This is a genomic window from Burkholderia sp. AU16482 (genome assembly GCF_002223285.1).
GTDB classification, from domain to species: Bacteria; Pseudomonadota; Gammaproteobacteria; order Burkholderiales; family Burkholderiaceae; genus Burkholderia; species Burkholderia semiarida.
This window is the reverse complement of the sequence record NZ_NKEY01000006.1, coordinates 1,777,020-1,834,690: the sequence shown is the minus strand read 5'-3', so window position 1 is coordinate 1,834,690 and position 57,671 is coordinate 1,777,020. Positions and strand designations below refer to the sequence as shown.

Here is a 57,671-nt window from a genome sequence, read left to right as displayed (position 1 = left end):
AAGCTCGTCCTCGTGCAGAGCGGGCAGTTGCGCTGCCGCGTGCCGGGCCAGCCCGAGCAATGCATCAAGGGGCCGGGCCTGTGCGTGATCGCCAACGACGGCGAATTCACGACGCACCAGATCTACGACCGCGACGTGCCGCTGCGCTACACGATCGTGCAGCTCGGCCTCGATGCGCTCGACCGCAACCTGAGCCTGCTGCCGGAGAAGCTGCTCGCGCCGACGGGCGGCGATCCGCGCATCGTCAGTTGCCCGGCGTCGAAGGCGCTGCAGGCGCTCGCCGTGCAGATCGCCACCTGTCCGTTCGAGGGGGCCGTGCGCGAGTACTACCTGAAGGCGAAGGCGTTCGAGCTGACCGCGCTGAGCGCGCAGTTGCTGGCCACGCAGCGGCAGTCCGCACCGGCCGACGTGCGCGTCACGTCGTCGGATGTCGAGCGCGTGTACGCGGCGAGCGACATCCTGACGCGCGAGCTCCAGCATCCGCCGACGCTCGACGCGCTCGCGGCGCGCGTCGGGATGAATTCGCGCAAGCTGACGGCCGGTTTCCGCAAGGTGTTCGGCACGAGCGTGTACGCGTATCTGCAGGAATACCGGCTGCGGACCGCGCACGCGATGCTGTGTGCGGAGGATGCGAACGTATCGACCGTCGCGTACCGCGTCGGCTACAGCCCCGCGCATTTCTCGATCGCGTTCCGCAAGCGCTACGGCATTTCGCCGAGCGATATTCGCGTGTCGTCGAACGCGATCGACCACGAGGAACTGGCGGGCGCGGCGATCTAAAACAACTGACCGGCAGCCTAAAGGAATCGACCCGGCGCATGGGTGTTAATGAGATAGATTCTCATTCACAGGTGGCCGCCGCCGCGCGGAGCCGCCGCCGAACGATCCATACAAGGCGTGCCCATGAGCCAGACCGTTGTCGATTCCACGACCGACCATTCCGATCCTTCCTGTTGTTCTCCTACTGATTTTCGCGCGCGGCTCGTTGCGCTGATCGCCGAGCTGCTCGACGAATCCGTCGATGAAATCGCGTCGCTCGACGACGACGAGGACCTGCTGAGCTGCGGCCTCGATTCGATCCGGCTGATGTATCTGCAGACGCGCTTGAACCGGCTCGGCCATGCGCTGACGTTCGATGCGCTCGCGCGCACGCCGACGCTCGGCGCGTGGGCCGCGTTGCTCACGAGTGCGCCGCCTGTCGCTCGGGCCGCTCGAGCCGCTCGGGCGGAGGCCGTCGTCGCTGCCGAAGCGGTCGACGTGCACGCGCCGTTCGAGTTGTCCGCGGTGCAGCAGGCGTACTGGCTCGGCCGCGGCGACGGCGAAGTGCTCGGCAACGTGAGCTGTCACGCGTTTCTCGAATTCCGCAGCCGCGCGATCGATCCCGTTCGTCTCGACATCGCATGCCGGCGCGTGCGCGAGCGTCATCCGATGCTGCGCGCGCGTTTCGACGGCGGCCGCCAGCAGATCCTCGCCGAGTCGAATGCGCCGGTGTTCGCGCATGCGGACTGGCGCGACCGGACGGCGGCCGATGCGCAGGCCGAATGGGTGTCGCTGCGTGCGTTCCGGTCGCACGAATGCCTCGACGTCGAGCACGCGCAAGTGTTCATGATGGGACTCGTGCAGATGCCCGGCGGCGAGGATCGTGTGTGGCTCAGTGTCGATCTGCTCGCGGCCGACGTCGACAGCGTGCGGCTGCTGATGCAGGAGATCGGCGTCGCGTATGCCGAGCCGTCGGCGCTGCCCGCCGCGCCGTCGACGTGGTTCCCGGCCTGGCTCGCGCGTCGCGCGGCCGAAACGCGCGATGCACGCGCCGCGGCGCGCGACGCGTGGCAGGCGCGGCTCGCGACGTTGCCGGAAGGGCCCGCGCTGCCGCTCGCCCGTGCGCCGGAAACGATCCGCGCGCCGCGTTTCAGCCGCGTCGCACATACGCTGAGCACGGACGAGCTCACGCGCCTGCAGGCGCGCGCCGCGCAGCACGGCGTCACGCTGTCGTCGGTGTTCGGCGCGGCGTTCGCGGCCGTGCTCGCGCGCTGGAGCGGCCGACAGGCATTCCTGCTCAACGTGCCGCTGTTCGACCGGCACGGCGATGCGCCCGACCTGGGCCGCGTGATCGCCGATTTCACGACGCTGTTGCTCGTCGAATGCGACGTGCGCGCCGATGCGAGCGCGGCCGATACGGTGCGTGCGTTTCAGCAGCGGCTGCATGGTGCGATCGCGCACGCCGCGTATCCGGCGCTCGACGTGCTGCGCGATGCGCGTCGGCAGGGCATGCCGCGCGCGGCGCCCGTCGTGTTCTCGTGCAACCTCGGCGACGAATCGTTCGTGCCCGACGCGTTCGCGCAGGTATTCGGCGATCTGCACGACATGATTTCGCAGACGCCGCAGGTATGGCTCGACCATCAGCTCTATCGCGTGCCCGGCGGCGCGCTGCTCGCGTGGGACAGCGTCGACGGCCTGTTCCCGGACGGGATGATCGACGCGATGTTCGGCGCGTATGTCGCGTTCGTGCAGGCGCTGTGCGATCGCGACTGGCGGTGGCCGATCGCGGTCGAGCTGCCGTCCGCGCAGCGGCGCGTGCGCGATACGCTCAACGCGTTGCCGGCCCGCGGCCGCGCGCGCACGCTGCATCACGATTTCTTCGCGCTGGCCGCGCGCGAGCCGGCCGCCGTGGCCCTGCGATGCGGCGACCGCGCGGTGACGCGCGGCGAACTGGCCGCGCAGGCGCTCGCGGTCGCGGGCGGGTTGCGGGCGGCCGGAGTCGGGCACGGCGATGCCGTCGAGATCAGCCTGCCGCGCGGGCCCGCGCAGGTCGCGGCCGTGTTCGGCGTGCTGGCGGCCGGCGCGTGCTACGTGCCGCTCGACGTCGCGCAGCCGGTCGCGCGCAAGGCGCTGATCGAGCGCGCGGCAGGCGTGAAAGCGGCGATCGGAGACATCGCATGCGCGGACGGGCCGCTGCCGCATGTCGGCATCGCCGCGTTGCTGCGGCATGCACCGCTGGCCGCGCCGCTCGCGGTCGCGCCGCAGGCGACGGCCTACGTGATCTACACGTCCGGTTCGACCGGCGTGCCGAAGGGCGTCGAGATGACGCACGCGGCGGCGATCAACACGATCGATGCGATCGACGCGCTGCTCGGCGTGAGCGCGGGCGACCGGCTGCTCGCGGTATCGGCGCTCGATTTCGATCTGTCGGTGTACGACCTGTTCGGCGCACTCGGGGCGGGCGCCGAACTCGTGCTGCCGACGCAGGACGAAGCGCGCGATGCGGCGCGCTGGATCGAGCTGATCGCGCAGCACCGCGTGACGCTGTGGAACTCGGCGCCCGCGCTGCTGGAAATGGCGCTGGCCGTGCCGGCGGCGAGCGACGCGTGCCGCAGCGTGCGCGCGGCGCTGCTGTCCGGCGACTGGATCGCGCTCGACCTGCCGGCGCGGCTGCGCGAGCGCTGCGGCGATGCCTGTGCGTTCCACGCGCTCGGCGGCGCGACCGAGGCCGGCATCTGGTCCAACGTGCAGACGGTGCACGACGTGCCGCCGCACTGGCGTTCGATTCCGTACGGCCGGCCCTTGCCGGGGCAGGCGTATCGCGTCGTGGATGCCGACGGGCGCGATGCGCCCGATTACGTGCCGGGCGAATTGCTGATCGGCGGCGACAGTCTCGCGCGCGGCTACCGGAACGATCCCGAGCTGACCGCGCAGCGCTTCGTGCAACACGCGTCGGGGCGCTGGTATCGCACCGGCGATCGCGGCCGCTACTGGCCGGACGGGACGCTCGAATTCCTCGGGCGCGAGGATCGGCAGGTGAAGGTGCGCGGGCACCGGATCGAACTTGGCGAGATCGAGGCGGCGCTGGCCGCGCATCCGCTGATCGACGGCGCGTGCGCGAGCGTCGTCCACGGCGAGGCCGCGCGCATCGTCGCGGCGTTCGTGCCGGCCGATCGCGCGGCAGCGGACACGGCGCCGTCATCGCTCGTCGAGGCCGGCATGGCCGACACGATGCCGGCGGAAGCGGCCGTCGCGCGTGCCGTCGCCGGCCGGCTGCTCGATGATGGCGCGGGCCTGCCGCCGTCGCTGCGTGCGCACTGGCACGCAAACGGCGACGCATCGATGGCCATCGACGCGGCGCTCGATCGGCTCGACTGGCAGGCAACCGATCTCGACGAGCTGACGGCCGCGCTGCGCGCGCTCGCCGCCGATCCGGATACCGCCGCGCAGCGCGTGCCGCTGGACCCGTGCGTGGCGCCGCTCGCGTTCGCGACGCGTTTGCCGGACGGCGCCCGCGCGTTGCGCGCGTTCGCCGCCGCGCTGGATGCGCAGGCCGCGGCACACGCAGGGGCATTGCGCGTCGCGGTGCTCGATGCGCGCGCGGGCCAGGCGCTCGATGCGGGGCTCGGCGTGCTCGACGATCCGCGTTTCGACGTGACGCTGTTCGACGTGTCGCCGGGCCTGCTGCACGACGCCCGGGCGCGCTTCACGCGAACGCTGCCTGCGCTTCAGACGATGCAGGATGGCTTGCTGCCCGCCCGTCATCTCGGCGCATTCGATTGCGTGATCAGTTTCGCGGCAGCGCACCTGCGCGACGATCCGCGCGACACGTTCCGGATCGCGGCCGCGTTGCTCGCACGGGACGGCCGCCTGCTGCTCGCCGACGTGCTGCGCGATTCGCCGCTGCGCGAACTCGTCGCGGGCGTCGTGGGCGATGCGTCGCCGCCGCGGCCGTTCGCCCACGACGCGCTCGCGGCGGCCGCGCACGCATGCGGCTTTGCGGTCGATGCGCGGAGCTGGCGCTCGGCTGCGTTCGCGTGCATCGATGCGCGCCGGACCGGCGAGCCGACCGCGCAGGCGGCGCTGGCCGACTGGCTGCGCGACCGGTTGCCCGACGCGATGCGCCCCGATGCGCTGTGGTGGGCGCCGCGCTGGCCGCTGAACGCGAACGGCAAGATCGATCGCCGGGCGGTGGGGGACGCGCTCGCGCGCGCACTCGGCGACGCACCGGCCGCGCACGATGCGTTCGTGCCGGCCGATGATCGGCACGCGACATTGCTCGCCTGCTGGGAGCAGGCGCTCGGCCGCGCGGCGAACGCGCGTGACGCGACGTTCTTCTCGCTCGGCGGCGACAGCCTGCTCGCGACACGGCTGCTCGCGCAACTGCGCGAGCGGCTCGGCGTGCGGATCGGGATGGCCGCGTTCTACCGGCAGCCGACGCTCGCCGGTCTCGCGGCGCAGCTCGACGCACTGACGCCTGCGGCGCCTGCCGATGGCGACGCATCGTTCGCGACGATCGAGGAGGGCGTGCTGTGAGCTTCGACGACGTGCTCGATCTCTGCCGCGAACGGCAGATCGAACTGTGGTGCGACGACGGCGGCCAGTTGCGCTATCGCGCGCCGGCCGGCGCGCTCGACGCGGATCTCGCCGCGCGCATCAAGGCCGAACGCGATGCGTTCGTCCGTTTCCTTCAGGGCGGCGCGTGGCGCAGCGATCCGGCGCGCCAGTACGAACGGTTTGCGCTGACGCCGGTACAGGCCGCGTACGTGCTCGGCCGGCACGAATCATTCGACTTCGGCGGCAGCGCCTGCCATCTGTACGTCGAATACGACGAACCGAAGGGTCTCGACTGCGTGCGTTTCGAAGCCGCGTGGAATGCGTGCGTCGCCCGCCATCCGATGCTGCGCGCGATCGTCGAGGACAACGCATGGCAGCGCGTGCTGCCCGACGTGCCGTGGCAGCCGCTCACCGTGCACGACCTGCGCGACGCCGACGCGAACGCATTCGACGCCCACCTGAACCGCGTGCGCGAGCGCCTCGACCATGCGGTGCACGCGCTCGACCGCTGGCCGGTGCTGCAGCCGGAAGTGAGCGTCGGGCCGGACGGTGCGGTGCTGCACCTGTCCGTGGATTTCACGCTGATCGACTACGCGAGCCTGCAGTTGCTGCTCGCCGAATGGCGGCGTCGTTACGACGATCCGCAATGGCAACCGGCGCCGCTCGACGCGACGTTCCGCGACTATGTGATGCATGAAGCGCAGGCCGCGACGCGTGCCGACCATGCACGCGACAAGGCGTGGTGGCTCGCCCGGCTCGACGATCTGCCCGCACGTCCCGATCTGCCGATCGTGCCCGCGCTGCGCGCCGACGGGCGGCCGCGCTTCACGCATCGGCATGCGCGGCTCGATCGCGCGCAATGGGCCGCGCTGAGCAGCCATGCGAGCCGTTTCGGGCTGAGCGCGGCGAGCGTCGCGCTGGCCGCGTTCGCCGAGGTCGTCGGCCGCTGGAGCCAGGCGCCGGCGTTCTGCCTGAACCTGACGGTGCTGAACCGTCCGCCCGTGCATCCGCGCATCGATGCGGTGCTCGGCGATTTCACCGCATTGAGCCTGCTCGCCGTCGACGCGACGCACGGGCGCGATTTCGTCGAGCGTGCCCGCGCGATCGGCGCGCGGATGTTCGACGATCTCGACCATCGCGCGTTCACCGGCGTCGATGTGATGCGCGAACTCGCGCGGCGGCGCGGCAAGGATGCGGCGCTGATGCCGGTGGTGTTCACGAGCGGAATCGGCAGCGTCGGGCGCCTGCTCGGCGAGCACGCGGCGCGCGCCGAACCGCCGCGCTACATGATCAGCCAGACGCCGCAGGTGTGGCTCGACTGCCAGGTGACCGACCAGTTCGGCGGGCTGGAAATCGGCTGGGACGTGCGCGACGACCTGTTTCCGCACGGCATGCCGTCCGCGATGTTCGACGCGTATGTCGCGCTGCTGGGCCGGCTGGCCGACGATGCCGAATGGTGGTCGCGCGCGGGCGACATCGTATTGCCGTCCGCCGCGCCCGTCGCCGACGTGCATCCGGACGCCGATACGCATCTCGCGGCCGGGTTCGCCGCGCAGGCGCTGCGCACGCCGGATGCGCCGGTCGTGATCGATGCGCGGGGCGCACGCACGTACCGCGAGGTCGCGCAACATGCGGCGGCGCTGCGCGGCGCGCTCGAACGGGCCGGCGTCGGCGTGGGCGATACCGTCGCGGTGCTGATGCCGAAGTGCGCGCACCAGCTCGCGGCCGTGCTCGCGATCGTCCAGGCGGGCGCCGCGTACGTCCCGGTCGACAGCCGCCAGCCGGCGCTGCGGCAGCAGGCGATCCTGCGCAATGCGCGGGTGCGCGCGGTCGTCAGCGTGCAGGCGCTGGCGTTCGAACACGACGGTTGCGTACGCATCGATATCGATGCATTGCCGATCGATCCGCAATGGCCGCCGCGCGCCGCGCGCGACGTTGCCCCCGATGCGTTGGCCTACGTGATCTACACGTCGGGCTCCACCGGCGAGCCGAAGGGCGTGATGCTGAGCCACGCGGCGGTGTGCAACACGCTCGCCGACATCAACGCGCGGCATGCGGTCGGCGCGGGCGATGTGGTGCTGGGCCTGGCCGAACTGAGCTTCGACTTGTCCGTGTACGACTTTTTCGGCGCGACCGCGCGCGGGGCGTGCGTCGTGCTGCCCGACCCGGCGCGCGGCAACGATCCGTCGCACTGGGCCGAGTTGATGGCGCGCCATCGCGTGACGGTATGGAACTCGGTGCCGGCACAGGGGCAGATGCTGATCGACTACCTCGAAGGCGAGCCGGCGCTCGACGTGCCGGGCCCGCGCCGCGTGCTGTGGTCGGGCGACTGGATTCCGGTGACGCTGCCGGCCCGCTGGTGGCGCCGCTGGCCCGACAGCGCGCTGTTCAGCCTCGGCGGCGCGACCGAGGCGTCGATCTGGTCGATCGAGCATCCGATCGGTCCGAACGACACACGGCTCGCGAGCATTCCGTACGGCCGCGCGCTGACCGGGCAGACGATGGAAGTGCTCGACGCACTTGGCCGGCCGTGTCCGCCCGGCGTGCGCGGGGAGATCCACATTGGCGGCGTCGGGCTCGCGACGGGCTACGCGAACGATCCCGTGCGCACGGCCGAACGGTTCATCCGTCATCCGGACGGGCGCCGGCTTTATCGCACCGGCGACCTCGGGCGCGTGCGGGCCGATGGCTCGCTCGAATTCCTCGGCCGCCAGGACGATCAGGTGAAGATCCGCGGCTACCGGATCGAGCTGGCCGAGATCGACGCGGCGCTGACCGCGCATCCGCTCGTCGGCGCGGCCGCGACGATCGTGCTCGGCGACGGCGCGGAGCGCCGGCTCGCGAGCTTCGTGTCGCTGCACGGCGCGGACGCGCCTCCGTCGGCGCAGGACGATGCGCTGCACGAGATCGCGACGCATGCGCGTGCGGCATTCGACACGGCACGCTGGCCCGCGCAGGCGGACGTGTCGCGTTCGGTCGGGCAACTCGAAACGGCGTGCGTGGCGTCGCTCGCCGCGTGGATCGTGCCGGCTGGCGGCCTGACGGCCGACGGCTCGACCGGCTTCGCGACGCTGTGCGAGCGGCTGCGTGTGCCGGCGGCGCGACGGCATCTGCTGCGCCACTGGCTCGCGATGCTGGTCGCGCACGGCGTGCTGGACGCGGACGGCGAAGACGGCTGGCGCATGCGGCCCGATGCCGGCGTCGTCGACGCGCTCGCATGCTGGGATGCATTCGCGCAGCACGCATCGCCCGATCTGTGGCCTGCCGTTCTCGTCGATTATTTCCGCACCAGCGCGGGATGCCTCGATGCGCAGATCGACGGCAGCGTATCGCCGGCCGGCCTGATGTTCCCGGAAGGCGCCGCGCATATCGCCGAAGCGATGTACAGGGACGGCGAGCACGCCCGCGCGCTGCATCGCGGGATGGCGCAGGCCGTGCGGGCGGTCGTCGCGCGCGAGCCTCGGCGCGCGTGGCGCATCCTCGAAATCGGCGCGGGCACGGCCGCCGCGACGCGGGCGATCGTCGATGCGCTCGCGCCGCTCGTCGAAGCCGGCACGCGCATCGATTACCTGTTCAGCGACGTGTCGAGCTACTTCCTCGCGGCCGCGCGCGAGCGTTTCGCCGCGTATCCGTGGATGCGCTTCGTGCGCTTCGACATGAACGCGCGATGCGACGCGCAGGGCATCGCGCCGCATTCGGTCGATATGACGATCAGCTCCGGCGCGCTGAACAATGCGCGCGACACGGTCGCGCTGATCGCCGGCTTGCGCGCGCTGTCGGCGCCTGACGCGTGGTGGGTGATCCAGGAGCTGACGGCCGAGCATCCGGAAATCAGCATCAGCCAGGCGCTGATGATGGAGACGCCGGACGACGCGCGGGCCGCATCCGCGCGGTTGTTCGTGCCGCACGCGCAGTGGCTCGAATGGCTGCAGGCGGAGGCAGGCGATCGCGCGCTCGGTTGCGTCGCGCCCGGCACGCCGCTCGCCGCGCTCGGCTACGACATCCTGCTGGCGCATGTGAAGCGCGGCGCGGCGCGCCTCGCGCCGGATACGCTGCTGGCGTTCGTGGCCGAGCGCGTGCCGGGCTACATGGTGCCGTCGCAACTGCGCGTGCTCGAACGTTTGCCGGTGACCGCGAACGGCAAGATCGACCGCCGCACGCTGGCCGGCATCGCCGACATCCGAGAACCGGCGCCGGCCGTGGCCCGACCGGCGCCCACACAGGCGGCCGATCCGCTGTTGGCGCGGCTGATCGGCCTGTGGGAAACCGTGCTCGATACGCGCAACGTCTCGCCGGATCAGGACTTCTTCGCCGCGGGGGGCGATTCGCTGCTGATCGCGCAGCTCGTGTCGAGGCTGCGCGGCGAGGAACCGCTCGCGCACGCGCATCCGTTCGACCGGCTGCTGCGCTGGGTGCTCGCGCAGCCGACGCCGGCCGCGTTCGCGCAATGCCTGCGCGACGCGAGCGCGCAGCCGGCGGGCGCGATGCCGACGGCCGCGCGCGCCGCCTCGCGCACGCCGCCTGCATCGGCGGTCGTCCATGCGCCGGCGCCGCGCGTGCGCGCGGCGGTGCGCCCGATTCCGCTCGCGCCCGGCGACGGCGTGCCGCGCGTGATCGTGCACGAAGGGCTCGGCACCGTGCATGCGTATCGTCCGGTGCTTCCCGCGCTCGCGCGGCTCGGCCCGGTGCTCGGCTTCGCGGTGCGCGACGCGCAGGACTACCTCGACCTGCCGGTGCGCCACCTGAACGCGACGCTGGGCCGGCGCTACGCGGATGCGCTGTGGCGCAGCGGCGTGCGCAAGGTCGACGTGCTCGGCTATTGCTCGGGCGGGCTGGTCGCGCTCGAAATGGCGAAGTCGCTGGTGCAGCTCGGCGTCGCGGTGCGCACGCTCGACATCGTGTCGAGCTACCGGATTCCGTACCTGATCGAGGACGAACGGCTCGTGCTGTTCAACTTCGCGGCGACGCTCGGGCTGCCGCTCGATGCGCTCGGCTTCCCGGAAACGTACGTGCTGGCCGACGCGCTCGCCGACGCGTTGAAGGCCGACCCCGCGCGGCTCGCGCCCGGCAGCCTGCAGGCGCAGCTCGAGATCTTCGGCGATTGCTGCGAGCCGGTCGATGCGCTGCGTCGCCGCGTGCTGCGCGCGGCGGCCGGCCTGTCGATGCAGGACGAACTCGCGCATCCGCTGCTCGACGAGCGCGAACGGCTTTACCGGCTCTTCATGCATTCGGTGCAGGCGTGCCACTGGGCCGGCGACGCGCCGTATGCCGGCGCGCTGCGGCTGTTCGTGCCGGAGCGCTGCAACCCGCTGATTCCGCAGCAGCGCGCGGCGCTCACCGATTACTGGACGGCGCAGGCGCTCGGCGGCATCACGGCCGTCGATATCCCCGGCGGTCATTTCGACTGCCTGAACGCCGCGTTCGTCGACACGCACCTGAAGGAGGCACGATGAAGGTCCATCCGCTGCCGGTCGTCGTGGCCGGCTCCCGTTTCGGCCAGTTCTATGCGGCGGGCCTCGCGGCGTCCGGTTCGTATCGCGTCGCCGGCATTCTCGGGCGGGGCAGCGCGCGCACCGCGGCGTTGGCCGCGCGCGTCGGCGCGCCGGTGTTCGACCGCGTCGAAGCGCTGCCCGACGACGTGCGCGTCGCCTGCGTCGCCGTCGGCGGCGCGGCGCGCGGCGAGCAAGGCGCCGCGCTCGCGTGCCGGCTGCTCGAACGCGGGATCGACGTCGTGATCGAGCATCCGCTGCTGCCCGACGAATGGGACGGCGTGCTGCGCACCGCGTCGCGCCAGGGCCGCCGCTGCCTGCTCAACAGCTTCTATCCGAACCTGCCGGTCGTCGCGCGCTTCATCGCGGTCGCGCGACGGCTGCGCGAGACGAGCGCGCCCGTGCATGCGGATGTGGCGTGCTCGGTGCAGGCGAGCTACGCGGCGCTCGACGTGCTCGCGGCCGCGTTGCAGGGTGTCGGGCCGTGGTCGGTCGAACCGATCGGGCCGGCGCTGTCGTCGATGCGCGAATGCGCGATGGTGCTCGCCGAAACGCCGGTGTTGCTGCGCGTGCACAACGAAATGGCAGCGGCCGACGACGGCCGGATGAGCCTGTTGTTCAGCATCACGCTGACGACCGACGCCGGCACCTGGACGCTCGCGTCGCCGCACGGCCCGCTGTGGTGGGCGCCCGCGCTGCGCGAGCCGGCGACCGACGAGGACGGCCTCTTTCCGATCTTCGGCGAGCTGGCCGGCGACACCATGCCCAGCATCCAGATCTGCGACGACGCGCAGGATACGTGGGGCGAGATTCACGCGCGAAGCTGGCCGCAGGCCGCCGTGCGTGCGGTCGATCGGCTCGTGTCCGGCGAAGGGCTGCATGCGTGCAACCAGCGCGGCATCGACGTGGCGCGCGTCTGGCAGCAGTTGACCGCGCAACTCGGTTTTCCGGAGCAGCCGCCGGGCGATGCGCGCGCCGCGACGCTCGGCATGCTGCTGGAGCGGGCCGCATGAACGGGCCGCTGCTTTCGATGTTGCGGCCGTTCGCGGCGCCGCTCGTCGCCGCGGTGGCGTTGCAGGCGCTGGCCGGCATCGCGTCGCTCGTGCCGTGGCTCGCGCTCGCGCATCTCGCCGACGCATGGCGCGTCGCGACACGGCTCGACGCGGCCGGGCGCGTGTGGCTCGTCGCCGCCGTGGCGGCCGGCGCGTGTTGGCTGGGCGGCCAGACGGTCGCGCTGCACCTGACGCACCGCGTCGACGCCGATCTCGGCGACCGTCTGCGCAAGCGCCTCGCCGATCATCTGCAACGTTTGCCGCTGGGCTGGTTCGCGCGCGCGGGCAGCGACCGCGTCGCGCGCCACGTCGATCAGGACGTGCGCGCGCTGCATCAGCTCGTCGCGCATGCGCCGGCCGATCTCACGCAGCTCGTCGTCGTGCCGTGCGCGGCGTTCGCGTGCCTGCTTTACCTGAATCCCGTGCTGCTCGCGTTCGCGCTCGCGCCGCTCGCCGCCGGTGCGGCGCTGTTCCGCTGGATGCGTTCGGCGCGATTCGCGCCGGCCTTCGCGGCGCGCAACGCGGCGCTCGAACGATTGATGGGTGACTACGCGCAGCTCGCGCAGAATCCGGCGCTCGTGCGGCAGTATCCGGGCGCCGGCATCGAGGCGGCCGCGCTGGCGTCGGCCGGGCATTTCTCGCACGCGTTCTCGGCGTGGGTCGGCCGCATCGGCGGGCTCGGCGCCTGCACGCAGGTGCTGCTCGGCACGCCGTTCCTGCTTGCGTGGGTCGTGTTCGGCGCGACGTGGCTGACGGCCGGGCAGTTGCCGGTCGGCACGCTGTGCGCGTTCGCGCTGCTGGTCTGGGCCATCGCGGCGCCGGTGCGCGCGCTCGGTCATGGCGCCGATGCGTTGCGCGAGGCGCGCGCGGCCGCCGCGCGGCTCGACGCGTTGCTCGCGCAGCCGGGCCTGCAGGAACCCGCCGACAGCGCGGCGCAGGTGCCGCGCGATGCGTCGATCGAACTGCGCGGCGTGCAGGTCGACATCGACGGCGAGCCGATCCTGCGCGACATCGATGCGACGATCGCGGCCGGCACGACCACGGCGATCGTCGGGCCGTCGGGCGCGGGCAAGAGCACGCTGCTGATACTGCTCGCGCGCTTCATGGATCCGGATCGCGGCACGGTGCGGCTCGGCGGCGCCGATCTGCGGCGGCTCACATCGCAGACGCGTCGCGAACAGGTTGCGATGGTGTTCCAGCAAGCGACGGCGCTCGACGATGTGTCGATTGCCGCGAACATCGCGCTGTACCGGCCCGATGCCGATCGCGACGCGATTCGCGCCGCCGCGCGCGCGGCCTGTCTCGACGCGCGCATCGACGCATTGCCGGGCGGCTACGACTGCGTGTGCGGGCGCGACGTGCGCCTGTCCGGCGGCGAACTGCAGCGGCTGTCGATCGCGCGTGCGCTGCTGTCGCGCGCGCCGTTGCTGCTGCTCGACGAACCGGCGTCGGCGCTCGATCCGCAAACCGGGCGCGCGTTGCGCAACGCGCTGCGCGCCGACACGCGCACGCGCGTGATCGTCAGCCACGATCTCGATGCGATCCGGCACGCGGACCAGATTCTCGTGATGGAACGCGGCCGCATCGTCGAACGCGGTACGCATGCGGCGCTGCTCGCCGCGCACGGGCTGTATGCGCGGCTCTGGCGCGAACGCGGCGCCGCAGGCGGGGAGGCCGCACGATGATGCAGTCGCTCGAACGTTTGCAGTGCCTGCCGCGCGACACGCGCCGCGCGCTGTGGCGCGGCGTGGGCTGGGCGCTGGCCGCCGCGTTGCTCGACGGCGCGTGCGGGCTGCTGCTCGTGCCGCTGATCCGCGCGTGGTTTGCCGGCGCGCAGGCGGCCGCGCTGCACTGGACGGCCGTGCTCGGCGCGCTGACGCTGTGCCATGCGCTCGTGCTGTACGTCGCGCAGCTTCGCGGCTATCGCGCGGGCGGCGCGCTGGCCGTCGGCCTCGTCGAACGCCTCGTGCAGCACCTGCCGCGCGTCGCGTCGTGGCAGACCGTGCGCGACAGTCATCCGGCCGGGTTATTGCGTGGGCCGGTGATGCAGGCGATGGCGATTCCCGCGCATCTGCTCGGGCCGTTGATCGGCGCGGTCGTCACGCCGCTCGCGGTGGTCGCGGGGCTCGCGTGGATCGACTGGCGCATCGCGCTGTGCCTCGGGGCGGCGGCCGGGCTGCTGTTCGCGCTGCTGGAGCGTGGCGGCGCCCGCACGCTCGCGTTCGAACAGGCGCGCGCCGCCGGCGATCGCGACATGGCCGTGCAGCTTCAGATCTTCGCCGCGCATCAGGGATTGCTGCGCTTCGCGGGCCGGGACGGCGACGCGCGCGCGGCGCTGCAGCGCGCGCTCGACGAACGGCATCGCCGCACGCGCGCGCTGATGCGGCGCTCGCTGCCGATCGAACTCGGCTTCGCGGGCGCGGTGCAGGGCGTGTTCGTCGCGATGCTGGTCGGCGGCGCGTGGGCCGTCGCGGCCGGCCGGCTCGACGCGGCGACGGCCGTGGCGGTGCTCGTGCTGCTCGTGCGCTTCATCGAGCCGCTCGCGCAGCTCACGCAGCTCGACCAGGCATTGCGCGGCGGCTGGCGCGCGCTCGACACCGTGCTCGCGGTGCTGCATGCACCGCGTTTCGACAGCCCCGAGCGCGGCACGCCGGTACACGATGCGAGCGTCGATGCGGTGCGTGTCGGCTATCGGTCGGTCGGCGGCGCGACGCTGCTCGACGGGATCGACCTGCATTGTCCGGCGGGCGGCTTCGTTGCGATTGTCGGCCCCACGGGCGCGGGCAAGAGCACGCTGCTCGGCCTGCTCGCGCGGCTCGACGATCCGTGCGCCGGGCGCGTGCTGCTCGGCCGTTCGGACGTGCGGCACCTGAGCGAGGCGACGCTCGCCGCGACGCGCAACCTCGTATTCCAGGACAACGGGCTGTTTCGCGGCAGCCTCGCGTGGAACGTGCGGATGGGGCGGCCGGATGCGACCGATGCTCAGCTGCGCGCCGCGCTGGACGCGGTCGGCCTGCTGCGCGACGCCGAGCGCCTGCCGGACGGCCTCGACACCGACGTGGGGCCGGGCGGCCAGTTGCTGTCGGGCGGGCAGCGCCAGCGGGCGTGCCTCGCGCGGGCGCTGCTCGCGCGGGCGCCGGTGCTGATGTTCGACGAGCCGACCGCGAGCCTCGACGAACTGAGCGCGCGGCGCGTGCGCGACAGTCTCGTCGCGCTGCGCGGGCAGCGCACGCGCATCGTCGTCACGCACCAGCCGGCGCTCGCGGCGGCCGCCGACACGATCGTCGTGCTCGACGCGGGCCGCATCCGGGCGACCGGCACGCATGCGCAACTGATCGAGACCGATGCGTGGTACGCGACGTTCGCCCGCGCCGGCCAGCCGCCCGACGGGGCGCCGCCCGCCGGCCGGGGCGAGGAAACCCGTCCGGCCGAATCCGAACAGTGACGTGAACAATGCGGGCCGCCGTGCCCGGAATCGATAGGAAAAGCCCCTCGATCGAAAAATCGCCTGCCGGTTCTAATTGATAATGAGAATGATTATCAAATACGGGGGCGTGAATGCGGTACGAGGTACGGGAACCTGGGAGATCGATGATGAAGGGCGCGCGTGTCGCCCGTTTCGGGCGCTGGCGTCCGTCGCTGTATCTCGGCCTGCTGATCGCCGCGCACCCGGCGGCCGCGTTCGCCGATGCGGCGCCGGCGGGCGGCGCGGAAGTTCGCAAGGAGGAGGCGGGCGCCGCGCCGCCCGCTGCGGGCGAGCTGAAGGCGATTGCGGTGAACGCGTCGCGGGGCGTGGCCGACGATCCGTCGGTGGCGACAGTCGGCAAGATGCCGCTCGCGCTGCGCGAGATTCCGCAGTCGGTCAGTGTGACCACGCGCGAGCGGATCGACCAGCAGAACCTGTTCTCGCTCGACGAGGTGATGCAGCAGTCGGCCGGCGTGACCGTTCAGCCTTACGTGCTGCTCACCACCGCGTACTTCGTTCGCGGCTTCAAGGTCGATTCGTTCGAATTCGACGGCGTGCCGGTCGTGATCGGCGACATGGCGAGCGCGCCGCAGGACATCTCGGTGTACGAGCGCGTGGAAATCCTGCGCGGCGCGAACGGGCTGCTGCACGGCTCGGGCAATCCGGCCGCGACCGTCAACCTCGTGCGCAAGCGTCCGCAATACCAGTTCTCCGCGCATGCGACCGCGAGCGTCGGCAGTTGGGACCGCTATCGCGCGGAAGCCGACATCGGCGGCCCGCTCAATGCGGCCGGCACCGTGCGCAGCCGGCTCGTCGCCGCGTACGAGGATCGCCACTTCTTCTACGACCACGCGAAGCAGGACACGCGTTCGATCTACGGCGTCACCGAAGTCGACGTGACGCGCGACACGCTGCTCACGTTCGGCGCGCAGTACCAGACGACGTCGTCGGTGCCCGACATGTCCGGCGTGCCGATGGCGCGCGACGGGTCGAGCCTCGGCCTGTCGCGCTCGACGTTCCTCGACACCGCGTGGGGCCGCTTCAACTGGGACACGACGCGCGCGTTCGCGTCGGTCGAACAGAAGCTCGGCGCCGGCTGGAAGGCGAAGGTCAGCGGCGAATACCAGAGCGTGCGCTCGGACCTGAAGTACGCGGGTTCGTTCGGGGCGATCGATCCGGCGACGGGCGCCGGCGGCCGGCTGACCGGCGCCGCGTACCGGTTCAGCAGCTACAGCCGCAGCGTCGATGCGAACGTGCAGGGCCCCGTGCATGCGTTCGGGCTCACGCACGACCTGCTGTTCGGCATCACGTATGCGAACAGCAGCAGCGGGCAGATGACGGCGCCGCTGCTCGGCAACGTGGCCGGCACGCCGGTGAACGTGTACCGCTGGAACCCGAGCAGCGTGCCCGAGCCCGGCATCGGGCCGTACCAGCAGTCGCAGCAGAACGACATTTCGCAGAAGGGCGTCTACGGGCTCGGCCGCATCAAGCTCGCGGAACCGGTGACGCTCGTGCTCGGCGGCCGGATGAGCTGGTGGAACCAGGACAGTCTCGGCGCGCACTACAACACCGGCCACCAGTTCACGCCGTACGGCGGGCTGATCTGGGATTTCGCGCGCGACTGGTCGTGGTACGCGAGCTATGCGGAGGTGTTTCAGCCGCAGACCAAGTCGATGTGGGGCGGCGGCATCCTGACGCCGGTGAAGGGGCGCACCTATGAAACCGGCGTGAAGGGCGAACTGGCGGGCGGCAAGCTCGACGTGTCGCTCGCGGCGTTCCGCATCGATCTCGACAACAACCCGCAGGTCGATCTCGCGCATCCGTGCGCGGGGCCGAGCTGCTATTACGTGAACGGCGGCAGCGTGCGCAGCCAGGGCTTCGAATTCGAGGCGAACGGCCGCATCACGCCGTGGTGGAGCGTATGGGCGAGCTACACGTACGACACGATGCGTTATGCGGACAACCTCGCGAACGCGGGCACGTTCGCGCCGCTGCTGAACCCGCGCCACCTGTTCCGGCTGTGGACCAACTACGACCTGCCTTGGCAGGAGCGGCGCTGGAGCATCGGCGGCGGCGTGCAGGTGCAGAGCAGTTATTCGGCGCAGGCGAACGGCGTCACGATGCGCCAGGGCGGCTACGCGCTCGCGAGCGTGCGGCTCGGCTACCGCTACGACAAGCACTGGAGCGCCGCGCTCAACGTCAACAACCTGTTCGACCGGAACTACTACCTGAGCCTGAGCCAGCCGGGCTGGAACAACCGTTACGGGGAACCGCGCAACGTGATGCTGACCGTGCGCGGCCAATTCTGATGGCGTCCGGCTGGGGCGCGCGGGCGGCGATCGCGATCGGCGGCGTGCTGCCGGGTGCGGCCGCGCTCGCGGTGACGCTGGCCCGTCATTACCCCGGCGACGGCCTGAACCGGCTCTATGCGGCCGTGTTGATGACGCTCGTGGCGAGCGTCGCCGCGCTGCTGTGGGTGCTCGTCGCTCCCGGCTGGCGGCAGGCCGCGTGGCGTGCGGGTGCGTGGCTCGCGGTGCTCGTGCCGTGCGCGGTGATCTGGGGAGGGCGCTGACATGGACGCGTCGTCGCGTTCGCGCTGGCGCGCGCTGCATCGCGGCGCCGGCGCGCTGTTCGGCGTGGTGCTGTTCGTCGTGCTGTTCAGCGGCACCTGGAGTCTCGCGTTCGATTCGATGCAGGGCTGGTGGCGGCCGCCATCGGTCGCCGTCGCACGGCCGACGCTGCCGCTCGATGCGCTCGTCGCGCGCGCGGCGGCGCTCGGCGTGGCGTTGCGCGACGCGCGCATCGTGCTGCCGCGGCCGGACGATCCGGCCATCCGCTTCTGCGACGCGCGCCAGACATGCACGCTCGCGCTCGATCCGGCGACCGGCGCGCCGCTGCCCGATACGGGGCGGGCGACCGTGATCGTCACGCTGCACAAGACGTTGTTCGCCGGTTTCCCCGGGCGCATCTTCGTCAGCCTGTGGGGCATCGTGCTGCTCGTGCTCATCGTCGCGGGCGTCGTCGTGCATCGCAAGCGCTGGCCCGACGCGGCGCGCATCCGGCGCGGCAACGGCTTGCGCGTCGCGCTGTTCGACCTGCACGCGTGGATCGGCCTGTGGGGAATGCCGTGGCTCGTGCTGTTCGCGTTCACCGGCGCGTTGTCGGGGCTCGGCGCGCTCGGCACGGTGTCGCTCGCGGGCATCGCGTATCCGGGGCAGCCGCAGCGTGCGTTCGCGGAACTGCTCGGCGGCCCGCCGCCCGTCGAGGCCGGCGGCCCGTGGCGGCATGCGCCCGATCTCGATGCGCTGTTGCGGCGCGACGCGGCGCGCCGGCCGGATTTCCGGCCCGAAGCCGTCGTGCTGCATCGCTGGGGCGATGCGAATGCGCGCGTCGAGATCGCCGGCACGCGCGCGGGCCTGCCGAGCACGGCCGTGTTCGAGCGCCACCTGTACCGCGCGACGGACGGGCAATGGCTCGCCGATGCGACGTCGCGCGGCCGCGGCTTCTGGCTGCGCGCGTTCATCGCGGTACAGCCGCTGCATTTCGCGCAATACGGCTGGGTCGGTGCGGCCGGTGGAGTGCTGCGCGTGCTGCATTTCCTGATGGGGCTCGCCGCGTGCGCGCTGTGCGCGACGGGGCTGCATCTGTGGATCGAGCGGCGGCGCGCGCAGCGCGATCGCTCGGCGCACGTGCTGGCTGCCGCCGCGGTCGGTGTGTGCGGCGGGCTCGTGCTCGCCGGCGGCGCGCTGCTGTTCGCCGGCCGTGCGTTGCCCGACGGCGTGCACGTCGATCATGCGCTCGCGCTGCTGTTCTGGGCCGTGTGGGGCGGCGCGATTGCGCTCGCCGCGTGTGTCGCCGATCGCGCGGCATGGCTGCGTGTGCTGATGCGTGCGGCCGGCGCCGCCTACGCGCTCGCCGGCGCGACCCATTGCGCGCTCGCGCTGCTGGGCGTGGGCAGACTCGTGTACTGGCCGATCGACCTGGCGCTCGTCGCATTCGGCGCGTTGCTGCTGCGGGCGGCGCGCCGTCCGCGGCGCGACGCGATGCAGCCGGCGCGCATGCCGGCCGGCGCCGAACCTTTTTAACCTCATGCAACTGGAGACTCCGATGCGCGATATGCTCGAACATCGCCGCCTGGTCATCACGATCACGCTGCTGTACCTGTCACAGGGCATCCCGATCGGCATCGCGATGGACGCGATGCCGACGCTGCTGCGCCACGACGGCGCGCCGCTTCACGCACTCGCGTTCCTGCCGCTCGTCGGCCTGCCGTGGGTCGTGAAATTCCTGTGGGCGCCGGTCGTCGACAACCGCTGGTCGCCCCGCATCGGCCGCCGGCGCAGCTGGATGCTGCCGATGCAGACGATCGTCGTGCTGTGTCTCGTCAGCCTCGCGCAGATCGGGATGACGGTCGCGACGGCGGGCTGGGCGGTCGGGCTGCTGGCCGTCGCGTCGTTCGCGAGCGCGACGCAGGACATCGCGAACGACGGCATGGCCGCCGAGCATTTCAGCGGCGACGCGCTCGCGAGGATCAACGCGATCCAGATCGCGGGCGTGATGATCGGCTTCTTCGGCGGCGGCGCGGGCACGTTGACGCTGATCGGCCTGTTCGGCCAGTCAACCGCGTTTCTCGCGCTGGCGGCCGTCCCGCTCGCGAGCCTCGTCTGCGTGCTGTGGCTCTTGCCGCGCGACGCGGATCGTGCCCGCGCCCGGCCCGAACACGCGGCGAGCCTCGTGCGCTTCGCGAAGCGGCCGCGCTCGTGGTCGCTGCTGTCGCTCGCGCTGCTGTCGGCGATGACGGCCGTATCGGGCTTCGGCCTGTCGAAGCTGTTCCTCAACGACGCGGGCTGGTCGCTCGACGCGATCGGCAAACTCGGGATGGCCGGCGGTGTCGTGACGGTCGTGCTCGGATGCGGCGGCGGCGCGTGGCTCGTCAGGGCGCTCGGCCTGTGGCGCGCGTTTACGGCCGGCGTGAGCTGCGCGGGCGCGGCGGCGCTGCTGTGGTTCGCGCAGGCGAGCGGGTGGCTGCCGGTGTCGCCGTCGTGGGCATGGCTCTGCACGGTGCTCGGCTCGCTGGCGACGGGCATCACGTCCGTGTCGATCATGACGGCCGGCATGCGCTTCGCGGGCGGCAGCGATCAGGCCGGCACCGACGTGACGGCCGTGCAGAGCACGCGCGATCTCGGCGAGCTGATCGCGTCGTCGACGATCCTGTCGCTGACCGCGAAGGTCGGTTATACGGGCGGGTTTCTCACCGGCGTCGCGCTGGCGGTGCTGGCGGCGCTGATCGCGATGAAGCTGCGGCGGCGCGAGGCCGCGTATGCGATGAAGGGGGACGATGCGCTGGTGTCGTGACGGCTGCGCGGCCGGCGCACGGTGCGGGGTGCGGGGTGCGCACCGTGCCGTAGTGCGCCACATCGCGTGTGGCTCAAGCGCGGCTCAAGCGCCGCGCCGCCAGCAATGCGATGACGAGCAGCACCGCGACATACGCGGCGACACCCGCCCACGCGCCGTGTTGCCAGAACGCGCCGCCGACCGAGCCGAGCACGCTCGACCCGACATAGTAGGCGAGCAGATACAGCGAAGCCGCATGCCCCTTCGCGGCGCCCGCGAGCGCGCCGACCCAGCCGCTCGCCACCGAATGGGCGACGAAGAAGCCGATCGTCACGAGCACGATGCCGACGACGATCGCGACGAGCGAATGCGACAGCGTCAGCGCGAGGCCCGCCGCGAACACGACGATGCCGCTCACCAGCACCGGCGCGCGCCCGAGGCGATCGGCGAGCGCGCCGGCGCTCGATGACGACACCATGCCGAACAGGTACGCGCCGAAGATCAGCCCGCACGCGGTCGGGCTCAGGTTGAACGGCGCGGCCATGAGCCGGAATCCGGCGTAGTTGTAGATCGTCACGAACGCGCCCATCACGAGGAAGCCGATCGAGAACACGAACGGCAGGCGTGCGTGGCGCAATTGCGCGTGCCACAGCCGCAGGTGGTGACGCAGCGTCAGGTCGGTGCGCTTCACGAAGCGTCGCGACGCCGGCAGCAGCATCACGAATGCGAGCGCCGCGAGCAGATCGACGACGCCGATCGACAGCATCGCCGTACGCCACGAGAAGTGCTCCTCGAGCGCGCTCATCCCGATCCGTCCGATCATGCCGCCGAACGCGGTGCCGCCGACATAGAGCCCCATCGACAGGCCGAGCCCGTCGGCGGCGATTTCTTCCGCGAGATAGGCCATCGCCACCGCCGGCACGCCGCCGAGCGCGAAGCCTTCGAGCGCACGACAGAGCAGCAGCAGGTGCCAGCTCGGCGACCACGCGGCGAGCAGGTTGAACAGCGCGGCCAGCGTCATCGACGCGAACATCAGCCCGCGCCGCCCGACCCGTTCGGACAGCGCGCCCGCGCACAGGATCGACACCGCGAGCATTCCGGTCGACAGCGATAGCGACAGCGAACTCGACGCCGCGCCGACGTTGAACTCGCGTGCAAAGGCGGGAAGCAGCGGCTGCACGCAGTACAGCAGCGAGAAAGTGGCAAAGCCGGCGAGGAACAGCGCGAACGCGATGCGCTTGTACGCGGCCGAGCGCGGGGATACGCCGGCCGGCAGCGCATCGGGCGTGGTGTTCTGCGTGCCGGGCATGGAGCGGGAAATCGAAGCGGAGGACATGAGGGCACTCGATGTGCGACGGAATACACGAATTCTTGCGCACGGTCATATATATGTCCAATATATGAAATGAACCGCAGCAATATGTTTTAACACTGGCTGGCAGGCCAGCCCGACTCATCGCGAGGTCACGTCACGCATGGAACTCCGGCATCTGCGCTACTTTCTGGCCGTCGCGGCCGCGTCGAATTTCACGAAGGCCGCCGAAGCGCTCGGCATCGGCCAGCCGCCGTTGAGCCAGCAGATCAAGGCGCTCGAAAACGAGCTCGGCGTGGAACTGTTCAAACGCACCGCGCGCGGCGCCGAGCTGACGCTGGCGGGCGAAGTTTTCGCGGAAGAGGCGCGGCGCGTGCTCGACGATGCCGAGCGCGCGGCACGGGCGGCCCGGCGCGCCGCGCGCGGGGAAACCGGCCATCTGCGCGTCGGCTTCACCGGGACGGCCGCGTTCAATCCGAAAGTGTCGGGTCTGATTCGCCGCTTTCGCGAGGCGTTTCCGGATGCGGAACTGACGTTGCAGGAAGCGACGTCCGGTGTGCTGCTGGAGGCGCTGGAGGCCGGGCGCCTCGACGTCGCGATCGTGCGGCCGGAGCGCCGTGTCGCCGCGACGCTGCGGGTATCCGATTGGGACGAGGAGCCGATGTTCGTCGCGCTGCCCGTCGCGCACCGGCTGGCGCAGCGGCGGCGCGTCGAACTGGCGGAACTCGCCGACGAGTCGTTCGTGCAGGTGCCGCGCGCGGCCGGCGCCGCGCTGTTCGACGATATCGTCGCGGCGTGCAAGGCTGCCGGGTTCGAGCCGCGCATGGGGCAACCGGCGCCGCAGATCGCGTCCGCGGTGACGCTGGTGGCGGCTGGCCTCGGCGTGTCGGTCGTGCCGAAGGCGATTACGCAGGTGCAGGTGCCCGGGGTCGTATACCGGCCGTTCGCGGGCAACCGGTTTCGCGCGAGGCTCGCCATTGCGTCGCGGTGCGACGAGCCGTCCGCGGTGGTGCGGAATTTTCTGCTGCTCGCGTAGCGGGCAACAAAAAACCCGCGAAGCCGTGTGCTGTCGCGGGTTTCGGAAATGCGGGAATGCGAGGAAAACGCATCTGGTGCCGACGGCGAGACTCGAACTCGCACAGCTTTCGCCACTACCCCCTCAAGATAGCGTGTCTACCAATTTCACCACGTCGGCACTGCAAGGGGCGCAATTCTAACGTCACATCGCGCGTTTGTGAAGGGGGTATGGCAAGGTCGTGTACGGGCGCCCGATCGATCCCGGTAGAATTCATCCGATCGACCCGACGGGTCCCCGCAACCGCCACCCGTTTTTCTCCCCGTGACCCACACCCTCGAACAACTGCAGGCCGGACAACTGTCGGGCGCGCGGCAACTGAAGCTCGCGTGCGGACTGACCGAATTTCCGCGCGAGATCTTCGATCTGGCCGATACGCTCGAAGTGCTCGACCTGACCGGCAATGCGCTGTCCGCGCTGCCGGACGACCTGCCGCGGCTGCATCGGCTGCGCATCCTGTTCGCGTCGGGCAACCGCTTCACCGCGTTCCCCGACGTGCTCGGCGCGTGCGATCGGCTCGACATGATCGGCTTCAAGGCGAACCGGATCCGCACCGTGCCGCGCGGCGCGCTGCCGCGTGCGCTGCGCTGGCTGATCCTGACCGACAACGCGATCGACGAACTGCCGGCCGATATCGGCGACTGTGCGCGCTTGCAGAAGCTCATGCTGGCCGGCAACCAGTTGCGTGCGCTACCCGTGGAAATGGCCGCCTGCCGCGCGCTGGAACTGGTGCGCCTGTCGGCGAACCGGCTCGACGCGTTGCCCGAGTGGCTGCCGCGCCTGCCGCGTCTCGCATGGCTTGCGGTGGCCGGCAATCCGTTCGGCGCGGCGCCGGAGGCCGCGGCGTCCGCCGGGCCGGACGTCGCGGAGATCGACTGGGCCGCGCTGTCGTGCGAACAGGAACTGGGCGAGGGCGCGTCGGGTGTCATTTATCGCGCGCAATGGCGTGCGGACGGCCATCCGCCACGGACGGTCGCGGTGAAGCTGTTCAAGGGTGCGGTGACGAGCGACGGCCTGCCCGATTGCGAAATGGCCGCGTGCCTGCATGCCGGCCGCCACCCGAACCTGATTCCGGTGATCGGCAAGGTGCGCGGGCATCCGGACGGCACGCACGGCCTCGTGATGGAGCGGGTCGATCCTGCGCTGACGAACCTCGCCGGGCCGCCGAGCTTCGCGTCGTGCACGCGTGACGTCTATGCCGCCGATGCGACATTCGATCCGGCGCAAGCGCTGCGGATCGCGCACGGCATCGCGTCGGCGGCCGGCCATCTGCACGCGCGCGGCATCATGCATGGCGACCTGTATGCGCACAACATCCTGCACGACGGCTCGGGCGGCGCGCTGCTCGGGGATTTCGGGGCGGCTTCGCTGTACGACGTGAACGAGCGCACGCGCGGCGCAAGGTTCGAGCGGCTCGAAGTGCGCGCGTTCGGCTATCTGCTCGGCGAATTGCTCGAACGCTGCGAATCGCGCACCGGCGCGCTCGACGCGCTGGCGGCGGCGTGCGTGAACGAGGACGTCGATGCGCGGCCGTCGTTCGACGAGATCACGGCCGCGCTGGCCGCTCGGATGCGCTGACGGAGGGCGCCGGCTTACGCGTGCCGCGCGGTCAGCAGCTTGATGCCGAGCCCGACGAACAGCAGCCCGCTCGCGCGCTTGAGCGCGCGCACCGCGCGGCTCATGCCGACACCGCGATGCAGGCGGCGCACGCCGGCCGAATAGACGCTGTGAACGACCACGACCATGCAGGCGATCGTCGCGTACATCACGACGAACTGCAGCGCGAGCGGGCGGTCGTGCACGATGAACTGCGGCATGAACGCGGACAGGAAGATCATCGTCTTCGGATTGCTGCCCGACACGAGCAGCGCTTCGCGGAACAGCTTCCGGCGATCGGGCACGGCGATCTCCGCGGCGTTGCTCGATGTGCTGGCGCGGCGGTCGCCGCGCAACTGCCGGACACCCAGGAAGATCAGGTACGCGGCGCCGATCACCTTCATCGCGACGAATAGCGGCGGCATCGCGGCCAGCACCGCGCCGACGCCGAGCGCGACGAGCAGCACGACCACGCCCTGCGCGACGAGGTTGCCGGCGATCGTCGCGGCGGTGCCGTGCGCGCCGTAGCGCACCGTGTTGCGGATCACGAGCAGCACGTTGGGCCCCGGCGACAGCGTCGTGGCGAGATAGGCGGCGGCAAACAACATCCAGGTCTGAATGGACATGCGGCGCTCCGAGAGGCGGTTCCGGCGGTTGGGGTGAAGCGATGGTGCCACGCCAATAATGGCGCGCGCCGCCGCCGGAACCGTGCGGTCGCCGCGCGTCAGCGCGCGTCGCGCATGCAGTACGCGGGAATCGACGGCGGCGTGTCGATCGCGGCCGGCCGCGTCATCCACGCGATCCACGCGGCCCATGACCCACAGGCGATCAGTACCGCGACATTCAGCGGCGTGCGGTAGCGGACGATCAGGTCGGCCAGCGGCAAGCGGTTTTTCATCAGCATCTCCTTCTGTCGTGAGCCGGCGGCGTTACTGGCCGGCGTAGGTCGGCGCCTTCGCGTCGCAGGTCACGGACACGGTCGAGCCGTCCGCGAAATGCAGCCGGACCGGCACCTTCGCGCCAGGCGCCACGGCCTGGCGCGGCTCCTCCAGCATCACGTGATAGCTCTTCGGCTTGAACGTCAGCGTGCCATGCGCGGGTACGACCACCGAGTCGACGTGAACCATCTTCGCGGTGCTGCCGCTCGTCCGCGTTTCATGCACCATCGCCATCCCGTATGCGGGCGTGTCGATACCGGTCAGCGTCGCGGGTGCGTCGCCGTCGTTCTTCAGCGTGAAGTAGCCGGAGGACGGCACCGTCGCCGGCATCGTGCGGATCCAGCAGGCGTCGGCCTGGATGGCCGGCGCGGCGAACGTGGCGGACGCGTGCAGCGCCAGCGCCGCGAGCAGGCCGGTCGGAATCGAGTGTTTCATCGTGTGTTCTCCTTGTCGGGTGCGATGCCGAGGGCATCGATGCGAATGCGCCCGGCATCGAGCGCCGACGCGCATCGCGTGGGTGACATGCGTTACTTCAGCGTGAATGCGTAGCGGCCGTGCGTGCGATGGCCGTCGCTGGCCACCGCGATCCACGCGACGGTGTAGGTGCCGGGCTTCAGGCTCGTCAGCGCGACGCGCATCCGCTTCCGGTTGCCGCCATCGACGGCCGACTTCCCGTCGACGACCGACTGCCCGTGGCTGTCGGTCACGGCGATCGAGCTGAACGCCGGCTCGAGCGTCTCGCCAAAATCGATCGTGACCGCGTGCGGCGCGCTCGACAGCGTGGCGTTGGGGGCCGGGTCCTGCGTTTTCGGAAGCGCATGCGCATGGGCGGCGTGGATGATGACGAAGCCGAGCGCGGCGAGTGCGCCGCGAGCGAAAGTGGCGGTTTTCATGGGTGGATGAGCGAGTGACGAATCGGATGGAACAGACGGATTCGACGGACGGCTGCGCGCGCGGCATCGCGGCCGGTGGCGGTCGGTACGGACGTGCGCGGCCGGACATTCGCATGCGCGCGAATGCAGGCGCGGCCATCCGGGCCACAGACGGCCAACCATGCGCCCGGCACGACGCCGCGCGCAGCAGGGTGACACATGATGATCGTCCTTCGAAACGTGACATGTCGCGCACGCAGGCGGCGTGCGCGGGCTGCGCGATGCGCTGCGGCATCACGCGCAATGACGACGGATCAGGACGGGAACGGCGGAGCGCGCGGTTGCGCGGCCGTGAGCGGCAGCGCGCGGCGCAGGCTTTCGAAGCGGGTTGCCGCGCGATGCGCGATCGCGTGCACGTGGGCCGCGAACGTCAACTCGGGCGCGGGCAGCGCGGGCGTATGGGCAAGCAGGCTGCAGTAGCCGCATGCCTGGAGATGGGCCTGCAGATTTTTCGTCGACGCGTCGGCGGAGCGGTCACCAGCGGCCGGCGCGGCCGAACAGTAGCCGGCCAGCAGTGCGTCGACGCGCCCTTGCGTGGTCAGCGCCTGCGAGATCGTCGGCGCGAGCGCCGTCATCAGGATGGCGAGCATCCCGATCAGACTGCCGATCTTCCGGAGACGACGACTCAGCATGCGATGCGCGGCGGCGGGTGGACGACGATGGAGCCGATTATGCCACGCACGTCGATTCGCGAGTCGGTCGGCGCGTGCGGCATCGCGGCGCGCTACGCGTGCTTCGCCAGATACTTCGCGATCAGCGTCATCTGCGCGGCCCAGCCCTGGTCGTTCATGTCGCGCGCCGTCGCGCGACGCGCTTCGATCAACTGGTCGAAGCCTGTTTCGGTGACCGTGAGCAGCGTACCGCCGGCTTGCGCCGCGAGCGTGAACGTGACGAGCGTCATCGGCTCGGACGCGTAATCGACATTCGGATCGATCGCGAACGGATGCCAGCGAAACGAGAACAGTCGTTTTGGCTCGATACGATCGACGACGATTTCGAACACGGTGCCAGCGTAGGGCTCCTGCGCCTTGGCGACGTCGTCGTCGACGCGGGTCGGCGTGATGCGGCCGAACAGCGGCTGGCCGGCCTCGAACGGGCCGTCGAACGCGACACCGAACCACTGGCCGAATTCGTCGGAATCGCTGACGGCCGCCCAGACGCGGTCGGGCGGTGCGGCGAGCAGCGTCTGTTTTTCGATGCGATCGGTTGGCTGGGCCATCACGTTCTCCATGCAGGATCGAGCGTTGCAGGACGACGTGCGCGGGCGCACGCCGCGTCTAGTCGAGCATGACCGCGTCGGGCACGTCGAGCACGAGATCCGACGTCGCGACGGCCACGCACGGCAGCGTATAGCCGTCGGCCTTTTCCTCGCGGGAGAGCCCCGGCCATTCGATCGTATAGCGTACGCTGCCGCTGACGATCCGGCAAAGGCAGCTTCGGCACGTGCCGTTGCGGCACGAGCGCGGCAGCGACACGCGCGCGAACGCGGCGGCTTCGAGCACGGTCAGCGAATCGGGCGCGTCGAAGGTTGCGCCGAGCGGGTCGACGCGCACGAGGGGCGGGTGATCTGGATCGGTCATGAATGAAGCGGGCGGTTCGGCGGCATCGCGCCAAGCATACCCGAACCCGCCGGCGGCCGACGGCCGCCCGCCGCGGGTGTCAGTGGCGCCGCAGATACCGGTACACGGTATTGCGCGCGAGGCCGAGCTCGCGCGCGGCCGCCGATACGTTGCCGCCATGCCGCGCGAGCACTGCATCGATCATCGCGGCCTGATGGCTTTGCAGCGTCGTGCCTTCGCGCCTGCCGGCCGACGGGATCGATGTGGCTGCTTCCGGCGTAGCCGGCGCATCGTCGCAGTCGAGCCAGAAGTCGTCGGGCAAATGCGCGAGCGTGATCTCGGCTTCGTCTTCGGCGAGCATGCCGGCCGTGCGCAGCACGTTGGTCATCTGCCGCAGGTTGCCGGGCCAGCGGTGGCGCGCGAACGCGTCGAGCACGTCGGCCGCGAGGCGGCGTGGCATCGGCTCGCTGCGCGCGAGCCGCGCGAGGATCCGTTCGACGAGCGCGGGCAGGTCGGTGCGCGTCGCGAGCGCCGGCAGCGTGACCGCGAGCCCGTTGATCCGGTAGAACAGATCCTCGCGGAACGTGCCCTCCGCGATCATCGCGCGCAGGTCGCGGTGGGTCGCGCACACCACGCGCACGTCGACCGGCACCGCGCGTGCGCCGCCGAGCGGCATCACCGCGCGCTCCTGCAGCACGCGCATCAGCCGCACCTGCTGCGCGAGCGGCATGTCGCCGATCTCGTCGAGAAACAGCGTGCCGCCGTCGGCCTGTGCGATCTTGCCGGGGCTGCCGCGCTTGCGTGCGCCGGTGAACGCGCCGTCTTCATAGCCGAACAGCTCGGCCTCGATCAGCGAATCGGGCAGCGCCGCGCAGTTGACCGCGACGAACGGGCCGTCCGCGCGCGGCGACGCCTGATGCAGCGCGCGGGCGAGCCATTCCTTGCCGGTGCCGGTCTGGCCGAGGATCAGCAGCGGGAGGTCGCGCCCGCGGATCTTCGCGACGCGTTCGAGCACGGCGGCCATGCGCGCGTCGCCGGTGTCGAGCGTCGCGAACGTGATCGCATCGGGGTCCGGTGCGCGCATGCGTGCGGCCGGCGCGGGCGGCGTGACGGCGACGGTCGTTTTCTGCGCTTCCGGGAATTCGCAGCGTGCGAGCACGCGCACGCCGGTCGACAGCGTGAGGCGGAACGTGGCGCCCGGCGCGCGGGCGGCCTGCCGCGCGAGCTCGCCGAAGCGCATGCTGAACAGTGCGTCGCTGGCCTGGTGCTGCAGGGTGTCGAACGACGCGCCGAGCTGAAACTGGGCGCTGCGGTTCGCGGCGATCAGCCTGCCGTCGGCGCCGAATGCGACGAGCCCGGCGAACAGCGAATCGACGCAATCCTCGTGTGCGTGAAAGCGCAGCCGCAGCGCTTCGCCGCACTGGTTCGCGAACAGGTGGTTCTCGATCAGTTGCGCCGACATCCGCACGAGCGCGAGCGTATGCGGGCTGGAGCCGCGCGGGTCGCCGCTCACGTCGAGCGTGCCGAGCGTGCGGCCGAACGGATCGACGATCGGCGCACAGGCGCAGGTGAGGATATGGTTCGCGCGCAGGAAATGTTCGGAACCGTGCACGACGACGGCCTGGCCGGACGCGAGCGCGGTGCCGATCGCGTTCGTGCCGCGCGCGCCTTCGGCCCACGACACGCCGTCGCAGAGCGCGACGCGGTTTGCCTTCTCGATGAAGTCCGCATCGCCGATGCTGTGCAGGATCACGCCGTCGGCGTCGGTCAGCAGCACGAGGCTTTGCGTATCGGCGATCTGCGCGTGGAGGTCCTCCATCACCGGTCGCGCGTGCGAGAACAGCGTGTGATTCGTGTCGAGCAGTTCGCGCAGCGCGACGCGCGACAGCGGCGAGAAATCGGGGCGTTCGTGCGCGCGCAGGCCGACCGCGGTCGAACGCGCATGCGCCTGCGCGAGCAGGTCGGTACGCCCGGCGGTGGCGGGCAGCACGAAGGGTTGCGGCATGGTTTGTCTCCTGTTCCCGGGGCCGCCGGGGCAACCGGATCGGCATCGGCGGCGCAGTGCGGCTCCGCTCGCGGCGCACCATTCGGCGCGCCAGCCGTCCGTCCGGGTACGCATCATCATACAAGCGCCACGTGCGATGCGCGACTGCCAACAAAATCCCCTTGCTTTTAAGCGCCCGCCTGCAATGATGGAAATGGAGCACGCGCGCGCCGTGTTCCGCGGTGCAACATGCATGCGACGCGACATGCATCCGTTCGGGAGACGCATCATGGTTCGGGCGGAACTGAGAGTCGTGCTGGCGGCCATCGCCACTTTCATCATGCTGGGCGGCATTGCCGTGGCGATCCACGGGTTGCTGTTCGATCTGACCGATGCGGTGAGATACGGGGCGGCCGCGATTGCGGTGGGCGTCACGACCGCCGCGATCGCGCTCAACGTCTGGCCGACCGATCCGCACTGACGTCCGTTGGCGAAACAGTGCCGGATGCCGCGCAGATCAGACGAAATGCGCGTCGGAACGACGCACACCGAATTTTTTGTCTCCCGCGCGAAACCGTCTAAAGTGGAATTCAACCGGCATGCATCGACCGCGCCACACTCCGCGGCCGGGGCCTCCGCCGGCGAGCCCGCGTGCATTTCGTCCGGCCGGTAGCGGACGACGGACGCGGTCATTCGTTTTCTACCGGTCGAGGCAGCGCCCATGCAGATCCATTTCACGAACGAGAAGCCCGAGTATTCGGGGCGTGACCTGATGCTGGGGTTCACGGCACTGGTCAATGGCGAGCGCGTCCAGTGCCAGATCACCGCCGAGGCGCTGGAAGACCACTTCGGCGCCGCATCGCCGCGCTTCGAGGACATGGTCGGCGCATTCGACCAGCATCGTGAGCGCATCGAGGCGGCCGCACGGCGCCTGCTGTCGGAGACACGTGCGCAATGCGTGACGCTGCGCAGCGGCTACGTGCGCTTCTACGAGGCCAACTGGCGCTGACGACACGACGTCCGTCCGGCGGCGCATGCGCTCGAGCGCGGCGCACGCGAGGACATTGCCTTCACGCAATGCCGTTCGGCGGGGCCGCGCGGCATTTTCGTATGCGGGCCGTGCGGGATTGCCCGAGCGTCGGCGCGCTCGTGCACGTCGATTCATGAGGATCGCAGAGCAATCGTGCGAAAACGAAAACGCCACCCGAAGGTGGCGTTTTCATCGTGCGTCGCGCCGGTGTGCGTTCCGCGCTTACTCGCTGCCGAGATAGAAGAAGCGGAACAGGAACACGGCCGCGATGATCCACACGATCGGCTTGACCGTGCGCGCCTGGCCCGTCAGCAGCTTGAGGCCGCCGTACGCGATGAAGCCGAACGCGACGCCGTTCGCGATCGAGTACGTGAACGGCATCAGCAGCGCGGTCAGCGCGGCCGGCACGGCTTCCGTCGCATCGTCCCACGGCACCTCGACCATCTCGCGCAGCATCAGGCACGACACGTAGAGCAGTGCCGGTGCGGTTGCGTAGCCCGGCACGACGCCGGCGAGCGGCGCGATGAACAGGCACGCGAGGAACAGCACCGCGACGGTGATGGCCGTCACGCCGGTGCGGCCGCCGGCCTGCACGCCCGATGCGCTTTCGATGTACGCGGTGGTCGACGACGTGCCGAGCACCGAGCCCGCGACGATCGCCGTGCTGTCGGCGAGCAGCGCCTTGTTCAGGCGGTTCATCTTGCCTTCGACGAGCAGGCCCGCGCGATTCGCGACGCCCATCAGCGTGCCCGTCGCGTCGAACAGCTCGACGAGGAAGAACACGAGGATCACGTTGATGATGCCGGTCGACAGCGCGGCGCCGATGTCGAGCTTGAACAGCGTCGCGTCGATCGACGGCGGCGCCGAGAACACGCCGTGGAACTGGTTGCCGGCGAAGAAGAACGACAGGATCGTCACGCCGATGATGCCGATCAGGATCGCGCCGCGCACGCGCAGATGGTCGAGCGTGACGATCGCGAAGAAGCCGACGATCGCGAGGATCGTCTCGTGCTTGTGCAGATCGCCGAGCGTGACGAGCGTGGCCGGGTTGCCGACGATCACGCCCGACGTCTTCAGCGAGATGATGCCGAGGAACAGGCCGATGCCGGCGGTAATGGAAATCCGCAGCGATTTCGGAATGCCGTTGACGATCGCCTCGCGCACGCGGAACAGCGTGACGAGCAGGAACAGGCAGCCGGAGATGAACACCGCGCCGAGAGCGGCCTGCCACGTGAAGCCCATTCCCTTGACGACCGTGTACGCGAAATATGCGTTCAGGCCCATGCCGGGCGCGCAGGCGATCGGGTAGTTCGCGTACAGCCCCATGATGATCGACGCCAGCGCCGCGACGAGGCAGGTCGCGACGAACACGGATTCCTTCGGCATGCCGGCGTCGCCGAGGATCGCGGGGTTGACGAAGATGATGTAGGCCATCGTCAGGAACGTGGTGACGCCCGCGAGTATTTCGGTGCGGAAATCGGTGCCGGCTTCAGCGAAGCCGAAATACCGCTTGATGGATTCCATGAAGGCGTTTCTCCGGTCGGGTTGTCGTGTTGATTGTTGTGCCGAATTGTTGTACAGGCAGCGCGGCCGGCTAACTGTAACCAGCCACTATTGTCCGGCTATCGGCGGATTGTAATAGCGTGGATAGCTCGGACGATATAGTTGGAGGGCACGATCGGTTGCCTGCGCGCAAACGGTCCGGCAGCCCGCCCGCGCGACGAAGGCGCGCATTTTACCGGTTCGTGCGGCACCGGCCGGCGGAAATGGCCGAAACGGCGGGAACGAAGGAAACGAGCGGAAGGGGCGCCCGGCAGGCGGGCGAAACCAGCCGATGCGTGCGCAACGGCATGCCGGCTGCGTCGCGCGCACCCGGTGCGCGACGACATGCGACTGAAACGGAGCGCCCGCATGCTGCACGAATGCGGTGCAGGCGGCGCGTTCGTGCGAACGCACGTGTGCCGCCGGTGCGGACACACGACCCGGCAACCGCGTGCGGCGGCCATTCGTCTGTCCAGGCGGCGGCAGGGACCGGATTATCGTGCGCCGAAGCCGTCCCGTCCGCAACTGTCATTTCGCGATGCGGGGGCGACTGTGGTTTCTGTGTAAAAGAATGCAAGACCCCATCGCGTAAACCGGCAAGTCTTTCTAGGATAGATACACCGCACATGCACACGCCGGCCGATCATTGCCGACGCGGGGAAGTCGCAGTCCGTGCAGGCCAGGCGGTGAATGGCGGTCAAGGCCGTTGCGCGTTTGGGCAGGCGCGGCCAGTCACGCACGGCCGGTCAGGCACGGCCGATTGCGATTGCCCGATGCGGGTTCGTCCGTAATCACGGAGGTCAGCATGTTGAACTGGATCAGCCGTTGGGCGATGCGACACGCCCCCACGCCGGAAAAAACCGCCGCGTCGATGCTCGTGACGGCGCGCATGGAACTGTTCGCAGCCGAACAGCGCGTCATCGATGCGAAATTACAGGCGGATTACTGGCGCACACGTGTGTCATTCCTCGAAGAGGTGCAGAAGCAGGGCATCGATCCGTGGGTGACCTCGCAGGCTGCGCAACGCCCCGACCTCGATTCCACTCCACGAAGCACGGGCCCGCGTCTCGCCGCCAGCACCTGATGCACCTGCAGCATCCTCTCGCTGCGCATGGCGCGCGATCGCTCGCGGCACGCATCGGCGTGCCGCGTTCTTCGATGCGCACCCGCGGCGCATTGCGCCGCGGGTGCGCCCGTTTCCGGTCGCGGCCGTTCCGCGTATCGTGCGTGTAACGGCGCGCCGCTCATCCGCTCCTTCTCCCTACCTTCACGAGCAAACGTTGCACTTGCGCGAGCGTGCGCCTGACGCGTTCGCCGTGCCGTACGTACGCGGTCGTGATCGATGCCTGCGCCGGTTGGTCGCCGTCGGTGCCGATCCACACGCGTTCGCCGCGTTGCACGCGCAGCACGTCGCCGGAGCGGATCCAGTAATCGTCGACGCTGCCGAGCCGCGTGATCCACAGCGTCGCATCATGCACGCGGATCTCGGCGTCGTGCTGCGCGCGCCACGTCAGCGTCTTGCGCGGCGCGACCGTGAAATGCAACTCGACTCTCGGCAACGAGATCGTATCGGTGCGGCACCGATCGGGGCAAACAACCAGCCGGCTTGCTTGGTCCATCGTCATCTCCATCGTTGAGCCGGGCGGGATGACGCGCAACAAAACAAAAAGGCCTCATCCGGTTCCGGCGAGGCCTCGTGACATGCATGACTGAAATCTCGATGCTAATGCACAAGCGCCCCCGGCGATCGCCACGTATGGGCGTTCACTCGTTTTTGATGCGCGATGGCGATGGGCTTGAGCATAGGCATGCGAACGAGTGTGTCGTGGCCGCAGGGCCCTGTCAACGGAAATTTCGAGATACGTGGCAATTACGCGTCGCGTTGCGCGAGGCCGTTCACGAGCAGCTCGGACAGCAGGCCCGTCATCCCTTCCGGGTGCGTGGCCGCGCGTGCCTTCAGTTGTTCGACCAGCTCCGCGTTGAGCTTGCACGCGAACGGCACGAGGCCCTGTTCCTGGTCGAGCTTGCGCTGCGCGCGGCGGTCCAGCTTGGCCGCTTCTTCGGCGCCCTTGCCGAAACGCGCGGAGCTCGACTGTTTCATCGCGTGCGTCAGCTTGAGCGCCTTGTTCTTTTCGAGATCGGTTTTCTTCATGGCCATCGCGGCACCTCCGGGAAATTGAAGCCGCGATTGTACGCATTTCGGCGGGCGCCGCCCGCCGAACCGGCCGGCAACCCGGTCACGCGCCTTTCGTCGTGCCCCAGTTGCCGCCGTGCGCGGCCGCCTGGGCGGCCGGCGAGCGGGCGAGGTAGGCGAGCGCCTGCTCGGTCGAACCTTCGTGGTGCGGCGTATAGCCTGGCTTGAAATAGCGCAGCGCCGCGCCGATCACCTTCCAGAACGACGGCAGGTGCCCGCGCCGCGAACCCCGCCACCACGCGAGCACGAAGCCCGGGTAGCGGCCGGCGTCCGGATCGCGCCGGTACATGAACTTCGCGCCGGTCGTGATGTAGTGGAGCAGCAGCAGGATCACCAACGCCATGTGCACGCAGCGCTCCGGATAGGTGCCGCCCAAGTGCCGGTAGATGTCGAACGCGACGGTGCGGTGCTCGACTTCCTCGGCGCCATGCCAGCGCAGCAGGTCGACCATCGTCGGGTCCGCATGGCCTTCGTCGAGGCCGTGCGCGTTGAGCACCCAGTTGCCGAGATAGCCGAAGAAATGCTCGAGCGAAGCGATCACGGCCAGTTGCTGCCGCAGCCAGAAGCGCGTATGGCCGATCTTCAGCCCGAGCGGCCGTTCGCCGAGCACGCGTGTGAACAACCGGTTGAGCTTTTGCGTGAACGGCTTCGTGTCGATGCCGTGACGGTCGTAGTAGTGCTTCAGCACGCCGCCGTGCGAGCGCGAGTGCACGGCTTCCTGGCGCAGGAAGCCTTCGGCTTCGTCGCGCAGTCGCGCATCGGCGATCAACGGCAGCGCCTTGTTGTAGACGCGGCAGAACCACAGCTCGCCCTCCGGGAACAGCAGGTTCAGCGTGTTGATGATGTGCGTGCTGCCCGGATCGTTCGGCACCCAGGTGACCGGCGTGTCGCTGAAGTCGAACTTCACGTGTCGGGCCCTGATCTTGTGGTAGTCGGCGGTATCGTTCATGTCGTCTCCCTGTGCGGCGTCGTGCGCCGTCAATGCGATGCCATGCTGACGCGGGCGATCATCCGGCCCAGCCACGGCATGAAGCGGCCGACGAAGCGCATCGCGTGCGCTTCGCCGCCGACCGCGACGACGGGGCGGTTGCGCAGCACGCCGTCGATCATCGCCTGCGCGACGGTTTCGGGTTTCAGGCCGCGCATCTGGTATAGCCTGGTCGCGCGCTTGCGCAGCCGCGCTTCGTCCTGGGCGCTCGCACCCGCGTAGTGCGTCGACGCCATGATTCCCGTTTCCGCGAACCCGGGGCACACGGCCGTCACGCCGATGCCTTTCCCGGCGAGTTCCGCGCGCATGCATTCGCTGAGCATCAGCACCGCGGCCTTCGTCGTCGCATACGCGGGCAGGTCGCGCGACGGCCCGAACGCGGCGGCCGACGCGGTGTTGACGATGTGCCCGCCGGCGCCGCGCGCGGCCATCTGCTGCGCGAACAGCCGCGAGCCGTGGATCACGCCCCACAGGTTCACGTGCAGGATGCGCTCCCAGTGCCGCGTGCTCGTGTCGAGGATGCCGCCGGCCATCCCGATGCCCGCGTTGTTGATCACGACGTCCGCGCCGCCGAGTTCGCTGCCGACCCAGGTCGCGAGCGCTTCCATTTCGTCGGCGGACCCGACGTCGACGCGTTTCGCATGCGCGTGCGCACCGGTCAGCCCGACGAGCAGCGCGGTGCGCTCGGCGCTCGCGAGATCGATGTCGCATGCGACGACCGTCGCGCCTTCGCGTGCGAAGGCCAGCGCCGCGCAGCGGCCGATGCCGCTGCCCGCGCCGGTGACGACCGCGACCTTGCCGCTGAAGCGCCCGCTGGTCGCGCGGCGGCGCGCGTTCGCGAGCGCGGGCGGTTCGTCGCCGGATTCGACCGAATCGATCAATTGACCGGCGAGATCCGCGAAGCGCGCGGGATCGGCGAGCGGCAGCCAGTGGCCGGCCGCGACTTCGCGGCGGTAGTACCGCGGCACCCAGCGCGACAGGTTCTCGGACAGCGCGGGGCTCACGTACTTGTCGCCGAGCGGCACGATCGTCTGCACCGGCGCATGCGCATAGCGTTCGCGCGGCGCGAACAGGCAGCGGATGAAGTTCGCACGGTAGAGGCGCACGCCGCGCGCGCCGTCGTCGGCCTGCGTCGGGCGCGGCGTGGCGGGCGTTTTCTCGATCCGGCGCAGCAGGCCCGGCCACGCGCGGCCGAGCCACAGCCGCCAGCCGAGTTCGGGGAGGAGCGGCAGGTGGAACAGGTAGACGTACCACGAGCGCACGAGCTGGCCGCCGAGCCTGGCCAGCGACGCGGGCGTCGGGTGCAGCACGCGTTCGCGCAGCCAGAAGCCGACGTGGTCGAGGCACGGGCCCGAGCACGACGTATATGACGCGATGCGGCCGGCCAGGCGCGGATCGGTGACGAATTCCCAGCCCTGGATCGCCCCCCAGTCGTGCGCGACGAGGTGCACCGCGCGGCCGGGGCAGAGCGCGTCGATCACCGCGACGAAATCGTCGGTCAGCTTCGCGAGATGGTAGTCGGCCGTGCGCGTCGGCACGCCGGACAGGCCCGCGCCGCGCACGTCGTACGCGATCACGTAGTGTTTGCGCGCAAGCAGCGGCGCGACGTGCCGCCAGACGCTGCTGTCGTCGGGATAGCCGTGCACCAGCACGACCGGCGAGCGGGCCGGGTCGCCCCAGGTGCGCACCGCGAGCGTCAGGTCGCCGGAGGCGACCGCCGTTTCGCTGTGAACCGATTCGAACAGGGCCAGCGGCGCTTCGTCGGAAAGAGGCTGCATCGTGAGTCCGTCGTTCAGGGAGTCGGGAGGAGGGCGCGTGACGTGCGTGTCAAGCGGCGGCCGGCACGTTCGCCGCCGCCTGCGCGCGCTCGGCCTGGCGGCGCTGCCAGCGGCGCACGTGCGGCAGGTCGTCGTCGAGCCAGTACGCGTCGTCGTCGGTGATCACGAGCAGTTCCTCGAATTTCGCGCCGACGCCCGCGAAGCCGAGATGCGGCTCGACGGCCCACAGGCCCGGCACCGGCGCATGCTCGGAGCGGCGGTCGATCGACCACAGCGGTGACCAGCCCTGCTGCTTCGCCGCGCGGCCCTGGTCGAGCAGCAGGTTGCGCGTCGCGTTCAGCCCGAAGCGCGCGACGAAGCGCGGCTTCGACAGCTTGTGGATCTTCGCGACACGATGCGCGAGCACCTTGAACGGATAGGCCTTGTGGCGCGGGTCGACGCCCTGGCGGCGGCACAGCGCGTCGACTTCCTGCGCGACCTCCGCCATCGACCGGCGCGCCTTCACGAGCCGCACGATCATGTCGCGGTGGTCCATCAGGTCGTCCTGCAACTGCTCGAGGATCGGGTTGCGGCCGACGCAGTGCGCATAGCCGACATCGGCGACGATGCCGTCGAGCACGGGCGCGACGTCGAGGATCACCGGCATGTCGGTTTCGAGCTGACGGTTGCTCGGGAAGAACGCGAGATTGAAGCCGCCCATGTGCTTGAGGCCCGAGAAGCCGTCGAATGCGGTGCGGTCGCCGAACCACGCGAACGGCTTGTGCAGCCAGTCGTGCACGCCGTGATCCTGCAGCCATTCGGTCAGCAGGCGCGCGGCTTCCTTCTCGGTGATGCCGGGGTAGAGCATCGCGCCGACGGTCTCGACGCAGCGGTAGGCCAGTTGCTGGACCGCGCGGAATTGCGGCAGCTCGTCGAGGTGGACTTCCGGCAGCGGATGGTGGGCGGTCATGATGCGTCTCCATGTGTCGGCCCGCGTTTGCGTGTCGGCGCGATGCGGGTCCTTGTGCAAGGCTGGGCGCTGATCCGGAACGCTTCCGCCGGTGATTCGGAGGCGGATTATTCAGTCAGCATTTAATGTGCCATTGTGTGATGTAACGATAATAGCCGATTCGACGTCGCGCGCCAGCGCCCGGAGATGAGGGCTTCTCCTAATGAAGGGTCGAAATGGAGGGGTTGCTCTAGGTTTCCGGCGGTGGGGGCCGGATGTCCATCGCTGCGCACGCGTCTCGAGCGGCGGGGGCCGGCCGGGGAGCGCCGCACGGGCCCGGGATGTCGCGCCGGATCAACTCTCCGTCGTGTCGTGGCGCGACGCTGTCAAATTGCCGAAATAATTTCGTCACATCATGCGCCCGGATTCGAAGCCTTTGCGGCTTCGCGGGGCCGGTGTGTCGCGCGTCGCGCGGGGCGACCGAAGCCGATTCGACATTTCCACGGAGAGAGACCATGCAGCGCCGCCGGTTCATGAACACCCTTGCCGCGGCGACCGCCGCGACGCCGCTGATGCTCAAGGCCGGCACGTCCGGCGCGAAGAGCGTAGCCGCGCCGGACGCGCTGGACCCGGGCCGCTGGTCGCCGTTCAACGCCGCGCGCCTGCAGGCGGTGCTCGACCGGCATGGTGTCGCGAGCGCGCACTACGACGGAAAGCGCCGCCCGTATGCGGTGTTCGACTGGGACAACACGTGCATCATGAACGACTGTGAAGAGGCGTTGCTGATGTACCAGATCAACCATCTGCAGTACAAGCTGACGCCGGATGAATTCGTCGGCGTGATGTGGAAGGACGTGCCGAAGGGCGCGTTCATGAAGGACTACACGACGCTCGACGGCAAGCCGGTGACGATGGAGGACCTCGCCGCCGACGTCGAGTCCGATTACCGCTGGCTCCATGCGAACTACAAGGGCCTCGGCGGCGACAAGAGCCTCGACGAGATCCGCGAGACCGACCAGTTCAAGGATTTTCGCGCGAAGCTGTACTTCATGTACGACGCGATCTGCGACACGCATCCGCTCGAAGTCGGCTACAAGTGGATCATCTACTTCTACAAGAACATGACGACCGCCGAGCTGCAGGCGATGGCGGAAGCGTCGAACAACTACGGTATCGGCGACGCGCTGCGCAAGGTCCGCTACGAAAGCCCGAAGACGCTGCCGGGCAAGGCCGGCGTGGTCGCGGACACGCATTTCCACGGCATCCGCATTCACGAGGAAATCCGCGCGGTGATGCATACGCTGCGCGCGAACGGCATCGACGTGTACGTGAGCACCGCGTCGCTCGACGACGTCGTGCGCGTATTTGCCGGCAATCCGAACTACGGCTACGGCGTGCCGCCCGAGAACGTGATCGGCCTGCGTCTCGACATGCAGGACGGCAAGTACACGAGCACCTATCCGGCCGGCTGGCATTTCAACTGGGGGCCCGGCAAGACGGTGGGCATTCGCAACGTCCTCGCGTCGAAGAAGGGCTACGGCCCGCTGCTGGTGTTCGGCGACAGCGACGGCGACGCGTGGATGCTGCGCGATTTCAAGGACACCGCGGCCGGCGTGATCGTCAACCGGATGAAGAAGGGCGAGATCGGCGCGGACAGCAAGCTCGCGGCCGAACAGATCGGCAACCCGGACGCACGCTTCCTGCTGCAGGGCCGCGACGAGCACACGGGCCTGATGATTCCGGACGAGAAGTCGATCAAGTACGGCAAGGCCGAGCGCAAGCTGCTGGCCTGACGCGGGCGGGGCGCCGGGGGGCGGGGCGTCGGCCCCCGCGCCCATCGGCACCGGCCGCGGCGTCATGTGGCCCGGCACGCGCGCGTCTCAACGCTCGCGCGCGGGGCCCAACCGATCCAGCAACGCCCCCAGCAGATCGACCGGCAACGGAAACACGATCGTGGAGTTCTTGTCCGCCGCGATCGTCGTCAGCGTCTGCAGGTAGCGCAACTGCATCGCCTGCGGCTGCAGCGCAAGCCGCTGCGCGGCCTGCAGCAGCTTTTCCGACGCCTGCAATTCGCCTTCCGCGTGAATCACCTTCGCGCGCCGCTCGCGCTCGGCTTCGGCCTGCCGCGCGATCGCGCGGATCATCGTCTCGTTCAGGTCGACGTGCTTGATCTCGACCGTCGACACCTTGATCCCCCACGCATCCGTCTGCGCATCGAGCGTCTTCTGGATGTCCGCGTTCAGTTGCTCGCGCTCGGCGAGCAGCGCGTCGAGTTCGTGCTTGCCGAGTACCGCGCGCAGCGTCGTCTGCGCGAGCTGGCTCGTCGCCTCGAAGAAGCGCGCGACCTGGATCACGGCCTTCTCAGGATCGACGACGCGGAAATACACGACCGCATTGACCTTCACCGACACGTTGTCGCGCGTGATCACGTCCTGCGCGGGCACGTCGAACACGACGGTGCGCAGGTCGATCCGCACGACCTGCTGGACGATCGGGATGATCAGCACGAGCCCCGGCCCCTTCACTTTCCAGAACCGGCCGAGCATGAACACGACCCCGCGTTCGTACTCGCGAAAGATGCGGATCGACGATGCGACGAGCACCACGACGAAGACGATGAGGACGCTGCTGAAGCCGAACGTGTAACCGATCATGAAGGTTCTCCCTGGGGATGGACCGGCGCGGGCACGTCGTAGAGCGGCGCGACCGTCAGCGTCAGCCCGTGGCGGCCGGTCACGCGCACGCGGCAGCCGGCGGCCAGCGGCGTGCTGCTCGCCACGCGCCAGCGCTCGCCGTGCACGCGCGCCCAGCCGGCGGCCGACGGCACGGCGCCGGCCGCGCCTGGCGGCTGGTCCGGCTGCAGGCCGTCGTCGAGCACTTCGCCGATGCTGCCGAGCAGCGCCTCGGCACCCGTCACGACCGGGCGGCGCCGCGCGCGCAGCGCGACGCCCGACACACCCGCGACGAGCAGCCCGCCGCCGAGCGCGAGGCTCGCGATCACGGGCCATGGAATCCCGTAGCCGGGCACGTCGGTGTCGATCAGCATCAGCGCGCCGATCGTGAACGCGATGATTCCGCCGAACCCGAGCACGCCGAAGGTCGGCAGGAACGCCTCCGCGACGAGGCAGCCGAGCCCGAGCAGCACGAGGCCGAGGCCCGCATAGCTGACCGGCAGCAACTGCATCGCGAACAGTCCGACCAGCAGGCAGATCGTGCCGGCGACGCCCGGCAGCACGAAACCGGGGTTCGCGAATTCGAAGAAGAGGCCGTAGATGCCGATCGTCAGCAGGATCAGCGCGACGTTCGGATCGGCGATGATCGCGAGGAAGCGGCTGCGCCAGTCGGGCGCGAGCGCGACGAGCGGCGCATGCGCGGTCGCCAGACGCAGCGTGCCGGCGGTGGTCGTCACCGCGCGGCCGTCGAGCTGCCGCGCGAGATCGGCCGCGTCCTGCGCGATCAGGTCGACGACGTGCTGCGCGCGCGCCTCGTTCGCCGACAGGCTCACGGCCTCGCGCACCGCGCGCTCGGCCCATTCGGCATTGCGTCCGCGCAACTGCGCGAGGCCGCGGATGTACGCGGAAGCGTCCTGCATCGCCTTGCGGATCTCGGTCGATTGCGTATCGGTCGGCAGCGCGGCCGGCGTGGCGGACGCACCCGATGCACCTGACGCACCGGCGGGATGGGGCGCGGCGGGGTTCGCGCCCGGCGGCGCGGCGCCGCCGATGCCCAACTGCACGGGCGACGCCGCGCCGAGATTGGTGCCGGGCGCCATCGCCGCGAAGTGGCTCGCATAGACGATGTAGGTGCCCGCGCTCGCCGCCCGCGCGCCGCCCGGCGCGACGAACGCGGCGACCGGCACCGGCGAGCCGAGGATGGCCTTGATGATCTGCCGCATCGACGTATCGAGGCCGCCGGGCGTGTCGAGCTGGAGGATCGCGAGCGGCGCGTGCTCGCGGGCGGCGCGCGCGAGCGAACGCACGATGAAATCGGCGCTGGCCGGGCCGATCGCGCCGTTGACGGGAATCACGACGACCGGATGCGCGGCGGGCGCGTCGGCCGATGGCGGCGCGGCGACCGCGGCGCACACGACGAGCAGCGCCGCGAACAGCGCGGCGCGCGCGACCCGCGCGGACAGCGGGTGACGGGGGCGGCCGTCGGCCGCGGCAGGCGCCGGCGGCGGCCCATGACGGTGAAAGCGCATCGGGACGTCCGGGCGGCGCACGGCCGCGTGCCGTCCGGCTCGCGAAAAGGGCGTGGGCCCGATGCTTGAAGATTAGGCGGTTTCGGCCGAAAGCGCGAAGTTGCGGCCGCACCGGCCGGCGTCAGCTTGCGCCGCCGCCGCGCGCGAGCACTTCGTCGCGATAGTCGGCCGGGCTGCGCCCGCTCCATTTGCGGAACGCGCGGTAGAACGCGCTCGGCTCCGCGAACCCGGTCGCGGCCGCGACGTCCGCGATCGTGCGGGCGGGGTCGGCCAGCGCCTCGAACGCGAGATCGCGCCGCAGCGTGTCCTTGATCGACTGGTACGCGTGACCTTCCTGGTGCAGCTTGCGGCGCAGCGTGGCCTCGGCCACGTGCAGCCGCGCGGCCATCCCGCCCGCGCCCGGCCACGCGGCCGGCGGCATTCCGCGCAGCACCGCGCGCACGCGCTGCGCGAGCGCGTTCGGGTTGCGGTACTTGACGATGAAGCTGGCCGGCGCGTTGCGCAGAAACGTTTTCAGCGTCTTCGCGTTCTGCACGACCGGCAGCGTCGCGAATTCGGGATCGAAATCGACATACGAATCGGGCTCGTTGAAGCGCATGTCGTCGCAGAACATCGACGGGTATTCGTGGTCGGCGGGCGGCGTGTCGCAGCGGAAGCTCGCATGCAGCAGCGGGATGCGCCGCCCGATCAGCCAGCAGGTGAGCCCGTACACGATGATGAAATAGGTCGCGTACGTGAACATCGCGGGCGTCGCGCCGTTGTTGCGGTGCACGAAGCGCAGCCGCACGCGCTGCGGGTTCGCGTCGAGCTCCGCGTGCAGGTCGTCGAGCACGCAGTGCATGAAGTTCACCGCGCGCGCCATCGCGTGCAGCCCGTCGCGCGCGGATAGCGCCGCCTGGCTCATCGCGATGAAGCTGCCGCTGCGCATCGGGTGGCTGTCCTGCCCGAAGAACTCGTCGTCGAGCGTGCGGGCGATCGCGTTCCACAGCGCGCCGTATTGCTGCGCGGACACGCGTGCGCGCGGCTGACCGAGCAGCGCCGGGGCGATGCCGGCCTGCGCGAGCAGCGGCTCGGCCGCGACGCCGCGCCGCGCGGCCAGCGCGACGCTGTACGCGACGAGGCTGATCGCGACGGTTCCCTTGTCTTCCTGCTTCATCGGTGTCGCCGGTATGGCAAAAACGCTCAGTGTAAATGAGCGGCGCGAGCATCGAACAGTCGCGCGTGCTTGCCTACACTTGTTGCATCGAAACGCAAGGACGGTCGCGCCCGGCGGCCGCGGGAGACAGCAGCACCATGGACGAGCTTTACACCGAAGACCAGCGGATGATCCGCGACGCCGCGCGCGCGTTCGCCACCGAGAGGCTGGCGCCGAACGCGGCGCAGTGGGACCACGACGCGCACCTGCCCGACGCGATCGTCGCGCAGCTCGGCGAGCTCGGGCTGCTCGGGATGATCGTGCCGCAGGAACTGGGCGGCTCGTATACGGACTACGTCGCCTATGCGCTGGCGATGGAGGAAGTCGCGGCCGGCGACGCCGCGTGCGCGACGATGATGAGCGTGCACAACTCGGTCGGCTGCGGGCCGATCCTCGGCTTCGGCACGCCCGCGCAGAAGGATCGCTGGCTGGCCGACATGGCGGCCGGCCGCGTGATCGGCGCATTCTGCCTGACCGAGCCGCAGGCGGGCTCCGAGGCGAACAACCTGCGCACGCGGGCCGAATTGCGTGACGGCAAATGGGTGCTGAACGGCGCGAAGCAGTTCGTCACCAACGGCCAGCGCGCGGGCGTGGCGATCGTTTTTGCCATGACCGATCCGGAAGCGGGCAAGCGCGGCATTTCCGCGTTCCTGGTGCCGACCGACACGCCGGGCTTCATCGTCGGCAAGCCCGAGAAGAAGATGGGCATCCGCGCGTCGGATACGTGCCCGATCACGTTCGAGAACTGCGCGATTCCCGAAGAGAACCTGCTCGGCAATCGCGGCGAAGGGCTGAAGATCGCGTTGTCGAACCTCGAAGGCGGCCGGATCGGCATCGCCGCGCAGGCGCTCGGCATCGCGCGCGCCGCGTTCGACAAGGCGCGCCGCTATGCGGGCGAGCGCGTGCAGTTCGGCAAGCCGATCGCCGAGCACCAGGCGATCCAGCAGAAGCTCGCCGACATGGCCGTGCAGATCAACGCCGCGCGCCTGCTCGTGCATCACGCGGCGAAGCTGCGCACGGCCGGGCTGCCGTGCCTGTCCGAAGCGTCGCAGGCGAAGCTGTTCGCGTCCGAGATGGCCGAGCGCGTGTGCTCGGATGCGATCCAGATCCACGGCGGCTACGGTTATCTCGCCGATTACGAAGTCGAGCGCCACTATCGCGACGCGCGCATCACGCAGATTTACGAAGGCACCAGCGAAGTGCAGCGGATGGTGATCGCGCGGCAGCTGTGAGTCGCGGCGCGCGCCCATCCGGCATCACGCAGTCGAACAAACGGTCGAACGAGCAGGCATACAACGCAGGCACGAGGGCAGCGCGGCAAACGCGGCACGCAGCGACGTGACCGTGCGCCGGGCGACACGGAACCGGGCAGGTGCTGCAGCACCTGCGCCGGTTGACCGCTGGGCATGGAGACTGGACGGAGACGACACATGACGGTACAGGCATTCCTCGACGCACGCGACTTTCTGCTGCGCCATCGCACCGACTACGACACCGCGTATCGCGATTTCGCATGGCCGGTGCTCGACGCGTTCAACTGGGCGCTCGACTATTTCGACCCGATGGCGCGCGGCAACGACCAGCCCGCGCTGTGGATCGTCGATGCGGCAACCGGCACGGGCGACCCGTATTCGTTCGCGCAGATGTCCGAGCGTTCGTCGCGGATCGCGAACTGGCTGCGCTCGATCGGCGTCGGGCGCGGCGACCGCATTCTGCTGATGCTGCCGAACCGTGTCGAGCTGTGGGACGCGATGCTCGCGGCGATGAAGCTCGGCGCGATCGTGCTGCCCGCCACCACGCAACTGTCGCCCGACGACGTGCGCGACCGCGTGCAGATCGGCGGCGCGACCTACGCGATCGTCGACGAGAACGAAACCGCGAAGTTCGAGCAGGCCGGCCTCGGCCTCGAGCAGAAGATCGTCGCCGGCGCGCCGCGCGAAGGCTGGCTCGCGATGAACGACGGCTATGCGGCGAGCGCCGCGTTCGAGCCGGACGCCGTCACGCACGCGAACGATCCGATGCTGCTGTACTTCACGTCGGGTACGACGTCGAAGCCGAAGCTCGTCGAGCATACGCACCGCACCTATCCGGTCGGGCACCTGTCGACGATGTACTGGGTCGGCCTGCAGCCCGGCGACATCCACTGGAACATCAGCTCGCCGGGCTGGGCGAAGCACGCGTGGAGCTGCTTTTTCGCGCCGTGGAATGCGCAGGCGTGCGTGTTCGTATTCAACTACGCGCGCTTCGAGCCGAAGGCCGTGCTCGATGCGCTCGTCAAATACCGCGTGACCACGCTGTGCGCGCCGCCGACCGTGTGGCGCATGCTCGTGCAGCAGCCGCTCGCGTCGTTCGACGTGAAGCTGCGCGAGATCGTCGGCGCGGGCGAGCCGCTGAATCCCGAGATCATCGAGCGCGTGAAGAACGCGTGGGGCATCACGATTCGCGACGGCTACGGCCAGACCGAGACGACCTGCCTGATCGGCAACTCGCCGGGCCAGCCGGTCGTCGCGGGCTCGATGGGCCGGCCGCTGCCCGGCTACCGGATCGCGTTGCTCGACCCGGACGGCGCGCCGGTGACCGAAGGCGAGGTCGCGCTGCCGATCGGCGATGGCGTCGCGCGCCCGGTCGGGCTGATGAAGGGCTACGCGAACAATCCCGACGCGACGGCCCATGCGATGCGCGACGGCCACTACCGCACGTCGGACATCGCGATGCGTCGCGACGACGGCTACTACGTGTACATCGGCCGCGCGGACGACGTGTTCAAGTCGTCCGACTACCGGCTGAGCCCGTTCGAGCTGGAGAGCGTGCTGATCGAGCACCCGGCGATCGCGGAAGCGGCCGTCGTGCCGAGCCCGGACCCGGTGCGGCTGTCGGTGCCGAAGACGTTCGTCACGCTGCGCGAGGGCTATGAAGAAAGCCCGGCGCTCGCGCTGGAGATCTTTCGCTTCTCGCGCGAGAAGCTCGCGCCGTACAAGCGCATTCGCCGCCTGCAGTTCGCGGAGCTGCCGAAGACGATCTCGGGGAAGATCCGCCGCGTCGAGCTGCGCCGCCGCGAGATCGAGCGCGGCGACGACGCGAGCGCGCGCATGCCCGGCGAATACTGGGAAGAAGATTTCGCCGCCGAACTGAAATGACCGGCCGCGGGCCGTGCGCGCCGCATGCCGCGGCGGCCGCCCGCAGCCGAATTGAAACGGTCGCGCGGCGGCATGCCGTTACGTCGCGGCCCACTGCAAGGAGATTGCACTGATGAACGCGAATCCGACGCCCCGTACGGGGCAAGACGTGCCGACGGTCAAGCTGCTGATCGACGGCGCCTTCGTCGAGTCCGCCACGAGCGAGTGGCGCGACATCGTCAACCCGGCGACGCAACAGGTGCTCGCGCGCGTGCCGTTCGCGACCGTCGCGGAAGTCGACGCGGCCGTGCAGTCCGCGCACGCCGCGTTTGCGACGTGGAAGAGCACGCCGATTTCCGCGCGCATGCGCATCATGCTGAAGTTCCAGGATCTGGTGCGCGCGAACCAGCAGCGCATCGCCAGGACGCTGACGGCCGAGCAGGGCAAGACGATTCCCGACGCCGAAGGCGACATCTTCCGCGGCCTCGAAGTGGTCGAGCACGCGTGCTCGATCGGCACGCTGCAGCTCGGCGAATTCGCGGAGAACGTCGCGGGCGGCGTCGACACCTACACGCTGCGCCAGCCGCTCGGCGTGTGCGCGGGCATCACGCCGTTCAATTTCCCCGCGATGATTCCGCTGTGGATGTTCCCGATGGCGATCGTGTGCGGCAACACGTTCGTGCTGAAGCCGTCGGAGCAGGACCCGATGTCGACGATGGAGCTCGTCGAGCTCGCGCTCCAAGCCGGCATACCGAAAGGCGTGCTGAACGTCGTGCACGGCGGCAAGGACGTCGTCGACGCGATCTGCACGCATCCACTCGTGAAGGCGATCTCGTTCGTCGGTTCGACCACGGTCGGCACGCACGTGTACAACCTCGGCAGCGCGCAGGGCAAGCGCGTGCAGTCGATGATGGGCGCGAAGAACCACGCGGTCGTGCTGCCCGACGCGAACCGCGAACAGGCGATCAACGCGCTCGTCGGCGCGGGTTTCGGCGCGGCCGGCCAGCGCTGCATGGCGACGTCCGTCGCGGTGCTGGTGGGCAAGGCGCGCGAATGGCTGCCGGACATCGTCGCGAAGGCGAAGACGCTGAAGGTCAACGCGGGATCGGAAGCGGGCACCGACGTCGGGCCGGTCGTGTCGCGCGGCGCGAAGGCGCGCATCCTGTCGCTGATCGACATGGGCATCAAGGAAGGCGCGAAGCTCGAACTCGACGGCCGCGACGTGAAGGTGCCCGGTTTCGAGGAAGGCAACTTCATCGGGCCGACGATCTTCTCCGGCGTGACGACCGACATGACGATCTACACGCATGAAATCTTCGGGCCGGTGCTGGTCGTGATGGAAGTCGACACGCTCGACGAGGCGATCGCGCTCGTCAACGCGAATCCGATGGGCAACGGCGTGGGCATCTTCACGCAGAGCGGCGCGGCCGCGCGCCGGTTCCAGAGCGAGATCGACGTCGGCCAGGTCGGCATCAACATTCCGATCCCGGTGCCGGTGCCGTTCTTCAGCTTCACCGGTTCGCGCGGCTCGAAGCTCGGCGATCTCGGCCCGTACGGCAAGCAGGTCGTGCAGTTCTATACGCAGACCAAGACGGTCACCGCGCGCTGGTTCGACGACGATACGACGGCCGGCCCGGTGAACACGACGATCCGGCTGCATTGAGCGGCGGAGGACACCACCATGAAAATCGGATTTATCGGCCTCGGCCACATGGGCGCGCCGATGGCGCTGAACCTGCTGAAAGCCGGCCACGAAGTGCACGCGTTCGACCTGAGCGCCGACGCATTGCGCGCACTGCAGGACGCCGGCGCGCAGGTGGCCGCGTCGCCGCGCGATGCGGCGTCGGGCGCGACGTTCGTGATCACGATGCTGCCGGCCGCGCCGCACGTGCGCTCGGTGCTCACCGGCGAGAACGGCGCGCTGGCCGGCCTCGGCGCGGGCGCGACGGTGATCGATTCGAGCACGATCGACCCGGCGAGCGCGCAGGCGTTCGGCGCGCTGGTGCGCGAGCACGGCGGCGCGTTCGTCGACGCGCCGGTGTCGGGCGGCACCGGCGGCGCGGCGGCAGGCACGTTGACCTTCATGGTCGGCGGCAGCGACGCGGATTTCGAGCGCGTGAAACCGGTGCTCGCCGGGATGGGCAAGAACATCGTCCACTGCGGCGCGACGGGCATGGGGCAGGTCGCGAAGGTCTGCAACAACCTCGTGCTCGGCATCTCGATGGCGGCGGTGTCGGAGGCGATGTCGCTCGGCGTCGCGCTCGGCATCGACCCGAAGGTGCTGGCCGGCATCGTCAACACGTCGACGGGCCGCTGCTGGAGCTCGGACACGTACAACCCGTATCCGGGCGTGATCGAGACCGCGCCGTCGTCGCGCGGCTACTCGGGCGGCTTCGGCACCGACCTGATGCTGAAGGATCTCGGCCTCGCGAACGACGCGGCGAAGCAGGCGCGCCAGCCCGTCTATCTCGGTGCGCTCGCGCAGCAGCTGTATCAGACGATGAGCAGCCGCGGCGACGGCCAGCTCGATTTCTCGGCGGTGATCCGCCTGTACCAACCGGCCACGAAGAAGGACGCGTGATGATCGAACTCGACTACGTCGACGACGGCGCGATCGCGTGCGCGACGCTCAAGCGTCCGCCCGCGAACGCCTTTACCGCCGACGGGCTGCGGCAACTGCAGCAAACCGTCGCCGAACTGAATGCGGACCCGCGCGTGCGCGCGCTGGTGATCACCGGCGACGGCCCGAAGTTCTTCAGCGCGGGCGCCGACCTCAACACGTTCGCCGACGGCGATCGCGCGGTCGCGCGTGCGATGGCGTCGCGCTTCGGCGCGGCGTTCGAGGCGCTGCACGACGCACGCGTCGTGACGATCGCGGCGATCAACGGCTATGCAATGGGCGGCGGCCTCGAATGCGCGCTCGCGTGCGACCTGCGGATCGCGGAGACGCATGCGCAGATGGCGCTGCCCGAGCCTTCGGTCGGGCTGCTGCCGTGCGGGCTCGGCACGCAGACGCTGCCCTGGCTCGTCGGCGAGGGCTGGGCGAAGAAGATCATCCTGACCGGCGCGCGCGTCGATGCGGCCACCGCACTGCGGATCGGCCTCGTCGAGGACGTGGTCGAAAGCGGCGCCGCGCGCGAGGCGGCACTCGTGCTGGCTCGCAACGTCGCGCGGCAAAGCCCGCATGCCGTGGCCTACAGCAAGGAACTGATCGGCCTCGCGCGCCGCGGCGTGCCGCGCGGCGCGGCGCTCGCGGTCGAGCGCGAACGCTTCGTCGATTTGTTCGACACGGCCGATCCGCGCGAAGGCGTGGCGGCGTTCCTGGGCAAGCGCGCGCCGCAGTGGCGCACCGATGGAGAGCCGCAACGATGAGCACGCCGGTGACGAATCACGATGCATTCGCGGAGCATGCGCCCGAGGTGCTGTTTCGCGTGGTGAACCGCGTGGCGCTGATCACGCTGAACCGGCCGGCCGCGCTCAATGCGCTGTCGTACGCGATGATCGGCGAGCTGGCCGCGCTGTTCGAGCGCTGCCGCCGCGACGACCGGATCGTCGCGGTCGTGCTGCGCGGCGCGGGGGAGAAGGGCTTCTGCGCGGGCGGCGACGTGCGCGCGTTGTACAAGATGGTCGCGCAGCGCGAAACCTGGCTGCCGTTCTTCGTCGACGAATACCGGCTCGACTACGCGATCCACACGTTCCCGAAGCCGGTCGTCGCGCTGATGGACGGCATCACGATGGGCGGCGGCATGGGGCTCGCGCAGGGCGCGGCGCTGCGCGTCGCGACCGAGCGCAGCAAGATCGCGATGCCGGAGACGCGCATCGGCCTCGTGCCCGACGTGGGCGCGACGCATTTCCTGTCGCGCATGCCGGCCGAACTCGAACTGTACGTGGGGCTGACCGGCGCGATGCTGTCGGGCGCCGACGCGCTCGCCGCGAAGCTCGCGGACCTCTGCGTGCCGTCCGCGTGGCTCGACACGTTCGAGACGCGCATCGAAAGCGTCAAGTGGGACGGCGACGCGCTGCCGCTGCTGCGCAAGGTGTTCGAGCCGCCGTGCAACGTCGTGCCGCATGCGGCGCTCGACAGCCAGATGCCGTGGATCGTCCGCCACTTCGACAAGCGCTCGACCGTCGAGCGGATCGTCGCGACGCTCACGCAGGATCTGGCGCGCGACGAACTCGCGCGCGAGCACCGCCAATGGCTGCAGGCGACGCTCGACGCGCTCGCGAGCCATTCGCCGACGATGCTCGCGGTGACGCGCGAGGCGCTGCTGCGCGGCCGGCAGATGACGCTCGCGGAATCGTTCCGGATGGAGCTCGGCATCGTCGCGCGTGCGATCGAGGAAGGCGATTTCTGCGAAGGCGTGCGCGCGCATCTCGTCGACAAGGATCGCAAGCCGCGCTGGGCGCCCGCGTCGCTCGTCGAGCTGCGCGCCGAACGCGTGCGGCATTTCCTGACGTCGCCGTGGAAGCTGTTCGCGCATCCGCTCGCCGATCTCGGCGCGGCGTGATCCTTGCGAGATGGCCCGGCGCGCCCGTGCGACGCGTCGGTTTCAATGCGCGTCAGCGCGCGTCGTCCGCGCGCTCGATCATCGGCGGAATCGCCTGCGCGAGCGCGTCGATCACGCAGCGCGTCTTGCGCGGCAGGTAGCGCGTCTTCGGCCAGATCGCGTGAATGTCGCCTTCGCAGACGAAGCAGCGATCGAGCACGACCACCATCTCCCCGCGCTTCACGTATTGATCGAGCAGCCAGCTCGGCACCCACGCAATCCCGAACCCGGCCGCGCCGGCCGCGGCGATCGCCTGCACGTCGTCGAAACTCAGTTGATGCGGCATGTCGATGCGCACTGTCGAGCCGTCCGGCGCGCGCAAATCCCACGGCTGCACCACGCCCGAACGCGAATACGCGATCGTGCGGTGGTGCTTCAGATCGTCGAGCGTCTTCGGCACACCATGGCGCGCGAGATACGACGGCGCCGCGCCGAGGCTGCCGTACTGCGTGCCGAGCCGCCGTACCGCGAGGCTCGTGCTGTCCGCGAGCGTGCCGATCCGCACCGCGAGGTCGATCCCTTCCTCGACGAGATCGACGAATCGGTCGGTGATCGACACGTCGATGCGCAGGTGCGGATAGCTGCGCGCGAGATCGAGCACGATCGGCGTCACGCAGTGGTGCCCGAATGCGAGCGGCACGCTCAGCCGCAGCTTGCCGCGTGCCTCGTGGCGGCCGCAGTCGAGATCGGCTTCCGCCGCTTCCAGTTCCGCGAGCGCGCGCACGCAGCGGTCGTAGTACGCCTGGCCGTCGTCGGTCAGGCTCTGGCTGCGCGTCGTGCGCTGCAGCAGCCGCGCGCCGAGCCGCTTCTCGAGCCGCGCGATCGCCTTGCCGACCGCCGAGCGCGTCATGTCGAGCCGCTCCGCGGCCAGCGCGAAGCTGCCTGATTCCACCACCTGGACGAAGGTCGTTACGCCGTCGAGTCTGTCGGTCATCGCGTTGCGTCGATTGGGTCCGTAAATTCCCCAGTGCGTGGAAATGCGTGCGTCAATGGGGAGGCGAATTCTCACTATAGTACCGATTCCCGCCCAGCGTGCGTCGCCGGCCGCGCGCGGCGAATCCTACTGACCTGGAGGCGCGCGGCCCGTCGCCGGGCCGCCGCGCAAATACGCATGACGCTATCCGACTCCCGCAGGAATGCGGTCGCGCTCGCGGCCGTCTGTCTTACGTCGCTGATGTTCGGCCTCGAGATCTCGAGCGTGCCGGTGATCCTGCCGACGCTCGAACACGTGCTGCATGGCGATTTCAACGGCATGCAGTGGATCATGAACGCGTACACGATCGCCTGTACGACGGTGCTGATGGCGGCCGGCACGCTCGCGGACCGGTTCGGCCGCAAACGCGTGTACGTGATCGGCACCGTGCTGTTCGGCGCGACGTCGCTGCTGTGCGGGCTCGCGCCGAACGTGCCGGTGCTCGTCGCGGGCCGGCTGCTGCAGGGCGCGAGCGGCGGCGCGATGCTGATCTGCCAGATCGCCGTGCTGTCGCACCAGTTCCGCGAAGGGCGCGAGCGCGGCCGCGCATTCGGGATCTGGGGGATCGTGTTCGGCATCGGGCTCGGTTTCGGGCCGATCGTCGGCGGCGCGATCGTCGCGCTCGCGAGCTGGCCGTGGGTGTTTCTCGTTCATGCGCCGCTCGCGGCCGTCGCGCTCGTGCTGATCGGCGGCGCGGTGCGGGAATCGCGCGATCCGCATGCGGGCACGCTCGACGTCGCGGGCATCGTCACGCTGTCGCTCGCGGTGCTCGGCCTTGCCTTCTACATCACCCAGAGCGCCGAACTCGGGCTCGCGAGCGCGGCCGGCCTCGGCGTGCTCGGCGCGACCGTGCTCGCGCTGATCGGTTTCTTCATCGCGGAGCGCGCCAGCGCGCGGCCGATGTTCGACTTTTCGGTGTTCCGGATCCGCGCGTTCACCGGCGCGATCTTCGGCTCGATGGGGATGAATTTCAGCTTCTGGCCGTTCATGATCTACCTGCCGATCTGGTTCCAGGTCGCGCTCGGCTACGACAGCGTGACGGCCGGCCTCGCGTTGCTCGCGTACACGTTGCCGACGCTGATCGCGCCGCCGTTCGGCGAACGGCTTGCGCTGCGGTACGGGCCTGGCGTCGTGATTCCGGGCGGCCTGTTCTCGATCGCGGCCGGTTTCGTGCTGATGCGGCTCGGCAGCGCGGCCGTTCACGCAAGCTGGCTGACGATGCTGCCGGGCTGCATGATCGCCGGCATCGGGCTCGGGCTGACCAACACGCCCGTCACCAACACGACGACGGGCGCGGTGCCGAGTGCGCGCGCCGGCATGGCGTCGGGCATCGACATGAGCGCGCGGATGATCTCGCTCGCGCTGAACATCGCGACGATGGGCTTCGTGCTGGTGGCGGGGATCGTCGCGAGCCTGCAGGGCGGGCCGGCCGGCGCGATCGGCGACGCGGCGCTGCGCCGGCTCGCGCAGGAAATCGCAGCGGGCCGCACCGACGGGCTGCAGGCGATCGCGCCGGCGCTCGCGCAGGCCGATCCGAGCGGCGCGGCGCTGCATGCGGCGCTCGTGCACGGCTTCGGCTGGGTGATGCTGTACGGCGCGGCGGGCGTGGCCGTGCTCGCGACCGCGAGCGCGGTGGCGTTCGCGCCGGTGCGGCGCGGGGCGGCCGTGTGCGAATGACGCGGGCGGCGCGCGGCGTATGACGGATGACGGGTGACGGCCGGTCAGGAGGTTCCGCCGCCGAGCGCGCGGTAGAGCTTCATCTGGTTGTTGAGCCGGTTCAGGCGCGTCAGTTCGTCGGCGCTCTGCGCACTCCTCAGCACCTGCTGCTGGTCGAGCCACGGCTGCACGGCGGTCGCGCCGGCCGCGAAGCGCGCGGCGGCCAGCCGTTCGGCGCGCTGCGCCTGGGCCAGCGACAGCGCGCGCTGTTCGGCTTCGCGTTCGAGCTGCACGCGTGCCGACAGCGCGTTCTCGACTTCCGCGAGCGCCGTGTAGAGCCGCTGGCGGAACCCGACCACGGCTTCCTCGTACTGCGACTTCGACACCCGGATCTGCAACTGCATCGTGTTCCACTGGATGAACGGCAGCGCGAGGCCGAGCCCGAGCGTGCCGACCGGATTCGTCAGCACGCGCTCGAGGCTCGTGCTCGTCGTGCCGGCGCTGCCGGTCAGCGTGAAGGTCGGGTAGAAGCTCGTGCGCGTCGCGTCGACCTGCGCGAGCGACTCGCGCAGCCGGAATTCCGCCGCACGCAGGTCGGGGCGCCGGCCGAGCAGGCTCGCGGGCAGGCCGGCCGCGACCTCGGGCGGCGCCGCGTCGGGCAGCGCCGACGGTTCGGCCGCGCGCTGCTGCGGCGGCCGGTCGAACAGGATCGCGAGCGCGTGGCGGTTCTCGGTGCGCTGCTGGATCAGTTGCGTCTGCGCCGCGCGTTGCGCGGCGAGGCTTTGTTCGGCCTGCGCGAGGTCGAGCCCCGACACGGCGCCGGCCGCGTGCTGCGACCGGACGAGCGCGAGCGTGCGTTGCGCATACGCGATGTTCGCGTCGCCGAGCGCGATCTGCCGGTTCAGATAGCCGATCTGCCAGTACAGCGCCGCGGTCGTGCCGATCAGCGACAGCCGCGCGGCTTCCAGATCGGCGGCCGTCGCGTCGGCTTCCCAGCGCGCGGCATCGCGCAGCGCGGCGAGCCGGCCCCACAGGTCGATTTCGTAGCTGAGCGAACCGTTGAGGCCGCTCGAGCGGCTCATCCGGTGCGTATCGAGCGTGCGCGACACGGCGCCGTTCGCGCCGAGCGTCACGCTGGGCGTCAGGTTCGTATCGACGAGCCGGGCCTGCAACTGCGCGCGATACACGCGGATCGCCGCGATCGCGAGGTCGTTGTTGGCGCGCAGCGCGTCGTCGATCAACGCGTCGAGTTGCGGATCGCCGAAGCTGCGCCACCAGTCGCGCGTGGCGGCCGGCGCGTCGGCCGCGACCGGCGCGGCCCAGTTCGCGGGCATCGCGACGGCCGGCGGCGGTGTGTGGCGCGCACCCGCGCAGCCGGCGAGCAGCGCGGCCGCGCACGCGAATGCGCCGAGACGGTGAAGCGGGGAGGCGTACGTGATGATGGCCATGTTTCGTCAGTCGCGCGCGAGCGCATCGATCGGGTCGAGCCGCGACGCGTTGCGCGCGGGCATGAACCCGAAAATCACACCGGTGAGCGTCGAGCACACGAACGCGGTCACGATCGCGCCGGCCGAGAACACCATCTTCCACTGCGTGACGAACATCGAGAACAGCGCGCCGAGCCCGAACGACAGCGCGATGCCGATCGTGCCGCCGAGCAGGCATACGAGCACGGCCTCGACGAGGAACTGCTGCAGGATGTCGGACTGGCGCGCGCCGACCGCCATCCGGATGCCGATCTCGCGCGTGCGCTCGGTGACCGACACCAGCATGATGTTCATCACGCCGATCCCGCCGACCACGAGCGAGATCACCGCGATCAGCGACAGCAGCAGCGTCAGCGACTGGCCGGTCTTCTCGACGGTCTTGACCACGCTGTCCATGTTGTACGTGAAGAAGTCCTTGCGGCCGTGGCGCTGGATCATCAGCTTCTCGAGGCTTTTCTCGGCCGCGGCGCTCGGCTGCCCGTCGCGCACGCGCACGGTGATGCTGTCGAGATAGCGCTGGCCGAACAGGCGCCCGCTCGCGGTGGTGTACGGCACCCACACGTTCAGGCTCTTCACGCTGCCGAACGCGCTTTTCTTGTCGGCGGTCACGCCGATCACGACGCACGGCACGTTGTCGACCAGGATCACTTCGCCGACCGGATTGCGCGTCGCGCCGAACAGCTTGCGGCGCGTGTTCTGATCGATCACGGCCACCTGCGCCTGGCGGCGCACGGCATCGTCGTCGAACGCGACGCCGAGCGCGAAGCGCATCCCGCGCGCCTGGAAGTAGCGGTCGCCGACGCCGCTCACGAGCGCGTTGACGTCGATGTTGCGGTAGCGCAGCAGCAGCGTGCGCGACGTTTCGGGCGTCGCGCTGTCGACGTACGGCTGCTCCGCGAGCGCGGCGACGTCGGCGGGCACGAGCGTCTGGATCGTGTCCGCGCGGCTGTCGCCCCAGTCGGTGCCCGGATAGACGTTGATCGTGTTGGTGCCGATGCTGCCGATCTCTTCGAGCATGTAGCGCTTCGCGCCTTCGCCGACCGCGACGATCGATACCACCGACGTGATGCCGATGATGATGCCGAGCATCGTCAGCAGCGTGCGCAGCCGATGCGACACGAGCGCGATCCACGCCATCCGGCACGCCTCGGCGAAGCGGCCGGTGCCGGCTGCGAAGCGGCGGCCGGGTGGCGCGGGATCGGCATTGGCGACGGAATCGGCGCCGACGGGCGGCCGTGCATCGTCAGCGGCGGGCGCGGACGGCGTACTCGCGGCCGCGTCGGCGCCCACTTCCGCGAGCGCTTCGGCAGGCGCTTCCGCGAGCGCTTCGGCAAGCGCTTCCGCGTGGTGGCGGTTCGGCCGGTCGGCGATGATCTCGCCGTCACTGATCTCGATGATGCGCCGCGCATGGCGCGCCACGGCCTTGTCGTGCGTGACGATCACGATCGTATGGCCGAGCGCGTTCAGTTCGTGCAGGATCCGGATCACGTCCTGGCCGCTTTTCGTGTCGAGGGCGCCGGTCGGTTCGTCCGCGAGGATCACCTGGCCGCCGTTCATCAGCGCGCGCGCGATGCTCACGCGCTGCTGCTGGCCGCCGGACAGTTGCCCGGGCCGGTGATGCGCGCGATCCGCGAGCCCGAGGCGCGCGAGCAACGCGCGGGCGCGGGCGTGCCGCTCGGCGCGCGGCGTACCCGCGTAGATCGCCGGCATTTCGAGGTTCGCGACCGCGTCGACGTGCGGCAGCAGGTGATAGCGCTGGAACACGAAGCCGAAGTGCTCGCGGCGCAGTTGCGCGAGTTCGTCGCTGTCGAGCATGTGCGTGTCGCGCCCGCCGACCGTGTACGTGCCTTCGCTCGGATGATCGAGGCAGCCGAGGATGTTCATCAGCGTCGACTTGCCGGAGCCCGACGCGCCGACGATCGCGACGATCTCGCCCGCGTCGATCGACAGGTTCACGTTGTTCAGGACGACGACGTCCTTGTC

At 70.0% G+C, this 57,671-nt stretch carries 44 protein-coding genes and 1 tRNA gene (2 of these 45 cut by a window edge); 23 read left to right on the top strand and 22 right to left on the bottom strand.

Translation table 11 applies throughout. The annotated features are described in order from the left end of the window. The 10 genes from CFB35_RS25515 to CFB35_RS25470 form a co-directional block, all read left to right on the top strand. Positions 1 to 780, top strand: the 3' portion of a protein-coding gene (locus CFB35_RS25515) for a helix-turn-helix transcriptional regulator (protein ID WP_059584474.1). The gene continues 162 nt to the left of window position 1, outside the view; 780 of the gene's 942 nt are visible here — the last part of the coding sequence; its start codon lies beyond the left edge, outside the window; it ends in the stop codon at positions 778 to 780. Between the two features lie 123 nt (positions 781 to 903). Next, complete coding sequence (locus CFB35_RS25510) at positions 904 to 5,295, top strand: non-ribosomal peptide synthetase (RefSeq protein ID WP_089465721.1); 4,392 nt, start codon at positions 904 to 906, stop codon at positions 5,293 to 5,295. Continuing rightward, complete coding sequence (locus tag CFB35_RS25505) at positions 5,292 to 10,769, top strand: non-ribosomal peptide synthetase (RefSeq protein ID WP_089465720.1); 5,478 nt, start codon at positions 5,292 to 5,294, stop codon at positions 10,767 to 10,769. Before CFB35_RS25510 ends, CFB35_RS25505 begins: the two co-directional genes overlap by 4 nt. Next, positions 10,766 to 11,818: a Gfo/Idh/MocA family oxidoreductase gene (locus CFB35_RS25500; RefSeq protein ID WP_089465719.1), complete on the top strand. Its 1,053-nt coding sequence runs from the start codon at positions 10,766 to 10,768 to the stop codon at positions 11,816 to 11,818. Before CFB35_RS25505 ends, CFB35_RS25500 begins: the two co-directional genes overlap by 4 nt. Continuing rightward, complete coding sequence (locus tag CFB35_RS25495) at positions 11,815 to 13,542, top strand: ABC transporter ATP-binding protein (protein ID WP_089465718.1); 1,728 nt, start codon at positions 11,815 to 11,817, stop codon at positions 13,540 to 13,542. The genes CFB35_RS25500 and CFB35_RS25495 overlap by 4 nt, the downstream gene beginning before the upstream one ends. Next, positions 13,539 to 15,302, top strand: coding sequence for an ABC transporter ATP-binding protein (locus CFB35_RS25490; protein ID WP_059584483.1), 1,764 nt, complete (start codon positions 13,539 to 13,541; stop codon positions 15,300 to 15,302). Before CFB35_RS25495 ends, CFB35_RS25490 begins: the two co-directional genes overlap by 4 nt. A gap of 146 nt (positions 15,303 to 15,448) precedes the next feature. Continuing rightward, positions 15,449 to 17,632, top strand: a complete 2,184-nt coding sequence (locus CFB35_RS25485) for a TonB-dependent siderophore receptor (protein ID WP_218828261.1) — start codon at positions 15,449 to 15,451, stop codon at positions 17,630 to 17,632. Further along, a complete protein-coding gene (locus CFB35_RS25480) occupies positions 17,632 to 17,895 on the top strand; it encodes a hypothetical protein (protein WP_059640820.1) in 264 nt (87 codons plus the stop codon). The genes CFB35_RS25485 and CFB35_RS25480 overlap by 1 nt, the downstream gene beginning before the upstream one ends. A 1-nt stretch (position 17,896) precedes the next feature. After that, positions 17,897 to 19,408, top strand: coding sequence for a PepSY domain-containing protein (locus CFB35_RS25475; RefSeq protein WP_089465716.1), 1,512 nt, complete (start codon positions 17,897 to 17,899; stop codon positions 19,406 to 19,408). Between the two features lie 22 nt (positions 19,409 to 19,430). Beyond that, entirely contained in the window at positions 19,431 to 20,678 is a 1,248-nt protein-coding gene (locus CFB35_RS25470) for a RhtX/FptX family siderophore transporter (protein ID WP_060011880.1), read from the top strand. A 73-nt stretch (positions 20,679 to 20,751) separates the two neighbouring features. On the opposite strand, the gene CFB35_RS25465 is transcribed toward CFB35_RS25470, so the two are convergent. Further along, complete coding sequence (locus CFB35_RS25465; protein WP_060011878.1) at positions 20,752 to 21,993, bottom strand: MFS transporter; 1,242 nt, start codon at positions 21,991 to 21,993, stop codon at positions 20,752 to 20,754. A gap of 139 nt (positions 21,994 to 22,132) precedes the next feature. On the opposite strand from CFB35_RS25465, the gene CFB35_RS25460 reads away from it, so the two are divergent. Then, positions 22,133 to 23,005 carry a LysR family transcriptional regulator gene (locus tag CFB35_RS25460; RefSeq protein ID WP_089465715.1) on the top strand — a complete coding sequence of 291 codons (873 nt, stop codon included), beginning with the start codon at positions 22,133 to 22,135 and terminating at the stop codon, positions 23,003 to 23,005. A 74-nt stretch (positions 23,006 to 23,079) separates the two neighbouring features. On the opposite strand, the gene CFB35_RS25455 is transcribed toward CFB35_RS25460, so the two are convergent. Beyond that, positions 23,080 to 23,164 (bottom strand) — tRNA-Leu (locus CFB35_RS25455). 144 nt (positions 23,165 to 23,308) lie between these two features. Here CFB35_RS25455 and CFB35_RS25450 point away from each other — a divergent pair. Further along, complete coding sequence (locus tag CFB35_RS25450; protein WP_059584494.1) at positions 23,309 to 24,622, top strand: leucine-rich repeat-containing protein kinase family protein; 1,314 nt, start codon at positions 23,309 to 23,311, stop codon at positions 24,620 to 24,622. A gap of 14 nt (positions 24,623 to 24,636) precedes the next feature. Here CFB35_RS25450 and CFB35_RS25445 read toward each other — a convergent pair whose 3' ends face one another. From CFB35_RS25445 to CFB35_RS25405, 8 genes are all read right to left on the bottom strand, one after another. After that, positions 24,637 to 25,266, bottom strand: coding sequence for a LysE family translocator (locus CFB35_RS25445; RefSeq protein WP_059584495.1), 630 nt, complete (start codon positions 25,264 to 25,266; stop codon positions 24,637 to 24,639). 98 nt (positions 25,267 to 25,364) lie between these two features. After that, on the bottom strand, positions 25,365 to 25,538 hold the full coding sequence (locus tag CFB35_RS35105) for a hypothetical protein (RefSeq protein ID WP_164725533.1): 174 nt from the start codon (positions 25,536 to 25,538) through the stop codon (positions 25,365 to 25,367). 31 nt (positions 25,539 to 25,569) lie between these two features. After that, positions 25,570 to 26,013, bottom strand: a complete 444-nt coding sequence (locus CFB35_RS25435) for a copper chaperone PCu(A)C (protein ID WP_059584498.1) — start codon at positions 26,011 to 26,013, stop codon at positions 25,570 to 25,572. Positions 26,014 to 26,105: 92 nt separating this feature from the next. After that, positions 26,106 to 26,471 (bottom strand): copper resistance protein CopC, encoded by a 366-nt coding sequence (locus CFB35_RS25430; RefSeq protein WP_059584499.1) that lies wholly within the window; start codon positions 26,469 to 26,471, stop codon positions 26,106 to 26,108. 293 nt (positions 26,472 to 26,764) lie between these two features. Beyond that, positions 26,765 to 27,142 (bottom strand): DUF2946 domain-containing protein, encoded by a 378-nt coding sequence (locus CFB35_RS25420; RefSeq protein WP_059584501.1) that lies wholly within the window; start codon positions 27,140 to 27,142, stop codon positions 26,765 to 26,767. Between the two features lie 92 nt (positions 27,143 to 27,234). After that, entirely contained in the window at positions 27,235 to 27,729 is a 495-nt protein-coding gene (locus CFB35_RS25415; protein ID WP_059585090.1) for an SRPBCC family protein, read from the bottom strand. A 58-nt stretch (positions 27,730 to 27,787) separates the two neighbouring features. Continuing rightward, positions 27,788 to 28,090 (bottom strand): 2Fe-2S iron-sulfur cluster-binding protein, encoded by a 303-nt coding sequence (locus CFB35_RS25410; protein WP_059584503.1) that lies wholly within the window; start codon positions 28,088 to 28,090, stop codon positions 27,788 to 27,790. A gap of 79 nt (positions 28,091 to 28,169) precedes the next feature. Next, entirely contained in the window at positions 28,170 to 30,074 is a 1,905-nt protein-coding gene (locus CFB35_RS25405) for a sigma-54-dependent Fis family transcriptional regulator (protein WP_059584505.1), read from the bottom strand. A gap of 184 nt (positions 30,075 to 30,258) precedes the next feature. On the opposite strand from CFB35_RS25405, the gene CFB35_RS25400 reads away from it, so the two are divergent. Together CFB35_RS25400 and CFB35_RS25395 are read left to right on the top strand one after the other, a co-directional pair. Beyond that, positions 30,259 to 30,534 (top strand): DUF2964 family protein, encoded by a 276-nt coding sequence (locus CFB35_RS25400; RefSeq protein WP_226291178.1) that lies wholly within the window; start codon positions 30,259 to 30,261, stop codon positions 30,532 to 30,534. Between the two features lie 240 nt (positions 30,535 to 30,774). After that, on the top strand, positions 30,775 to 31,062 hold the full coding sequence (locus tag CFB35_RS25395) for a DUF1488 domain-containing protein (protein ID WP_006486743.1): 288 nt from the start codon (positions 30,775 to 30,777) through the stop codon (positions 31,060 to 31,062). Between the two features lie 243 nt (positions 31,063 to 31,305). On the opposite strand, the gene CFB35_RS25390 is transcribed toward CFB35_RS25395, so the two are convergent. Further along, positions 31,306 to 32,607: an NCS2 family permease gene (locus CFB35_RS25390; RefSeq protein ID WP_059584507.1), complete on the bottom strand. Its 1,302-nt coding sequence runs from the start codon at positions 32,605 to 32,607 to the stop codon at positions 31,306 to 31,308. A gap of 823 nt (positions 32,608 to 33,430) precedes the next feature. On the opposite strand from CFB35_RS25390, the gene CFB35_RS25380 reads away from it, so the two are divergent. Further along, positions 33,431 to 33,709, top strand: a complete 279-nt coding sequence (locus CFB35_RS25380; RefSeq protein WP_006480752.1) for a hypothetical protein — start codon at positions 33,431 to 33,433, stop codon at positions 33,707 to 33,709. Between the two features lie 160 nt (positions 33,710 to 33,869). Here the strand turns inward: CFB35_RS25380 and CFB35_RS25375 are convergent, their stop codons facing one another. The 5 genes from CFB35_RS25375 to CFB35_RS25355 all read right to left on the bottom strand — a co-directional run bounded on the left by CFB35_RS25375 (position 33,870) and on the right by CFB35_RS25355 (position 38,534). Next, the gene (locus CFB35_RS25375) at positions 33,870 to 34,244 is read right to left on the bottom strand and encodes a DUF2917 domain-containing protein (RefSeq protein ID WP_059585091.1); all 375 of its coding nucleotides are present in this window, start codon (positions 34,242 to 34,244) and stop codon (positions 33,870 to 33,872) included. Between the two features lie 251 nt (positions 34,245 to 34,495). After that, on the bottom strand, positions 34,496 to 34,783 hold the full coding sequence (locus tag CFB35_RS25370) for a hypothetical protein (RefSeq protein ID WP_059525440.1): 288 nt from the start codon (positions 34,781 to 34,783) through the stop codon (positions 34,496 to 34,498). 79 nt (positions 34,784 to 34,862) lie between these two features. Continuing rightward, positions 34,863 to 35,768 (bottom strand): metal-dependent hydrolase, encoded by a 906-nt coding sequence (locus CFB35_RS25365; RefSeq protein WP_059584510.1) that lies wholly within the window; start codon positions 35,766 to 35,768, stop codon positions 34,863 to 34,865. A gap of 29 nt (positions 35,769 to 35,797) precedes the next feature. Further along, a complete protein-coding gene (locus CFB35_RS25360; protein WP_059584512.1) occupies positions 35,798 to 37,585 on the bottom strand; it encodes an SDR family oxidoreductase in 1,788 nt (595 codons plus the stop codon). Positions 37,586 to 37,634: 49 nt separating this feature from the next. Beyond that, a complete protein-coding gene (locus CFB35_RS25355; RefSeq protein ID WP_059585092.1) occupies positions 37,635 to 38,534 on the bottom strand; it encodes a M24 family metallopeptidase in 900 nt (299 codons plus the stop codon). Between the two features lie 494 nt (positions 38,535 to 39,028). On the opposite strand from CFB35_RS25355, the gene CFB35_RS25350 reads away from it, so the two are divergent. Next, positions 39,029 to 40,306 (top strand): haloacid dehalogenase-like hydrolase, encoded by a 1,278-nt coding sequence (locus tag CFB35_RS25350; protein ID WP_059584514.1) that lies wholly within the window; start codon positions 39,029 to 39,031, stop codon positions 40,304 to 40,306. 87 nt (positions 40,307 to 40,393) lie between these two features. Here CFB35_RS25350 and CFB35_RS25345 read toward each other — a convergent pair whose 3' ends face one another. The 3 genes from CFB35_RS25345 to CFB35_RS25335 form a co-directional block, all read right to left on the bottom strand. Beyond that, positions 40,394 to 41,167: a slipin family protein gene (locus CFB35_RS25345; protein ID WP_059584516.1), complete on the bottom strand. Its 774-nt coding sequence runs from the start codon at positions 41,165 to 41,167 to the stop codon at positions 40,394 to 40,396. After that, positions 41,164 to 42,714 (bottom strand): nodulation protein NfeD, encoded by a 1,551-nt coding sequence (locus CFB35_RS25340; protein WP_089465803.1) that lies wholly within the window; start codon positions 42,712 to 42,714, stop codon positions 41,164 to 41,166. Before CFB35_RS25340 ends, CFB35_RS25345 begins: the two co-directional genes overlap by 4 nt. A 121-nt stretch (positions 42,715 to 42,835) precedes the next feature. Next, positions 42,836 to 43,870 carry an AraC family transcriptional regulator gene (locus CFB35_RS25335; RefSeq protein ID WP_060011855.1) on the bottom strand — a complete coding sequence of 345 codons (1,035 nt, stop codon included), beginning with the start codon at positions 43,868 to 43,870 and terminating at the stop codon, positions 42,836 to 42,838. Between the two features lie 137 nt (positions 43,871 to 44,007). Between CFB35_RS25335 and CFB35_RS25330 the strand changes: the two genes are divergently transcribed. The 6 genes from CFB35_RS25330 (at position 44,008) to CFB35_RS25305 (ending at position 51,533) form a co-directional block, all read left to right on the top strand. After that, positions 44,008 to 45,141, top strand: coding sequence for an acyl-CoA dehydrogenase family protein (locus CFB35_RS25330; RefSeq protein ID WP_059584519.1), 1,134 nt, complete (start codon positions 44,008 to 44,010; stop codon positions 45,139 to 45,141). 198 nt (positions 45,142 to 45,339) lie between these two features. Further along, positions 45,340 to 47,046, top strand: a complete 1,707-nt coding sequence (locus tag CFB35_RS25325) for an AMP-binding protein (protein WP_059584521.1) — start codon at positions 45,340 to 45,342, stop codon at positions 47,044 to 47,046. A 112-nt stretch (positions 47,047 to 47,158) separates the two neighbouring features. Continuing rightward, positions 47,159 to 48,688 carry a CoA-acylating methylmalonate-semialdehyde dehydrogenase gene (locus CFB35_RS25320; protein WP_059584523.1) on the top strand — a complete coding sequence of 510 codons (1,530 nt, stop codon included), beginning with the start codon at positions 47,159 to 47,161 and terminating at the stop codon, positions 48,686 to 48,688. A gap of 18 nt (positions 48,689 to 48,706) precedes the next feature. Further along, positions 48,707 to 49,606 carry a 3-hydroxyisobutyrate dehydrogenase gene (gene mmsB / locus CFB35_RS25315; protein WP_059584524.1) on the top strand — a complete coding sequence of 300 codons (900 nt, stop codon included), beginning with the start codon at positions 48,707 to 48,709 and terminating at the stop codon, positions 49,604 to 49,606. Next, positions 49,606 to 50,397 (top strand): enoyl-CoA hydratase, encoded by a 792-nt coding sequence (locus CFB35_RS25310; RefSeq protein WP_059584526.1) that lies wholly within the window; start codon positions 49,606 to 49,608, stop codon positions 50,395 to 50,397. The genes mmsB and CFB35_RS25310 overlap by 1 nt, the downstream gene beginning before the upstream one ends. Beyond that, complete coding sequence (locus CFB35_RS25305; RefSeq protein WP_089465714.1) at positions 50,394 to 51,533, top strand: enoyl-CoA hydratase/isomerase family protein; 1,140 nt, start codon at positions 50,394 to 50,396, stop codon at positions 51,531 to 51,533. Before CFB35_RS25310 ends, CFB35_RS25305 begins: the two co-directional genes overlap by 4 nt. 52 nt (positions 51,534 to 51,585) lie before the next feature. Here the strand turns inward: CFB35_RS25305 and CFB35_RS25300 are convergent, their stop codons facing one another. Beyond that, positions 51,586 to 52,506 carry a LysR family transcriptional regulator gene (locus tag CFB35_RS25300; RefSeq protein ID WP_089465713.1) on the bottom strand — a complete coding sequence of 307 codons (921 nt, stop codon included), beginning with the start codon at positions 52,504 to 52,506 and terminating at the stop codon, positions 51,586 to 51,588. Positions 52,507 to 52,683: 177 nt separating this feature from the next. On the opposite strand from CFB35_RS25300, the gene CFB35_RS25295 reads away from it, so the two are divergent. After that, a complete protein-coding gene (locus CFB35_RS25295) occupies positions 52,684 to 54,222 on the top strand; it encodes an MFS transporter (protein WP_089465712.1) in 1,539 nt (512 codons plus the stop codon). A 44-nt stretch (positions 54,223 to 54,266) separates the two neighbouring features. Here CFB35_RS25295 and CFB35_RS25290 read toward each other — a convergent pair whose 3' ends face one another. Beyond that, positions 54,267 to 55,649 (bottom strand): efflux transporter outer membrane subunit, encoded by a 1,383-nt coding sequence (locus CFB35_RS25290; RefSeq protein WP_089465711.1) that lies wholly within the window; start codon positions 55,647 to 55,649, stop codon positions 54,267 to 54,269. A gap of 6 nt (positions 55,650 to 55,655) precedes the next feature. Further along, a protein-coding gene (locus tag CFB35_RS25285; protein ID WP_179231787.1) for a MacB family efflux pump subunit crosses the window boundary here: on the bottom strand, positions 55,656 to 57,671 show its 3' portion. The gene runs 63 nt beyond the window's last position; 2,016 of the gene's 2,079 nt are visible here — the last part of the coding sequence; its start codon lies off the right edge, out of view; the stop codon is at positions 55,656 to 55,658.

What these genes read in the sequence shown, in the direction of transcription:
- CFB35_RS25510 (WP_089465721.1), top strand. Translation starts at nt 904, where the DNA reads ATGAGCCAGACCGTTGTCGATTCCACGACCGACCATTCCGATCCTTCC.
- CFB35_RS25500 (WP_089465719.1), top strand. Translation starts at nt 10,766, where the DNA reads ATGAAGGTCCATCCGCTGCCGGTCGTCGTGGCCGGCTCCCGTTTCGGC.
- CFB35_RS25495 (WP_089465718.1), top strand. Translation starts at nt 11,815, where the DNA reads ATGAACGGGCCGCTGCTTTCGATGTTGCGGCCGTTCGCGGCGCCGCTC.
- CFB35_RS25490 (WP_059584483.1), top strand. Translation starts at nt 13,539, where the DNA reads ATGATGCAGTCGCTCGAACGTTTGCAGTGCCTGCCGCGCGACACGCGC.
- CFB35_RS25485 (WP_218828261.1), top strand. Translation starts at nt 15,449, where the DNA reads ATGATGAAGGGCGCGCGTGTCGCCCGTTTCGGGCGCTGGCGTCCGTCG.
- CFB35_RS25480 (WP_059640820.1), top strand. Translation starts at nt 17,632, where the DNA reads ATGGCGTCCGGCTGGGGCGCGCGGGCGGCGATCGCGATCGGCGGCGTG.
- CFB35_RS25475 (WP_089465716.1), top strand. Translation starts at nt 17,897, where the DNA reads ATGGACGCGTCGTCGCGTTCGCGCTGGCGCGCGCTGCATCGCGGCGCC.
- CFB35_RS25470 (WP_060011880.1), top strand. Translation starts at nt 19,431, where the DNA reads ATGCGCGATATGCTCGAACATCGCCGCCTGGTCATCACGATCACGCTG.
- CFB35_RS25465 (WP_060011878.1), bottom strand. Translation starts at nt 21,993, where the DNA reads ATGTCCTCCGCTTCGATTTCCCGCTCCATGCCCGGCACGCAGAACACC.
- CFB35_RS25460 (WP_089465715.1), top strand. Translation starts at nt 22,133, where the DNA reads ATGGAACTCCGGCATCTGCGCTACTTTCTGGCCGTCGCGGCCGCGTCG.
- CFB35_RS25445 (WP_059584495.1), bottom strand. Translation starts at nt 25,266, where the DNA reads ATGTCCATTCAGACCTGGATGTTGTTTGCCGCCGCCTATCTCGCCACG.
- CFB35_RS35105 (WP_164725533.1), bottom strand. Translation starts at nt 25,538, where the DNA reads ATGAAAAACCGCTTGCCGCTGGCCGACCTGATCGTCCGCTACCGCACG.
- CFB35_RS25435 (WP_059584498.1), bottom strand. Translation starts at nt 26,013, where the DNA reads ATGAAACACTCGATTCCGACCGGCCTGCTCGCGGCGCTGGCGCTGCAC.
- CFB35_RS25430 (WP_059584499.1), bottom strand. Translation starts at nt 26,471, where the DNA reads ATGAAAACCGCCACTTTCGCTCGCGGCGCACTCGCCGCGCTCGGCTTC.
- CFB35_RS25420 (WP_059584501.1), bottom strand. Translation starts at nt 27,142, where the DNA reads ATGCTGAGTCGTCGTCTCCGGAAGATCGGCAGTCTGATCGGGATGCTC.
- CFB35_RS25415 (WP_059585090.1), bottom strand. Translation starts at nt 27,729, where the DNA reads ATGGCCCAGCCAACCGATCGCATCGAAAAACAGACGCTGCTCGCCGCA.
- CFB35_RS25410 (WP_059584503.1), bottom strand. Translation starts at nt 28,090, where the DNA reads ATGACCGATCCAGATCACCCGCCCCTCGTGCGCGTCGACCCGCTCGGC.
- CFB35_RS25405 (WP_059584505.1), bottom strand. Translation starts at nt 30,074, where the DNA reads ATGCCGCAACCCTTCGTGCTGCCCGCCACCGCCGGGCGTACCGACCTG.
- CFB35_RS25400 (WP_226291178.1), top strand. Translation starts at nt 30,259, where the DNA reads ATGATGGAAATGGAGCACGCGCGCGCCGTGTTCCGCGGTGCAACATGC.
- CFB35_RS25395 (WP_006486743.1), top strand. Translation starts at nt 30,775, where the DNA reads ATGCAGATCCATTTCACGAACGAGAAGCCCGAGTATTCGGGGCGTGAC.
- CFB35_RS25390 (WP_059584507.1), bottom strand. Translation starts at nt 32,607, where the DNA reads ATGGAATCCATCAAGCGGTATTTCGGCTTCGCTGAAGCCGGCACCGAT.
- CFB35_RS25380 (WP_006480752.1), top strand. Translation starts at nt 33,431, where the DNA reads ATGTTGAACTGGATCAGCCGTTGGGCGATGCGACACGCCCCCACGCCG.
- CFB35_RS25375 (WP_059585091.1), bottom strand. Translation starts at nt 34,244, where the DNA reads ATGGACCAAGCAAGCCGGCTGGTTGTTTGCCCCGATCGGTGCCGCACC.
- CFB35_RS25370 (WP_059525440.1), bottom strand. Translation starts at nt 34,783, where the DNA reads ATGGCCATGAAGAAAACCGATCTCGAAAAGAACAAGGCGCTCAAGCTG.
- CFB35_RS25365 (WP_059584510.1), bottom strand. Translation starts at nt 35,768, where the DNA reads ATGAACGATACCGCCGACTACCACAAGATCAGGGCCCGACACGTGAAG.
- CFB35_RS25360 (WP_059584512.1), bottom strand. Translation starts at nt 37,585, where the DNA reads ATGCAGCCTCTTTCCGACGAAGCGCCGCTGGCCCTGTTCGAATCGGTT.
- CFB35_RS25355 (WP_059585092.1), bottom strand. Translation starts at nt 38,534, where the DNA reads ATGACCGCCCACCATCCGCTGCCGGAAGTCCACCTCGACGAGCTGCCG.
- CFB35_RS25350 (WP_059584514.1), top strand. Translation starts at nt 39,029, where the DNA reads ATGCAGCGCCGCCGGTTCATGAACACCCTTGCCGCGGCGACCGCCGCG.
- CFB35_RS25345 (WP_059584516.1), bottom strand. Translation starts at nt 41,167, where the DNA reads ATGATCGGTTACACGTTCGGCTTCAGCAGCGTCCTCATCGTCTTCGTC.
- CFB35_RS25340 (WP_089465803.1), bottom strand. Translation starts at nt 42,714, where the DNA reads ATGCGCTTTCACCGTCATGGGCCGCCGCCGGCGCCTGCCGCGGCCGAC.
- CFB35_RS25335 (WP_060011855.1), bottom strand. Translation starts at nt 43,870, where the DNA reads ATGAAGCAGGAAGACAAGGGAACCGTCGCGATCAGCCTCGTCGCGTAC.
- CFB35_RS25330 (WP_059584519.1), top strand. Translation starts at nt 44,008, where the DNA reads ATGGACGAGCTTTACACCGAAGACCAGCGGATGATCCGCGACGCCGCG.
- CFB35_RS25325 (WP_059584521.1), top strand. Translation starts at nt 45,340, where the DNA reads ATGACGGTACAGGCATTCCTCGACGCACGCGACTTTCTGCTGCGCCAT.
- CFB35_RS25320 (WP_059584523.1), top strand. Translation starts at nt 47,159, where the DNA reads ATGAACGCGAATCCGACGCCCCGTACGGGGCAAGACGTGCCGACGGTC.
- mmsB (WP_059584524.1), top strand. Translation starts at nt 48,707, where the DNA reads ATGAAAATCGGATTTATCGGCCTCGGCCACATGGGCGCGCCGATGGCG.
- CFB35_RS25310 (WP_059584526.1), top strand. Translation starts at nt 49,606, where the DNA reads ATGATCGAACTCGACTACGTCGACGACGGCGCGATCGCGTGCGCGACG.
- CFB35_RS25305 (WP_089465714.1), top strand. Translation starts at nt 50,394, where the DNA reads ATGAGCACGCCGGTGACGAATCACGATGCATTCGCGGAGCATGCGCCC.
- CFB35_RS25300 (WP_089465713.1), bottom strand. Translation starts at nt 52,506, where the DNA reads ATGACCGACAGACTCGACGGCGTAACGACCTTCGTCCAGGTGGTGGAA.
- CFB35_RS25295 (WP_089465712.1), top strand. Translation starts at nt 52,684, where the DNA reads ATGACGCTATCCGACTCCCGCAGGAATGCGGTCGCGCTCGCGGCCGTC.
- CFB35_RS25290 (WP_089465711.1), bottom strand. Translation starts at nt 55,649, where the DNA reads ATGGCCATCATCACGTACGCCTCCCCGCTTCACCGTCTCGGCGCATTC.